Source organism: Amycolatopsis sp. NPDC005961, from assembly GCF_040629235.1.
GTDB lineage: Bacteria > Actinomycetota > Actinomycetes > Mycobacteriales > Pseudonocardiaceae > Amycolatopsis > Amycolatopsis camponoti.
On record NZ_JBEXVF010000026.1, the window covers coordinates 1 to 54553 of the forward strand.

The window sequence follows — 54553 nt, forward strand, 5'->3', positions numbered from 1 at the left end:
CCGTCGAGCCGGACCGCGTGGCGCGGGAGTTCAAGCGGCGTCTCGGCGACCCGACGCCGGTGCTGCTCGGCGGCGCGCCGCATTCGGTGGCGTCGCTGATGGCGCACCTGCTCGGGTACGTGGTGCGGACGGTCGCCGGGCAGCAGGGCGGCCGGCCGGACCGGATCACGCTCACGCACCCGGCGAACTGGGGGCCGTACAAGCGGGAGCTGTTCGAGCAGGTGCCGCGGCTGACCGGGATCGACCGCGTCGGCCTGATCACCGAGCCCGAAGCGGCGGCCGCGCACTACGCGTCCCAGGAACGGCTGGAGGACGGCGCCGTCGTCGCGGTGTACGACCTCGGCGGCGGCACGTTCGACGCGACCGTGCTCCGCAAGCGCGGCAACGGCTTCGAGATCCTCGGCAGCCCGGAGGGCATCGAGGGCCTCGGCGGCGTCGACTTCGACGAAGCGGTGTTCGGCCACGTCGACCGGGCGCTCGACGGGAAGCTGTCGCAGATCGACCCGGACGACGCGGGCGCGGTGGCGGCGGTCGTGCGGCTGCGCCAGGAATGCGTGCTGGCGAAGGAAGCCCTGTCGGCCGACACCGAGACGGCCATTCCGGTGCTGCTGCCGTCGGTGCAGACGGAGGTGCGCCTGACCCGCGGCGAGTTCGAGGAGATGATCCGGCCGTCGATCACCGCGACGATCGGTTCGCTGCACCGGGCGCTGCGCTCGGCGAACCTCCGACCGGCCGACCTCGGGGCGGTGCTGCTGGTCGGCGGCTCGTCGCGGATCCCGCTGGTGTCCCAGCTGGTGTCGGCCGAACTGGGCCGCCCGACGGCGGTCGACATCCACCCGAAGTACGGGGTCGCGCTCGGCGCCGCGGCGCTGGCGTCCGGTCGGTCCGGCCTGGTCCAGGCGACGCGCTCGCAGCCGTCGATCCGGCCGGTGCCCCCGCCGCCGGTCCCGGCCGTTCCCCGCGTGCCGGCCCCGCGCGAGGAGACGAAGACGATGGCGACGCCCGGGTTCGGCGCGGGTGCACCGCCGCCGTCGCTGGGCCGCGCGAAGGCCGCAGCGAGCCCGGGACGGCGGGCCTCGCGCCGCGGGGTCGTGGTGGGGCTGTGCGCGGTGGCGGTGGTGGCGATCGGCGGCGTGGCGGTGGCGGTGGCGAGCTCGGGCGGAAGCCCCTCGGGCGGCACCCCACCGGCGACGACCGCGGCGACCGACACGCCGACGCTGGTGACGGTGCCCTCCCCGGAGGCTCCGGAGACGACGCACGCGACGGTGGCGGCCCCGCACACGAACCCACCCGCGACGACCCGGCGCAAGACCCCGCCGAGAACGACCACGCCGACGAAGACGACCACCCCGACGACGACCACCACGCCGACGACCACGACGAGCACGAAGCCGACGCCGTGAGCTGACGGGGGAAAAGTTCCCGGCGGAAGGGGTACCGCCCGCCGGGGTGAGGGGGCCGGGCCGGCGCGTGCGGTTCGGGGGCCGGCCCGGTCGCCGGCTCCAGGGCCGGCTCCCACCGAGGGGGTGGGAGCCGGCTCGCTCGGCCGCGGCTCGCCGCGACCGAGCCGCCGGTAGCCTCGCGGCATGGCGGCAGAGCACGTGATCGTGACGTCCACGACCGACTCCGAGACGGCGGCCGGGGAGCTGGCCGTGAAGCTCGTCGAAGAGCGGCTCGGGGCCTGCGCGCAGATCGTCGGGCCGGTGACCAGCGTCTACCGCTGGGAGGGCGTGGTGCGGACCGACCGGGAGTGGCGCGTCGAGATCAAGACCACCGCCGCCCGGGTGCCCGCGCTCACCGAGCGCATCAAGCAGCTGCACGGCTACGACCTGCCCGAGGTGATCGCGACGCCGATCGAAGGCGGCAGCGCGGACTACCTGACCTGGGTGACCACCGAAACCGGGAACGGTGGTTAGCTTCGAGGCATGGACCTCAGCACCCGCTTCGCCTCCCTGACCACCGCTCACCTCGCCGACGCGTGCATCCGCGCCGGCCTCCCGGTGCGCTGCGCCCCGGCGGCGACGCGCGCCGTCGTCTCCGGCACCCGGCTGCTGGGGCCGGCGGTCCCGGCCCGGCACGTCGGCAGCGTCGACGTCTTCCTGGAAGCCTTCGAGCACGCCCCGGCGGGCGGGGTGCTGGTGGTCGACAACGGCGGCCGGCTCGACGAAAGCTGCGTCGGCGACCTCGTCGTCCTCGAAGCGCGCGCGGCCGGGCTCGCCGGGGTCGTGATCTGGGGCCTGCACCGCGACACCGCCGACATCCGCGCGATCGGGCTGCCGGTGTTCAGCCTCGGCTCGATCCCCACCGGCCCGCTCGCCCTGGGCCCGCGCATCGACGGCGGGCTCGCCGAAGCGATCGTCGGCCCCTGGCGGATCGGCCCGGCGGACCTCGTCGCCGGCGACGACGACGGCGTCGTCTTCCTCCCGCTGGACCGCGCGGACGAGCTGTTCACCCTGGCCGAGGGCATCCGCGACACCGAACGCCGCCAGGCGGAGCGGATCCGGGCCGGCGAGCCGTTGCGCGAGCAGGTCCGCTTCGCCGAGTTCCTCGCCGCGCGCGAAACGGATCCGGGCCTGACGTTCCGCGCGCACCTGCGGGCCGTCGGCGGCGCGATCGAGGAGTGACCCGAAAGTGTGATGTTCCGCCGGACGGGGTACTCGCGGCGGTGTGGAAGGCGAGATCGAGGACATCCTCACCGGGTTCGGCCGGGACACCGAATACCACTTCGCGCGTGGCCTGCGGGCCTACGTCGGGCGGGTCGCCCGGGCGGTCGGTGTCGGATTCGAATCGTGTTCGCTCGACCCCCACGTCCCCGCGTCCGGCTACGTGGCTCTCGAAGGCCCGGGGCGGGACCTCGCGCTGATCTGGCACGAGGTGCACGGCTGGTCGGCGGTGGCCGAGCCCGCGGACGGCGGCGCGCCGCAGGTGCTCGCCTACCTCGGCGGGACCGATGTCGTGCCGCCACCGCACGCGGTCGCGCGGTTCGCCGCCCGGATGCCGGCCGTTGGCTCGTCCCGCCCGCCGGTCTTCCGGGCGCCGGGCCGGCACGAGGACCTCGTCGGCCTGCTGCCGGTCACCGGGCCCGAAGGACTGCTGAGGGCGAGCTCGCCGCCGTGGTGAAGCGCCGCGGGCGCCTAGGATGGGCGGGCAGCGACCGTCCAGCGAGGGAACCCCGTGAGCAGCGCCGAGGAACCGAAACCCGTCCGTGTCCTCCTCGTGGAGGACCACGACATGGTGGCCGAGGCGCTGCAGCAGGCCCTCGACCGCGCCGACGGGATCACCGTGGTCGGCCGCGCCCGTTCCCGCACCGGAGCCGTCGCCGACGCGCGCGAGCACGCCCCGGACGTCGTGGTGCTGGACCGGCGGCTCGCCGACGGCGACGCCCTCGGCGTCATCGCGGAGCTCGGCGAGAGCGGCGCGCGCGTGCTGGTGCTGACCGGGGACGCGACCCCGTCGGTCGCCGTGCAGGTCGCGAAGGCCGGCGGGTCCGGGCTGCTGCTCAAGTCGTCGCAGCTCGGCGTGCTGGAGTCCGCGGTGCGGGACGTCGCCGCGGGTGGCGTGGTCTTCGACCAGGAGCTGCTGCCCGAGATCTTCGACCGGCTCACCGGCCGGCTGGCGGCCCGCGGCTCGGAACTCACCGCGCGGGAGCGCGAGACCCTCGACCTGCTCGCGGAGGGCGCCACCACCGAGGAGATCGGGGCTCGGCTCGGCGTCTCCCGCAACACCACGCGCAACCACGTCCAGCGGGTGCTGGAGAAGCTCGGCGCGCGCTCGAAGCTCGAAGCGGTCGCCGTGGCCCGCCGGGAGGGCCTCCTCGGCTGATGCACCTGCATCAGCCGCGGGTCGCGGTTTGCATCTCGTGCGCCGGGGCGCCGCCCGGCAGGCTGGACGCCGTGGACATCCCGGCGCCGCTCGTCGCGGAGTGCGGCCTGACCGATCCGGCGGGCGGCCTGGCCGTCGCGCGCCGGTTCGCCCGGGTCACCCTCACCGCCTGGGCGTGCGCGACCGTCGTCGACGACGCGCTGCTGATCGTCACCGAGCTCGCGACCAACGCCCTGCGGCACGGCACCGGCCGGCCGGTCCTCCGGTTGAGCGTCGGGGCCGGGCACGTCCGCATCGAGGTCTTCGACGACGACCCGGCGCCGCCCGTGCGGCGGCCACCCGGCGCCGACGGCGGCTGGGGTCTCGTCCTGGTCGAGCGGCTGTCCCTGGACTGGGGGACCGCGCGGCACGGCCTGGGAAAGGTGGTCTGGTGCGCGCTGTCCGCACCGTCGGCCGAGCTGGCCGGCTGACGCGATGTGCCGGCCGGGCGGCCATCCGGCACAGTGACGGCATGGACGACGAGCTTCGGCCGGGTGCGGACCACGTGAGCGTGGGGCTGGACGCACAGGGACGCGTCGCGAGCTGGAGCGCGGAGGCCGAGCGGGTCACCGGACGGCCGGCGCGGGAGGTCCTCGGGCGGCGGCTTTCCGTGCTCGACCCCGTAGAGGAGGAGCCGTCGTCCGGCGAGCGTCGCGACGCCGAGGAGGCGCTGCGGGAGAGCGAGCAGCGGTTCCGGCTCTTGGTGCAGAGCGTGCAGGACTACGGGATCTTCATGCTGGACCGGAGCGGGAACATCTCGAGCTGGAACGCCGGCGCGCAGCGCATCAAGGGCTGGTCGGCGCAGGAGGCCATCGGACGACACTTCTCGATGTTCTACCCGGCGGAGGACGTGGCGGCGGGCAAGCCGGCGCGGGAGCTGGAGATCGCGGTCGCCGAGGGCAGGCTGGAAGACGAAGGCTGGCGGATCCGCAAGGACGGCACCCGGTTCTGGGCGAACGTCGTGATCACGGCGCTGTACGACGAAGCGCACCGGCTCCACGGCTTCGGGAAGGTCACCCGCGACATGACCGAACGCCGCAACGCCGAGCAGGCGCTGCGCGAACGCCGCCGGCTGGTCGGCCACCTCGTCGAGGCGCAGGAGGTCGAACGGCGCCGGATCGCCTGGGACGTCCACGACGAGTCCATCCAGTCCATGGTCGCCGTCGGCATGCGCCTGCAGCTGCTCGCCTCCCGGCTGCCCGAGCCGCACAAGAGCGCCGTGGCGGGGCTCGACGATGCGGTGCAGGCCGCCATCGGCAGGCTGCGGGGCCTGGTGTCCCGGCTGCGGCCGCCGGAGCTCGACCAGCACGGCCTGGTGGAAGCCGTCTCCGCCTACGTCGAAGAGGTGGCGGGCCGCTGGGGGCTGGCGCACGCGGTGCGGGACGAGCTCACCGCCGAGCCGTCGGCCACCGCCGCGATCACCGCGTACCGGATCTGCCAGGAAGCGCTCAGCAACATCCACAAGCACGCCCGCGCCACCCGGGTCGACCTCCACTTGTCCACCACGGACAACGGAACGCTCGTGCGGATCTCCGACGACGGCGCCGGCACGGCGGGGGAGGACGCCGGCTCGGGCCACTTCGGCCTGGTCGAGATGCACGAACGAGCCGAAGCGGCGAACGGCTGGCTGTCGGTGAGGAGCGTGCCCGGCCGCGGCACCTCCGTCGAGTTCTGGCTGCCGATGCTGCCCGATGTGATGGGACTCGAACCGTGACCGAGGTGCGGGTGCTGATCTCCGACGACGACGAGATGATCCGCGCCGTCCTCAAGGAGGTCCTCGACGAGGAGCCCGACATCGCCGTCGTCGCGGTCGCCGGCGACGCCGACGAAGCGATCCGGCTCGCCGGGCACCACCGGCCCGCGGTCGCGGTCCTCGACGTCCGGATGCCGGGCGGCGGGGGCGCCCGGGCGGCGCGCGAAATCGCCCGGCGCAGCCCGGAAACCGCGATCCTGGCCTTCTCGGCCTACGCCGACCGGGCGTCGATGGCCGCGCTCGCCGCGGCCGGCGTCACCGAATACCTGGTGAAGGGCGTGGCGAACGTGAAGATCGTCGAGGCCGTCCGGCGGCTGGGGCGGCCGCCGTCGTGAGCGGTCAGCCGACCGCGCGGGGGCTCATCACGCCGTAGAAGTCCATCGGTAGCAACGTGAACAGTCGCGCCACGGCCCGCGACCCGCCGGGGTCCACCGTCAGGTGCGCTCCGGCGGCGTCGGCGAGCAGCTGGGCGCGCAGCAGCGAGTTCAGCCCGGCGACGGAGAAGAACGTGACGCCGTCGAGGTCGATCACGACCGTGCCGACCGGGCCGCGGATCCGCGAGCGCAGGACTTCGTCGAGCTTGCGCGCGGTGCTCAGGTCGACCTCGCCGGACACCTGGATCAGCACGGTGCGCGGGGTGGGGTGCGACACGCGCAGGGACAGGTGGCCGCCGACGTCGATGCGGGCGGTGGAGTTGTCGTGGTCGGCCGAGCGAGGTTCGGGAACCATCGCGGCACACCCTTTCGTCGAGCAGCGGAGGCGGGCCGGACGAAGGGCGGAACGCAGCTCACCGCCCGGGCGCGGAACGTCCGGCAGCGGCTGACGGCTCAACCGTGAACCACCAGCATAGTGCATGTGCACTAGGTCGACCACCGACGCACTCCGCCGGACCCCCTCATCCGCGCAGTGAGGCCACCGGCTTGCCCGTCCGGTCGCGCAAGAGCTCCCGCAGCGTGCCGGGGTGCTCGTAGCCGACCTTGCGGGCGATCGACTCCAGCGACAGGCCCGTCGTGCGCAGCAGGTGCGCCGCCTGCTCGACGCGCAGGTCCTGCACGAACCGCACCGGCGACGTCCCGAGCGTGCGCCGGACCGCGCGCTGCAGCGTGCGTTCGCTGACGCCGAGGTCGTGCGCCGCCGCCGGGAGGCTGATCGGCTCCGCCAGGCGCGCCCGGACCCAGCTCTCGAACGCCGCGACCGTCGGGTCGTGCCCGGCCAGCGCGCTCGCGATCGTGTACGCCGACTGCGACGGGCGCTCGTCCACCACCAGGTACCGCGCGACGAGCTCGGCGAGCGCGGGGCTGCGGTGCCGGACGATCGAAAGCGCCAGGTCGACGTGCCCGAACGCCGCTCCGGCGGTGGTCACCCCGGCCGAGCCGACCACCATCCGCGTCTGGTCGAGCTCGACGTCCGGGTAGCGCGCCCGGAAGACCGGGGCCAGCCACCAGCTGGTGGTCGCGCGGTGCCCGTCGAGCACACCGGCCTCGGCGAGCAGGAACGTGCCGGTGCACGCGGACGCGATCGGCGTCCCGGCCGCGCACGCCCGGGCGACCGTCCGTCGTCCCGGCTCCGAACCCGGCCCCGACACGTACGCGATCAGCTCGTCCGGCCTCCGTTCGGCGAGCGCGGGCACGACCAGCAGCTCGGCGTCCGCCACGTGCCGCAGGGGTTCGGTGGCGACGACGTGCCCGGCTCCGGTCCGCACCCGCCGCTTCGCGCCGATCGTGGTGACGTCCCAGGCGGGCGGCGGCCGGTCCAGCATGTCGCGCATGGCGTTCGCCGTGTCGAGGACGTCGTGCACCGCCGCCAGTCCCGAGTCGAACACCCCGTCGTACGCCAGCACCGCGACCTTCATGTCGGAAACGGTAGCAAAAATGTCGTTTCTGCCACTGACGCGGGTCCCGTCGGCGGCCCTAGTTTCGGTGGGGTCCGAACGAGACGAGGAGCGAAGATGAAGATCGGTTTGCTGGCCCGGATCGAGGCCAAGCCCGAGTACGCCGACAAGGTCGAGGCGATGCTGCGCGACGCGGTCGAGCTCGCGAAGGCCGAACAGCACACCCTGGCGTGGTTCGCGTTCCGGCTGGACGCCACGACCTTCGGGGTGTTCGACACCTTCGCCGACGAGCAGGGCCGCCGCGCCCACCTCGAAGGCCGCATCGCGGCGGCGCTGACCGAAGCGGCGGCGACGATGCTCAGCGCGCCGCCGGAGATCCGCGAAACCGACCTGCTGGCGGTCAAGCTGCCGTGACGCCTCCGGCCTGGCGGCCCCGCGCCGGGGCCGCCAGGCTGGGCGGGGAGGAAGGAGCGCGGATGCCCACCACCGTCGTCAACCTCAAAGGTCACCGCGACGACCCGGACTACGCCGACGTCGTCTACGTCGGGCGGGCCATGCACCGGGGCGGCTGGCACCTCGCCGGGTCGAAGCTCGCCAGCCCGTTCAGGCCGGGGAAGGACGGTTCCCGCGAGGACGTCGTCACGAAGTACCGCGAGCACCTGCTGTCCCGGCCGGACCTGCTCGCGCTCTTGCCGGAGCTGCGCGGGAAACGGCTCGGGTGCTGGTGCGTCCCCGAACTGTGCCACGCCCAGGTGATCGCCGAGCTCGCGGATCACGGGCGGTAACGAAACACACTCCCTCCGCGAGTAACCTGGCGACACGAGGGGGTGATCGACGGTGCCCGCGCGACGTCACGGCGGCTTCGATCAGGCTGAACTTCCGGCGGCTCACCGGATCAGGTGGTGGCTCGCGGCGGTGACGGCCGGGCTCGTCGCGGCCGGCTTCGCCGTCGTGCCCTACCTGCCGTTCTTCCAGAGCTGGACCTTCGTCCGCGACCCGAAGGTCGCGAGCGTCATCACCTGGACCGTGCTGCAGACGTCCGTCGTGATCATCTCCGCGGTGCTGACGCTGTACTTCGTCGGCCGGGCCCGCCTGGAGGGCGCCGCCTACCGCGCCAACCAGATCGACATCCGTCTCTTCGCCGACGAGCGCCCGGACGGCAGCCACGACCGCGAGATCGACTCCGCCGTCGAGCTGACCGCCGCGTTCAAGCGGATCCTCAACGACTCCCGGCTCTACACGCCGACCCCGGTACCGGGCGCGGGGAGCTCCTACGACTTCATCCAGATCGTCGAGCACGCCGGCGACTCCGCGGACGGCTGGTGGAAGGCCGCGACCAAGCTGGTCCGGCTCGCCCAGCCGCCGGCGGCGTTCACCGTCACCGGCACGGTCCGGCTCGGCAACACGTCCGGCCGCTACCAGCTCATCCTGGAGCTGGTGCGCGTCCCGCGGTTCGCCGCCAGCCCGCTGGTGATCGAGGACGAGAGCTGGCCGCGCGTGCTGCACCGCGCGGCCAACGCCGTCGCCGCGCTCGTGATCCCGCGCAGCGCCTACGTCCGCACGAACATCCACTGGGCGGCCTGGCGGGGCGCGAAGATCCCGTACGAGCTGTTCGACGCCTACCAGCGCGCCAACCACTTCATCGTGCACCGCCGCTACGACGAAGCCCTCGCCGAGTACTACCGCGCGGTGAGCCTCGACCCGTCGAACGTCTACATCAGACTCGAGATCGCCGCCTTGCAGGAGCAGCTCGACCTGCACCTCGACGCGCTCGCCACGTACGACGACGTGATCACCGTCTGCAGCCGGGGCAACCCGAAGCTGGCGCGGTGGTGGATCGGCCCGGACTTCGCGCGCCAGCCCCGGCACGCGGGCCGCGGCCGTGCCGTCGCGCTGCTGATCGCCCGCTACCGGCACGCGCTCGTCCTCGGCCACGGCGACTCCGTGGCCGGCTCGTGGTGGGTGCGGCGGACGACGGCGGGCGTGCCCGGCGACGCCAGGGCGCTGCGCCGCGCCGAGCTGAGAGTGGCGCTGGAGCTGCGTTTCCGCCGTTACGTGGACCTCGACGTGCGCGTGCGGCCCCACACGATCCCGCGCGAGGAGCGGCTCGAACTGCACCGCCGCGTGCTCAAGGTCCCGGCCGACGAACTGGTCGTCCAAGACGCGACTCCGGCGCAGCTGGCCGAGTACAACCAGCGCGCCGCCGAGATGCGCTCGTACTTCTGCGCCCTGTCGCAGTACGAGATCGAACGGCTCGTCGCGGACTACCGCCGGTTCTGGCGGCGCTGGCGCGGCAGCTGGCAGCAGCTGACGAACCGCGCGCTCGACCTGTCGCTGGTCTGGACGGTGGTGCGGCGCGCGATGGCCGACGTCGAGCCGGAGACCGGCGCGGTCCCCGCGCCCGCGGTCGCGTACCCGGGCAGCCGCGTGCGGCTCGCCGACGTCTGCCCGGACCGCCACTGGCCGCCGGACCCGCGGGCGATCGACGAGACCGTCGAAGCCGCGGGCACCCGCAGGTCGTGGGAGGAGTGCTACAACGCGGCGAGCGTGTACGCCATCGCGATGCTCGAAGTCGGCCCGCGCGGGGAGCGTGACCTTCGCGATCGCGCGCGCAACCCGCGTCTCGTGGGCGAAGCACGCGACGAAGTGGCCCGCCGCGCGGTCCGCGAGCTGTACCACGCCGCGACCATCAGCCACAGCGGCCGGCTGCCGGAACGGCGGTCGTGGCTGATGGGGGAGGACCCCGACCTCGTCGCGCTGCGCGGCCACGAGCTGTTCCGCGTCTTCGAGATGGTCACGTTCTCCCCGGACCGCGCCGCACCGCTGCGCCCGCAGCGCGCCAACGTCTGGGAGCAGGTCAGCTACGTCCGGCAACTCGTCGGGGAAATCGCCGCCTGCCGCGCGCACTTCTGGCGCGCCCGGGCCCTCGACCCGCCCCCGGACGCCCGGACGCTGGACCGCTGGCGCGCGGCCGATCGCGACGCCTGGCGCAAGCTGTCCGAGCTGGCGACCGGCAAGCAGGACTGGTACACGCGCTACCAGGCGATCTGCGCGTTCCGCGCGTGGTCGGCGGACTCGGGCTACCCGGGGTCGATCACGGGATTCCCGCTGTACTGCGAGGAACGGCTGCACGCCCAGCTGCGCGGTGCCGCCGGCCGGCGCGTGAAGACGGGCCTGGACGCGAACATCGTGGTCCGCGAGTACGTCCGCCAGTGCGACCAGCGGCTCGACCAGCTGGCCGCCGACATCACCGACCTGGCGGAGCACGCCAGGGTCGACGACTTCGCGGGCTGCGCCGAGCTGTGGACGGCGCTGTGGTCCTGGTTCGACGACGACATCGCGGACGGCTCGTCCGCCGTCGAGCGGCGCGACCGGTTCCGGAAGCTCGCCCGGCCCTAGGACGGCCGCGTGTAGCGGTGCTTCACCCCGACGGGGAAGTACTCGGGATCGCCGGCCGGGCGCAGGACGACGTCCGGCAGCTGCCGCTCGGCCGGGACGTAGTGCGCGAACTCGCTGTTGAGCCTGCGGAGGTGGTCGCGGACCGACTCGGCGATCCGGTGGGCGTCGGCGGTCGCGCCCGGCGCGGTCTCGACCGTGATCCGCAGCCGCCGGTCGCGGTCGGCGTCCTCGACCGACTCGATGACGAACTTGCCGGTCACCGTGTCGCTGATGCCGGGCTGCTCCAGGCCGACGGTGACGTTTTCCGGGTAGACGTTCGCGCCGAAGAACGACACCGTGAACAACGAACGGCCGAACACGTACACGAACGGCAGCTCCGGCCCGGGCGGCGGCGTGAAACTGTGCCGGGAGCAGAAGTCCAGCAGCTGGGCGTGCGGCAGGAGCCCGCCGTCGTCGGCGATGTGGTAGCGGATCAGCGGGATGCCGCCGTCGCCGCTGAAGACGAGCGTGCCCTCGTGTTCTTCGAAGAAGCGGCTGGCCGGGTCGTACTGCACGAGCGTCGGGAGGCGCGCGTCGCCGAAGACCTCGCGGGCGAGGTCCGGGTGGTCGGCGAAGAACCGCCGGATGCCCGCCGACTGCGGGGTTTCGGTGCCGAGGACACCCGCGTCGGCCGTGCCGTACAGCGACGCGATGTGCCGGATCGGGTCGGTGACCCCGGCGCGCCGCGCCACCAGCTCGCGCCACTGCTCGCTGAAGACTTCGCCCGCCAGCACGAGCTTGATCGCGTACGCGGCCCAGTCGACGCCTTCGGCGAGACCGGTGTCGACGACGTCCTTGACGAACGGCGGGTAGCCCAGCAGCACCACCTGCTCGAAGTGCGGCGCGAGCTCGGGAAGCACGCGCAGGATCTCCGCCTTGTTGTTGCCCGGCGCCACGACGGTGATCGGACAGCCCTTGGCCGCGAGGTGACGCACGCACGCCGTGGTGAACAGGCCGCCGACCCAGGTGCCGAGCGGGAAGCAGACGACGGCGAGCGTGCTGCGCCGGTCGGCCTCGAAGGCGTCCACCAGCACGGTTTCGAACCGGCGCGCGACGTGCAGCTCGTCCTCGAGCGCGCGCGGCCAGATCGTCGGCCGGCCACTGGAGCCGGACGAGACGGCGATCATGTCGTTGCCGGCGAACGTCCCGCCGCGGCACAGCTCGGGCAGCGGGTACTTCCGGTGGTAGCCGGCTTTGTCGAGCAGCGGAAGCGTCCGGAAGTCCGCCTGGGTCCGGATGTCCTCGGGCGCGATGCCGTGGTCCTGGAGGAATTTCCGGTACGCGGGCACGGTCTCGGCGGTGCGGCGGAAGAGGTCGAGGACGTGGTCCGCTTCCGGTGGCTCGGGCGGGCCGAAGAAGGTGTCGAACGCCTGCCGCACGCGGGTCTGCCGACCGAGGTCCATGATCGGAGCATAGCCGCGGGCGCGTGTCATGATTGAGCCCGTGAGCACCTCCGCGGAGCAGCAGCCCACCGGCCCGCCGTTGACTCTCTACCTGGTCAAACGGCTGGAGCTGGTGATCAGGGCGCTGCTCGACGACGCGCTGCGGCCGCTCGGTCTCACGACGCTGCAGTACACCGCGCTGACGGTGCTCGAAGCCAGCGGCGCGCTGTCGTCGGCCCAGCTGGCGCGGCGCTCGTTCCTGCGTCCCCAGACGATGCACGAGATGGTGCTGGCGCTGGAGAAGCGCGGGCTGATCGCGCGGACCCCCAAGCCGGACAACCGGCGCGTCCTGCTGGCCGGCCTGACCGAAACCGGGCACCGCCTGCTGGCCGACTGCACACCGGCGGTGGCGGAGGTGGAGGACGCGCTGCTCGCGGACCTGACCCCGGGGCAGCGCGCGACGTTCCGCGAGGGGCTCCAGCACGGGGTGTCGGCGTTGGGCGCGTTGTCGTCCCAGCGACGTTCCCAGGAGCCCTGATTCAGCGACCGGGCCAGGGGGTTCCGCCACCTGGCGGCGTACCCGGGAGTGGTGACACAAAAGAACTAGGCCGGTCGAGTGGTAGCGACAGCCGGCGCGTAGCGCGGGTGTGGGGACGGGCGTTGGAGGGTAGGTCATAGACCTGCTTCTCGCACTCTGGAGGTTCGCCGACCGTGGCCAGGCCAAGCGACAAGGGCGTCGCGACAACCGCCGCCCGGCGCTTGCTGCTGCTGGCCGGAGCGGTGGCGGGTCTTTGGCTGCTGTCGTGGTGGGTGTCGGGGGATGCTCAGGCCGCGTCGCGCGAGGTGAACCCGATCGACCAGGTGGTGGCGGGAGTCCTCGGAGGGCCGTTGCCGGGCGTCGCGGCCGGTGCGGCGCCGGAGGGGGCTCCTGCGGTGGCGCGGGTTGTGGGTGCTGGTGCTCCGGCAGTTGAGCCGGTGTCGCAGGTTGTACGGGCGGCTGCCCCGGCACTCAAGCCGGTGACGCAAGTCGTGGGTGCTTCTGGGTCGGCTGTTGCGCCCGTGGTGCGGGCCGCCGCTCCGGTGGTTGAGCCGGTCTCGCGGGTAGTGCGTGGTGTGGGGCCGGTTGTTGGGCCCGTGGTGCGGGCGGCTGCTCCGGTAGTTGAGCCGGTGTCGCAGGTAGTGCGTGGTGTGGGGCCTGTTGTTGCGCCCGTGGTGCGGGCAACTGCCCCAGTAGTCGAGCCGGTGTCGCAGGTAGTGCGCGCTGTCGGGCCGGTTGTTGAGCCTGTCGTGCAGGCCGCCGCTCCGGTGCTCGAACCAGTCTCGCGAGTCGTGCAGGCCACTGCCCCGGTACTCGAGCCGGTCTCGCAAGTAGTCCGCGCCGCCGCACCCGTCGTCAAGCCGGTCTCGCAGCTCCTTCAGCCCGTCGCTCCGGTTGTCGAGCCGGTCGTGCGTTCCGTCGAACCTGTTCTCGCACCGATCTTCCACGCCACCACATCCGCGGTCGACCCCGTCGTCGGCCCCGTGACCGAGCCCGTCGGCGATGCCCTGGCCCCCGGGCTCCAGCCGACCGTCCCGTCGGCGCCTGACACGGCCGACCCTGCCACTCCGAACCCCGCCGCCGAACCGGCGGTCCGGCCGGCCCGCCAAGCGAAAACCCTGCCCCCGCAGCAGGAAACCGCCGCCGGCGCACCTGGAGCCGCCCGGCTGACCGCGACGGCCCGGTCCGACAGCCGGCTCGTCCCGGCCGCCGAGACCGCCGGGCCCGCCGCGGCAAAGCTCCGGCACCACAAGCACCCCGCACTCCACGCCACGGCCTCACCACCGCCGGCCCACGCCCCGGGGAACGTCCCGGCACCCCGGTCGCCGGCCCCCGAAGATGCTGCTTGCGGGACCGCCCCCACCGTCCCGCCGGCCTTCCTGACCCCCGGCCACGGCCCTCGCGCCACCCACGCGTTCACGCCGTCGCACGGGGTCTTCGTCCCGCTCTGGCGGGCCTGCGAACCGGGTACCGGCCCCGGCTGAGCCCGCCCCGCACCTTCTCCCGTCGCGTTCGCGGCGCGATCAGCGCTGCCCGCGACCACCGGAAGCACCATCCACACGTGAATAGGGGCGAAATGGAAGCGACTGTGTTCGATCTCGGAAAGCTGCGAAGAGACGCGGTGGTCACCATCCGGCTGGAGGCGATGGCCAACGTCAGGCTCCTGACGGAAGTGAACCTCCAGGCCTACCGGCGCCGGCAGTACTACCGGATGCACGGCGGGGTGGCCACCGCACCGATGTTCAAGATCCACATCCCGGCCAACGCGCACTGGTTCCTGGTGCTGGACGTCGAGGGGCTGGAGAACCTGCCCCTGCGCCCGCGGGTGAGCGTCGAGCCGGAGCCGGCCGTCATGGCTCGTGGACGCACCGGCCCCCGGTGAACGTCATCGCGACCTTCGCGGCCCCGGCTTCCGAGCCGGGGCCCGCGAAGGGGTCGCGGTCGAGCACCACGAGGTCGGCGCGGTGGCCGGGCCGGATCGCGCCCGTGTCGTCGAGGTGGTTGACGTAGGCCGAGCCCGCTGTGTACGCGGTGATCGCCGCGGCCAGGTCGATCCGCTGCCCGGGTAGGAACGCGGGTACGTCCTCGCCGTACGGGATCCGGTTCACCGCCACGTGGATGCCCTGCAGCGGGTCGGGGCTGCTCACCGGCCAGTCGCTCCCGGCGGCCAGCGTGGCCCCGGACCGCAGCAGGGCACCGAACGGGTACTGCCACGACGCCCGTTCGGCACCGAGGAAGGGGATGGTCAGCTCGTCCATTTGCGGTTCGTGCACGGCCCACAGCGGCTGGATCGTCGCGGTCGCGCCGAGCCGGCCGAACCTCGGGACGTCGTCGGGGTGCACCACCTGCAGGTGCGCGAGGTGGTGCCGGTGATCCGTCGCGCCGTTGGCGGCGCGCGCGGCCTCGACGGCGTCGAGCGCGTCCCGCACCGCGCGGTCGCCGAGGGCGTGGAAGTGCACCTGGAAGCCGTGCGCGTCGAGGAGCGTGACGTACTCGCGCAGCGCCACGGGGTCGACGAAGCTCAGTCCACTGTGGCCGGTGCGCAGATACGGGCCGAGCAGGGACGCGGTGTGGTTCTCGGCGACGCCGTCCAGCATGATCTTCACGGTGCTCGCGCGGAAACCGCTGGCGCGCAACGACTCCCGTCGCTCCAGGAGGTCCGGGAGCTGGTCGGCGCCGCGGGCGCGGTCCCACCAGAGCGCGCCCGTGACCCGGGCGGTCAGCAGGCCGCGTTCCGACGCGGTGGCGTACGCGCGCGACGGGTCGGGCATGCCGCCGTACTCGCCGAGCAGCGCGTCCTGCCAGGCGGTGACGCCGAGCGAGTGCAGCAGCCGCTGCGCCCGCAGCAGCCCGGCGAGCTGCTCCGTCTCGGTGACCGGCGGCAGCAGCCGCGTGACGAGGTCCATCGCGCCTTCCTGCAGGACGCCGGTGGCACCGTCGGCATCGCGCTCGATGCGGCCGTCGGGCGGGTCGGGCGTGTCCGCGGTGATCCCGGCGCGGGCGAGCGCGGCGCTGTTCAGCCAGGCGCCGTGGTGGTCGCGGTTGACCAGGACGACCGGTCTTTCCGGCACGACGGCGTCGAGCAGCCGGCGGTGGGGGAGCCCGCCCGCGAAAATGTCGAGCGACCAGCCGCTGCCGGTGAGCCAGGCGAGCCGCGGGTTCGCCCTGGCGTACGCGGCGACGGCGTCGAGGCAGCTCACGATGGTGCTCGCGCCGGTGAGGTCGCAGCGGCCGAGTTCGACACCGCCGCCGACCGCGTGCACGTGCGCGTCCTGGAAGCCGGGCAGCAGCAGGCGGCCGCGCAGGTCGACGACGTCGGTGCGCGGGCCGATCAGCGGCCCCGGATCATCGCCGACGGCGACGATCCGATCGCCGCGGACGGCCGCGAACCCGGCCCGTCCGCCGGGGGTGAGCACGGGGCCGCGGGTGAAGACGAGGTCGGCGTGCATGACACCGATCTTCCCGCATCGGCGGGCCCGAGTCGGCTGGTGCTCGGACGTTTCGGGCTGTCGTGAATGAGTCTCGGCATCGGTAACGACGCATTCAGGACATCGCGGGCCGGCGACCCGGCCGGTGCGACTCCGGAATCCGCACCGGACCTGCGTCTCCGGTGGTCCGCAAAAGATTCACACACCGACCAACGGCGGATTTACAACGTTGTACCAACGATGTAAATGTTATCCCCGCACCGGCTCGCACGCCGTGGAAGGGGCCACCGATGTCCTCCCGAGAACGCGCTCACCTGACCCGCCGGGACCTCCTCCGGCTCGCCGGGGGCTCGGCCGCCGCCGTCGCCGCGGCGCTCTGGCTGCCCGGCGCGGTCGCCGCCGCGGGTACCTTCAGCCCGATCCGGCCGCCCGCCACCCCGCTGATCGTCCGTTCGCCGTACCTGTCCACCTGGCAGGCCGCCGACAACCTCCCCGGCACGTGGTCGAGCTTCTGGACCGGGCACGTCACCGCCCTGTGCGGCCTCGCCCGCGTCGACGGCACCGCCTACGTCTTCGCCGGCTCGCCCGCGCTGCCGTCCGGGCCCGCCCTCACCCCGATGACGCAGGTCAGCCTGCAGGTCACCGGCACCCGCTCGACCTACGTCCTCACCGGCGGTGGCGTGAACCTGACCGTCACGTTCTTCTCGCCCGTCGACCCGGCCAACCTGCAGCGCCAGTGCGTGCCCTTCGGCTACGTGACCATCCAGGCCGCCAGCGCGGACGGCCGCGCGCACACCGTCGACCTGCACTTCGACACCTCCGCCGAGTGGGTGCACGGCAACACCGCGACCCCGGTCACCTGGACCCAGCAGCAGTCGGGCGGCTACACGCTGCTCAGCTGCACCCCGGCGAGCCCCGGTGTGCTGCAGGAGAACGGCGACCAGGCGAGCTGGGGCTCGCTCGTGCTCGCGGCCCCGACGTCCGGCGTCAGCTGGCAGATCGGGCAGGACACCGTCGTGCGCGCCGCGTCGGCCGGTCAGGGTGCCCTGCCGAACACCAGCGACACCGCCCAGCCGCGCGCGATCAACGACCGCTGGCCGGTGCTGGCCTTCAACAAGAACCTGGGCACGATCGCGGCCGGTGGCTCGTCGAGCCCGTTCACGCTCTCGATCGGGCACGTCCGGACGCCCGCCGTCCGCTACCTCGGCACCGAGCTGCGCCCCTGGTGGACGCACTACTGGGGCAGCTGGCAGGACATGGCGGTCTGGTTCGGCAACGACTACGCGAGCGCGCTGTCCGCCGCGACCGCGATCGACCAGCGGCTGCACGACGACGCCGTCGCCGCGGCCGGCGGCGGGACCACCGGCGAGCACTACGCCGGGATCTGCGCGCTGGCCCTGCGCCAGGCCTTCGGCGCCACCGAGCTCGTCGACCGCGGCGGCGCGCCCTGGGGCTTCCTCAAGGAGATCTCCTCCAACGGCAACATGTCCACAGTGGACGTCACCTACCCGGCGTTCCCCGCCTACCTCTACCTTTCCCCGGCCTACCTGCGGTTGATCCTGGAGCCGCTGCTCGACTACGCCGAGCGCGGCGGCTGGCCGATGCAGTTCGCCGAGCACGACCTCGGCACCCACTACCCGGACGCGACCGGCCACAACGACGGCAACGAGGAGAGCATGCCGGTCGAAGAGTCGGCCAACATGCTGATCATGGCCGCCGCCCTCGTGCAGCGGCTCCCGTCGGCGGAGGCGAACGCCTTCGCGACCGCCCACTACCGGATCCTGCGGCAGTGGGCCGAGTACCTGATCGGCAACACCCTCGACCCCGGCTTCCAGAACCAGACCGACGACTTCACCGGCTTCATCGCCCACAGCGCCAACCTCGCGCTGAAGGGCATCATCGGCGTCGGCGCGATGGGCGCCATCGCGGCGGCCGTCGGCAACACCGCCGACGCCCAGCGCTACCGGTCGACCTCCCGCGGCTACGTCAGCCAGTGGGTGACCCTCGCCCAGGACTCGTCGAACCAGCACCTCAAGCTCGCCTACGACCAGCCGGGCACGTGGAGCCTGAAGTACAACGGCTTCGCCGACCGCGTGCTCGGCCTCGACCTGGTCCCGCTGGGCGTCGCCGCGCAGGAGGCCGCCTGGTACCAGGGCCGCGCCGGCGCCCACGGCGTCCTGCTCGACCCGCGCAACAACTACACGAAGGCCGACTGGGAGCTGTGGACCGCGGCCTGGCTCACCGACCAGCCGAACATCCGGAACACCCTGGTCGAAGGCGTGTACAGCTACGCGACCGCGACACCGCAGCGGGTGCCGTTCAGCGACTGGTACGTCGTCGCCGACGCCACCCAGCGCGGCTTCCAGGCCCGCCCGGTCGCCGGGGGCTACCTGGCCCTGCTGACGCGCCCGGCGGCGTCGACGACCGTGTGGCGCAAGCTGCAGAACCAGCGGTCGGGCAAGGTGCTGGCCGTGTCGAACATGTCGCTGGCCGACACCGCCGAGGTCACGCAGTGGGCGGACAACGGCACCGCCGACCACCTCTGGGCCGTGGTCGACAACGGCGACGGCACCGTCCGGATCGTCAACCGCAACAGCGGCAAGATCCTGGCGGTCCACGACCAGAGCCTCGACGACGGCGCCCACGTGCAGCAGTTCCAGGACAACGGCACACCCGACCACAACTGGCGGATCGTCGACGCCGGCGGTGGCTGGTCGAAGCTCGTCAACGTCCGCAGCGGCAAGGTCATGGCGGTCGACCAGCAGTCCACCGCCGACGGCGCGCAGGTGACCCAGTGGGCCGACAACGGGTCACCGGACCACCTGTGGCGGTTCGTCTGACTCCGTTTGCGACACTGGCGACGTGCGTGCCGACTCGCTTCGCCGGTTCCTCGACGAGCGGAACCCCCCGACCCCGTGCCTGGTCGTCGACACCGATGTCGTCGCCGACCGGGCGCGTGAGGTCCGTTCGGCGTTCCCCGGTGCGCTGATCCGGTACGCGGTCAAGGCCAACCCGGCGCCGCCGGTGCTCGACGCGCTGGTGGCCGCCGGGATCGGCTTCGACGTCGCCGGGCCCGCCGAGCTCGCGCTGTGCCTCGAGCGCGGCGCGGCGCCGGCGGACCTCGCCTACGGCAACCCGATCAAGAAGCCCCGGGACATCGCCTTCGCCTTCGAACGCGGCGTCCGGGAGTTCACGTCCGACGCGCCGGCCGACGTCGACCACCTGGGCCGGTACGCGCCGGGCTCGGCGGTGTCGATCCGCGTGGTGCTCGACGCGCCGGACTCGGTGACGCCCTTCGGCCGGAAGTTCGGCTGCGAGCCCGCCGAGGCCCTGGACCTGGTGCTGCGCGCGGCCGCGCTCGGGCTGCGTCCCGGCATCGCCTTCCACGTCGGGTCGCAGCAGCCGGACGTCGCCGCGTGGGAGATCGGGATCGCCACGGCGGCGAAGCTCTTCGCCGAGGCCGAGGCGCAGGGGGTCGCGATGACACGGCTCAACCTGGGCGGCGGCTTCGCGACCACGCACCGCGCGGCGGTTCCTTCGCTGGCCGCGTACGCGACGACGATCGCCTCGGCCCTCGACACGTACTTCCCCCAGGACCGGCCCGAGCTGATGCTGGAGCCCGGCCGGGTGCTCGTCGCGGACGCGGGCCTGCTGCGGACCGAGGTCGTGCTGGTCGCGCAGCGCGGCGAGCGCCGGTGGGTCTACCTCGACATCGGCCGCTACAACGGCCTGGCGGAGGCCGAGAACGAGGCGATCGCCTACCGGTTCGAGCCGGTCGGCCCGAACGGCGGCCCCACCGGGCCGGTGGTGCTCGCCGGACCGACCTGCGACGGCGACGACGTCCTCTACCAGCGGACGCCGTACGAGCTGCCCCTTTCCCTGAGCAGCGGCGACCGCCTCGACGTGCCGGGTACCGGGGCCTACACCGCGAGCTACGCGTCGGTCGGGTTCAACGGCATCGAGCCGCTGCGCACCCGGTGCGTCGGGCGGTGGGGTGATGTCTGAGGTCGGCCGGTTCGCCGGGCGCCACGTGCTGGCCGAGCTGCACGGCATCGACCCGGGCCTGCTCGACGACGCCCCGCGGCTCGGAGAGCTGCTGCGGGCGGCCGTGACGGAGGCGGGCGCGACGGTCGTCGACGTCGTGGCGAAGCGGTTCGCGCCGCAGGGCGCCACGGTGATCGCGCTGCTCGCCGAGTCGCACGCGTCCGTCCACACGTATCCCGAGCACGGGTCGCTGTTCGCCGACGTGTTCACCTGCGGCGAGCGCGCCGACCCCGAGTACGCGGTGCGGTTGCTGGCGAAGTCGCTGGACGCCGCTTCGGTCCACCTGTCCGTCCTGCACCGGGGAGAACGCTGATGCCCACGATCCACGAACCGGTCGGCGCCGGCCTCACCCGCGTCTGGCAGGTCGACGACGTCGTGTTCAGCGCGCGCACGCCGTTCCAGGAAGTGCTGATCGGGAAGACCGCGCAAGGGATTTCGCTGTTCTGCGACGGCGAACGCCAGAGCACCGAAGCGAGCCAGCTCGTCTACCACGAGGCGTTGATGGTGCCCGCGCTGCTGCTGGCCGAGCAGGTCCGGCGGGTCCTGATCATCGGGTCGAGCGAGGGAGTCGCCTCCGAGCTGGCCGTGGACGCGGGCGCCACCCACGTCGACCACGTCGACATCGACGAGCAGGCGGTGCGGGCCTGCGCCGAGCACCTGCCCTACGGCTACACGACCGCGGACCTCGCGCGCGAGGGCGGGCCGATCCGCGTGTCCTTCGAGGACGGCTGGGCGTTCCTGGCCGCGGCCGAAGCGCGGGGTGACACCTACGACGTCGTCGTGATCGACCTGCCGGACGAGAACACCGACCCGGACGCGCAGCACAACCGCTTGTACGGCACGGACTTCCTCGGCCGGTGCGCCCGGCTCCTGGCCCCCGGCGGCGTGGTGACCTGTCAGGCGGGCTGTCCGACGCTGTGGCGCAACGAGACGCTGCTCGCGTCGTGGCGGCGGTTCCGCGAGGTGTTTCCGACGGTGCTGTACTTCGGCTCCGACGAGCACGAGTGGGCCTTCCTCTCCGGACGTGCGGACCGCGTCGACGAGCCGGGTGCGCTGGTGGCCCGGCGGTTCGCGGAGCGGGGGAGCCGGACCTCGACCCTGGACGCCGACGCCCTGCTCGCCGGCGCGACCCCGCCGTACTCGCTCCGCCGCGATACTGGTCTGGACCAGCACTGACCGTCGATTCTTCGATATGCACAACCGCGGCCGGGTGAAATAGCGGGAAATGGATTTCCCGTACTCCCGGTTGTCGTGTTACTCCGTTCAGTGGCCGTCGAAAAGGTTGCGATCGCGCTACGATCCGTTCCGCGCGCGATCATCGTGATCAAAAGGCACCGTGGCCCATTTGGAGGAGCGTCATGCTCGGTATGTCGGTCGTAGCCGCAATGATTCTGTCCGCCCTCGCCGCACCCGTCGATTCGGGGGCGGCATCGGCTCCGACCGAAAAGATCACGCTCGACATCAAGACCATCAACGGGTCCGGCTGCCCGGCCGGCACCGCCACGGCGTCGGCCGACGTCGCGTCCGACAACACGTCGTTCACGGTGCACTACACGAACTTCACCGCCAAGGCCGGCGGTGGCGCGTCCGCGCTCGACGCCCGGAAGAACTGCCAGATCAACGTGCTCGTCCATGTGCCCCAAGGGCTCACGTACGCGATCGCCGAAGCCGAGTACCGCGGCTACGCGCACATCGAGAGCGGAGCGAGCGCGCTCGAACAGGCCAACTACTACTTCGCCGGGACGTCACCCACCGCGCGGGTCCGGCACACGTTCCCGGGCCCGTTCCACGGCGTGTGGCGGGCGAGCGACGTCACCGACGTCGCGGCGCTGGTGTTCGCCCCGTGCGGCGAGGACCGCAACCTGAACATCAATGCGGAACTGCGGGCGGACGCGGGCACCTCCTCCGGAACGAGTTACATCGAAATGGATTCCGAGCACGCGAGTGTCGACACGATTTACCACTTCGCGTGGAAGAACTGCTGAATTCGGCGGCATTTCCCGGATGGCCCGCTCATCGGAACCCCGGTGAGCGGGCCCATTCGGGTCAGATGTGCGTGACCAGAAGTGTCACGCCGGCTTCGCCGCCGCAGTCGACGAAGACCGGGCCGACGCCGTTGCCGATGTGCTGCGACACGGTCGCCTCGGCGACGAAGTGGTCCGGCCCGGCGTCGATGATCCGGATGTTCTCCAGTGCCGGGTGCTCCGGGAAGCCGCCGAGCACGGACTTCAGGCCGGTGCCGCCCCCGCAGCTGCCCGTGATGGTCACTTCCTGGCCGCGCCGGGTCGTCGGGTTCGGGCTCACCTGCACGGTGGCCCTGGCCCCCTTCGGCGGCGGCTGATCGTTCGCGGTCATGGTGGTCTCCTCCCCGGATCCGGGATTCGCCGGATCTGCTTCGTCAGTCGCCGCGGGGCGGGCCCGAGGTTCTCGGCGAGCAGAAGTGAGACGTGGATCACACGCGAGGCGAGCCCAGTGCTTGACCCGGGGGTGGGGAGGCGTCAGCCAACGGCTTCCGGGCGCTCCGGCTCCGCGGCGGGCGCCAGGGTGCATCGTCGCTCGAACCGCTCCATCAGGACGGTGGCGATCAGGAGGGCGACTGGGGTGCTCACCGCGATCCACATGACAGAACATCTACCCAGGCGCGCGAGAACTCAACCACGCGATGCGGCAACCGGGTGATCACGACGCGGATTCCGTTGGTGGGCGGCCGAAGTCGCGCGATTCCCGCCGTCACTCTTCCGTGGACAGCCGGGTGATCACGTCCAGCAGTCCCGCTCGGAACGCGTCGTCTTCGCCCAGCACGCCGAGCAACGCCGGCTCGGCCCGCACCGCCCGTTCGTGCGCCGACCGCCCCTTCGTGGTCAACCGGGTCAGGTGACGTCGCGCGTCGGCCGGGTCCGGCGTCCGGGTGACGAACCCCGCCTTGGCCAGCCGGTCGAGCGTGCGGCTCATCGTCTGGTCGGTCACCTGGCACCGCTGGGCCAGCGTCCGCTGGGGGAGTGGCCCGTCGCGCAACGTATGCAGCGCGATCAGTCCCGCGTGGGTGAGCCCCATGCCGTCGAGCACGGCCGCCCAGCGGTGTTCCACCAGGCGCGCGGCCACCGCCAGCAGCCGGCCGGTCGGCCAGGTGCTCAGGTCGGGTTCGGGGGTTGTGCTCACCGTCACTCCGGGTCGTCGTGCAGAATGTTCAGCTTGCTGAACAATTGGGCGTGTTCGCCCTCGAAAGGACCTTAGCGACCATGAACGAGAAGCCGCGCCGGCTCCGCTGGCTGATCCCCGCCCTCCTGGTGATCGCCTGGCTGGGGCTGGGCGGGTTCGGCGGGCCGTTCGCCGGGAAGCTCAGCGAAGTCGCGAAGAACGACAACGCCGCCTTCCTGCCGCGCTCGGCCGAAGCCACCGCAGTCTCCGACGAGCAGAAGGCCTTCACACCGCGCCAGGTGCTGCCCGCGACCATCGTCGCCGAGCGCACCACCGGCTTGACCGCCGAGGACCGCCGGTTCCTCGACGCCAAGGCCCAGGAGCTGGGCGGCATCCCCGGCGTCGTCGGTCCGGTCGGCAAACCCGAGAACGCGCCGCGCGACGACCAGGCCGTGCAGCTGGCCGTCCCGATCCTCGCCGACGGCAACCCCGCCGACGTCGTGAAAGAGGTCCGCGCGCACCTCGAAGGCGCCCCGGCCGGGCTCACCGTGCTGGTCACCGGGCCGGCCGGGCAGATCGCCGACCTGGTGAAGGCGTTCGGCGGCATCGACGGCATCCTGCTGCTCGTCGCCGGCGGGGTCGTCGCGCTCATCCTCATCGTGGTCTACCGCAGCCCGCTGCTGCCGTTCCTGGTGCTGCTCTCGGCGGTGTTCGCGCTCGGGCTCGCCAGCCTCGTCGTCTACCTGCTGGCGAAGAACGACGTCCTCGCGCTCAACGGCCAGAGCCAGGGCATCCTCTCGATCCTCGTCTTCGGCGCGGCGACCGACTACGCATTGCTGACCGTCGCGCGGTTCCGGGAACAGCTGCGGGACACGCCGAGCCGGTTCGACGCGCTGAAACTCGCCTGGCGCGCGACGCTCGAACCCATCGCCGCCTCGGCCGGCACCGTCATCCTCGGCGTGCTGTGCCTGCTGTTCAGCGACCTGAACTCCAACAAGGGCCTGGGTCCCGTCGCCGCGATCGGCATCGGCGCCGCGCTGCTGGCGTCCACCACGTTCCTGCCCGCCGTGCTGGCCCTCTGCGGCCGCGGTGCGTTCTGGCCGTTCAAGCCGGCGCTCGGCTCGCCGCACCCGGAGACCTCGGGGATCTGGGGCCGCGTGGCCGGTCTGGTCGGCCGGCGCCCGCGCGCGGTCTGGGTGGTGACGGCGCTCGTCCTCGGCGTCGGCGTCGCGTTCCTGCCGCAGCTCAAGGCGTCCGGCACCGCGCAGTCCGACGTCTTCCTCACCCAGGTCGAGTCCGGGACCGGGCAGGACGTCCTCGGCCGGCACTTCCCGGGCGGGCTCGGCGCACCCGCGATCACGGTCGCCGACGCCGGCGCGCTGCCCGCCGTGCTCCAAGCGTCCACAATGGACGGAATCGCGCAGTCGTTCCCGCTGCCGGGACCGGACGGCAAGCCGAAGGTCGTGCACGGCCGCGTGCAGATCCTGTCCGTGCTGAACGATCCGGCGGACTCCGAAACGGCGGTCGCGACCGTCGGCAAGCTGCGCGACGCCGTGCACGCGATCCCGGGCGCGGACGCGAAGGTCGGTGGCCCGACGGCGATCCAGCTCGACACGCAGAAGACCTCGGAGCACGACCGCGCGCTGATCATCCCGATCGTGCTGCTGGTGATCTTCCTCGTGCTGGCCCTGCTGCTGCGCGCGCTGCTCGCACCGCTGCTGCTGATCGCGACGGTGGTGCTCTCGTTCGCGGCGACGATGGGCGTGTCGGCCGTGGTGTTCAACCACATCCTGGACTTCCCGGGCGCGGACCCGGTCGTGCCGCTGTTCGGGTTCGTCTTCCTGGTGGCGCTGGGGATCGACTACAACATCTTCCTGATGACGCGGGTCCGCGAGGAGGCGCTGACCCGCGGCACCCGCGACGGCACGCTGCGCGGGCTGTCGCTGACCGGCGGCGTGATCACCTCGGCCGGCGTGGTGCTCGCCGCGACGTTCTCCGCGCTCGCGGTGATCCCGATCCTGTTCCTCGCCCAGATCGCGTTCATCGTCGCGTTCGGCGTCCTGCTGGACACGTTCCTGGTGCGGTCGCTGCTGGTGCCCGCGCTGACCGTCGACGTCGGGCGCCGGATCTGGTGGCCGTCGAAGCTGGCGAAAGCTACGAAATCGCCTGCTTGAAGTCCGGGCACTCCACCAGCGGCACGTGGTCGCAGGTCGCCGCGTGGCGGAGGCTGTCGCGCATGCGGGTGAGGCGGTCGATGGCGTCGTCGAGCTCGGCCGCCTTGACCGCCATCCGCTCGCGCAGCGCGTCGTCGCTCGGCGTGGCCACGAGGAACCGGGCGATCTCCGCGATCGTGAACCCGGCGCCACGCGCGCAGGCCACGAGATCGAGGCGGCTCAGGACGTCCGGGTGGTACGTGCGGCGCAGGCCGTTGCGCCCGGCCGGTTCGACGAGCCCGCGCTTCTCGTAGAACCGCAGCGCCGACGGCGCCAGCCCGGACTTCTCGGCGACTTCGGCGATGTCGAGCAGGGTCATGGCGCCTCCTTGACTTGAAGCGTAGTTCAAGTCGGACGATGACGGCCATGATGATCCACCACCTCAACTGCGGGTCCGTGCGGCAGATCGAAGCCCCCGGACTGCCGGCCGCGCACGCGGTCAACCACTGCCTGCTCGCCGAGACCGAGCACGACGGCCTCGTGCTCGTCGAGACCGGCCTCGGCCTCGACGACGTCCGCGACCCCGAAGCCACCTTGGGCGGCGACTGGGTCACCATGGCGCAGCCGCTGCTCGCCGAAGCCGAGACGGCCGTCCGGCAGGTCGCCCGGCTCGGGTTCGCGCCCGAAGACGTCCGGCACGTCGTCGTCACCCACCTCGACGTCGACCACTGCGGCGGCCTGCCCGACTTCCCGGACGCGCGGGTCCACGTCCTCGCGGCGGAGCTGGACGCGGCGCTGGCCGAGGCCCCGAGCTTCCGGTACCGGCCGGCGCACTGGGCGCACGGGCCGAAGTGGGAGACCTACGAGCCGCCCGCCGGCGACGACTGGTTCGGCTTCGCTTCGGTGCCGCTGACGGGCGTCGCGGCGGACATCCGGCTCGTCCCGCTCGGCGGGCACACGGCGGGCCACGCGGGGGTCGCGGTGCACGACGGCACGCGCTGGCTGCTGCACTGCGGGGACGCGTACTACTACCACCGCGAGCTGACGGCCGACCCGGAGCCGCACCCGGTGCTGGACGTCGTCCAGACCCGCTCGGAGGTCCACCACGACCTGCGCCTGGGCACGCAGGCACGGCTGCGCGAGCTGGCGAGGCGGCACGGCGGCGAGGTGACGCTCTTCAGCGCCCACGACCCGTGGGAGCTGGACCGGCTAGGAGTCGCGGCGGGCGCGTGAGTAGGCGACCTCGCCGGTCAGGTACTCCGTCGTGCCGGTGAGGGACAGCAGTCGCTCGAGCGACGGCGGCCGGTTGTCCAGGTGCAGCCGGGAGCCCGCGCCGGTGACCGCTCGGTGGATCAGCAGCAGGGTCGACAGGCCGGAGGAGTCGCAGAAGGCGATCTCGCCGCAGTCGAGCCTCACATCGCGGACGCCCGGGTGATCGGCCAGCCGGTCGGTCACCAGCTGCAGCAGCGCCCCGGCCGTGGCGAACTCGAGCTCACCGACGATAGTGACGCGGGCCGTCGCTTCGTCCGGTGCGGTCCACGTGCACGTCAAGCCACTGATCAAGCCGTCTGCTCCGATCCGGCGCCCGGGTCCGCCAAGTGCGTGCGCGCGGTGCCGAGCAGTTCGGTGGCGCGCGGGAAGTCGCGCAGCTCCGCCTCGAGCAGGTCGAGGGCCGGCACCAGCGACGTCGCCGGGACGCCTCGCGCGGTGAGGATCCCGGCGGTCCAGGTCAGGAACCCGGTGAACAGCTCGCCGTCGCCGACGTACAGCGCGGTCGCCAGGAACTCGACGATGTGCGCGAGGTCCTCCGCCGTGTGCTGGCGCTGCAGGTCGGTGTAGGACCGCATGGCCGGGATGCGCTCTTCGAGCCCGGTCAGCACCGACTTGACGAGCCGGCCGGAGCTGCGCGTGACCAGCGTGTACTCCTGGTCGGCCAGGTGCGGAAGGTCGTCGAGCGGCTCGTGCCCGGTGTACGGCCGGGGCAGCGGTTCGGCCAGCCGGTCGGCCGCCGACCGCGCGTCCGGTGCCCAGGCTTCGGCGCCGAGCAGCCGGGCGTACCGGCCGTCGGGACCGAAAGCGGCGCCGCCGGCGATCACCGGTGTCGCGGCCGCCTGGCACGCGGTGATCGTGGCGTGCGCCGTCGGCAGCCGGGTGGCGATCGACCCGGACAGCGCGACCGCGTCCGGACCGGTGCGGTGCAGGTGGGCGACCAGGTGCGGGGCGGGCACCTGCGCGCCCAGGTAGTCGACCCGGAAGCCGCGCAGCCGCAGCACCTCGGCCAGCAGCCGGGCGGGCATCGCGTGCCACTCGCCGTCGACGCAGGCGACGGTGATGCGGCCGAGGTGCGGCTCCGGCCGCTTGAGCACGTAACCGAAGGTCGCGATGACGCGGTCGTTGATCGCGGTCGCCGCGTGTTCCTGCGCGACCGTGAGGCGGTTGGCCGCCCATTCCTGCCCGACCCGGCGCTGGACCGCGCCGATCACGTCGAGCAGCAGGGTCTCCGGGTCGGCGCCGTCGTCGAGCGCCTTGACCACGACGTCGCCCGCGGCGTACTCGTCGCCGGTCGTGACGGCGTCCCAGAGCCGCTCGGCGCGCTCGGCCACCCCGGGGGCGCGGGTGGGGGTGCTCATGCGGTGTACCTCCCGCGGCCGTGGCCGCCGACCGCGGCCAGGTGCTGCCCCCGCGGGGCGGTGATCGCCAGCACGGCCGTGTCGTCGTGCGCACCGCGGCCGATCCACTGCGACGCGAGCATGTGGATCCGCTCGACCACGGCGTCGGCCGGCATGTTCGCGCATTCGGTGAGCGACCGCCGGAGCCGCTCTTCGCCGAACATCTCGTCGCCGAGCGGGCCGCCCCGGGCTTCGATGATCCCGTCGGTGTAGAGCAGGCACGTCTCGCCTGGGTCGAGCGTGACGTCCGCGGTGGTCGACCGGATCTCCGGCAGCACGCCGATCAGGCTGCCGCGGGTGTCGGCTTCCTCGACCCGGCCGTCGGCCCGGACGATCAGCGGCGGCGGATGGCCGGCGGAGGTGACCCGCAGCCGGACGGTCGCGCCCTCGCGGCGCGCCGAGGCCAGCACGAGCGTGACGAAGCGGGCGTCACGCCGGTCGGCGAGCGTGCGGTTCAGCAGGCTCAGCAGGCCGTGGTGGTCGCCGGCCATCGGCAGCAGCGCGCGCAGCGTGGTGCGGATCTTGCCGGTCAGCACGGCCGCCTCGAGGCCCTTGCCGCAGACGTCGCCGAGCACGGCCAGCGACTCGTCACCCTCGCCGGGGGTCGCCGGGTGCACGTCGTAGAAGTCGCCGCCGATCCGCTCGCCGTCGCGGGCCGGACGGTAGCGGCCGGCGAACTCGACGCCGCCGAGCTGCTCGAGGGTCGGGGGGAGCAGCTCGCGCATCAGCGTGTCGGTGATCGACGCCTGCAGCGCGAACACGCGCGCCGCGGACATCGCCGCGCCGGCCCGCGCCGCGAACAGCCGCGCGAAGAGCTCTTCCTGGCCGGTGAAGGAGGCGCGATCGCCGCGGCGGAGCAGGACCAGTGCGCCGGCGGGGACGCCGTGGCCGGGCAGAGGAGTGACGACGATGGAACCGACCGGGCCGAACCCCGCCGGCAGCACCCAGCCGGGCGCCGCGTCCGGGTCGAGCCAGCGCGAAGGCACCGGCGGGAAGCCCTGCAGCGCCTCGCCGAGCCCGGGCAGCTCGTCCGGGTTGATCTCCAGCCGGGACCGCGTCGGCTCGTCGCCGCGCACGCAGGAGACGGCGGGATAGTTCCCGCTCGTGGTGGGCGCCAGGACCAGGGCGGCGTCGGCGAGGTGCTGCGCGGCGAGCCGGGCGGCGACCTCCATGCAGCGCTCCAGGTTGAGCGAGCCCAGCAGCGCGGCCGAGGCGTCGCTGAGGAACGCGGTCCGCTCCTGCTCCCGGGCCAGGGCGTCCTGGGCGACGCGGGCGTCGGTTTCGTCGACCAGCCACCACGTCACGGCCTCGCCGTGCGGGATCGGGTGGGCCGCGAAGGCCCGCCCGCCGACCTCGCCGCGGACGACCTCGCCGCCGCGGGCGTCGTGCGCGCCGGCCAGCCAGTCTGCCACCGTGCCGGTCAGGGCGCGGCCGGGCCCGGCCGTGGGGAAGAGCGTGCGGGCGGCTTCGTTGAGCGCGAGGACGAGGCCACCGGAGTCGGCGCAGATCGCGGCCGTGGGCGCGGCGGACCAGCCCCGGTCGCCGGTGCCGGCGGTCCTGCGCGCGGTGCGCACCGGGTCAGCCACGGGCGCCCGCGGGGTCGTCGGTGGCCAGCTCGGCCCACAGCGTCTTGCCGCTGGGCCGGCGCAGCTGACCCCAGGCCGCCGCGCAGCGCTCCACCAGCAGGAGCCCGCGCCCGCCCTGGTCGGACGGCGCCCGGCGGCGGGCCGGATCGCCCCCGCCGTCGTCGACCTCGATCCGCAGTTTCGCGGCGCCGGTCAGCAGGCGCACGTGGTAGGGCGCGCGGCCGTGGCGCAGCGCGTTGGACGTCAGCTCGTCCACCACCATGACGGCGGTGCCGACGACACTCGCGGGGAGTCCCCGCAGGACCGTGCGGACCCAGTGGCGGACCTTCGCCAGCTCGGTGAGCTCGGCGGTGATGCCGAGCTCGTGCCGGATCGCTCGCAGGTTCACGTCCGCTTCCTCCGTACCGGGCTCCGGGGAGAAGCCCTCCCCGTCCTGATGCCCGGATCCGGGCCCGCCCACACGGGTGTCCGAGGCCGTCATGCTTCTCCGTCCCAGGACGCGAGCGTCTCGGCGAGGCTCGGGCGCACCGGCATGACGTCGCCGAGGCCCAGGAGTTCGATCGGCCGTGTGACGGCGGGCACGGTCGTCACGACGGCCAGCTTGCCGCCCGCCTCGCGCAACCGGCCGGCCAGCCGCAGCAGGACCTGCAGGCAGCTGGAGTCGCAGTATTCGGCCTCGTCCATGTCCAGCACGACGCGACGGGCGCCGGGATCGTCCGGGAACACCTCGGCGAGCTTCGGCGAAACCGAGAAGTCGAACTCGCCGCGCAGGGTGTAGATCTCCAGGTCGCCGTCTTCGCGGACGTCCACGGACCAGCCGTCACCACGGAACCGTTGCCGGGGCCGCAGTGCGTCGGTGGTCATGCAAGCTCCAGGAATGGGGATCGGGGACGCGGGCTGGCGGCTCAACCTGCTCCGGACGCAATCTACCAGCGCTCCCGATCGCGGGCAGCGTGTCCCGTCACAGTCCTTTGAGGACCTTGTCGGGGCGGGCCGGTTCGGCCGCCGGTTCCGGTGCCGGGGCGCCCGGGGGCACGATGGCGACGTTGACCGTCCGGGTCAGCCGTTCGTAGGGCGCGCGGTGCTCGCCGTCGAGCAGCACCGCCAGCGGCGTCCAGACGCCCACGACGAAGACCGACGCGGCCAGCGCGAGGGGCAGGAGCAGCTGCTCGGGGTGTTCGCCGAGGTCCCAGTGGTCCAGGTCCAGCAGCATCCACGTGAGCCAGAGCGGCGAAAGCAGGACGCCGTTGCGCACCAGCAGCGCGATCGGCCCGGCGCGGCGGCGGCCCCGGCGCGCCACGCGCAGCAGCATCGCCCGCTTCCCCGGCGTCGAGCCGGTCACCGCGGGCAGCACCACGAACCAGACGAGGGCGAGGATCACGATCGGCGTGTCGCGGTGCTCGAGGTCCTCGCCGAACAGCGTCAGCAGGCCGAACAGGAAACCGAGCAGCGCGGCGAACCCGAGCAGGTCGGTGGCCAGCGCGAACAGCCGCCGGGTGAACGTGACCTTCTCGGCGTAGCGGCGCCGGTCGTGCTCGGGCTCCGGCGAGGGCAGCAGCCGGCCGAGCGGGCCGGCCAGCAGCCAGCCCACGACGACCCCGGCGGTGTTGAGGATCAGATCGTCGACGCTGAACAGCCGGTACGGGCACGGGTAGACGAACCACAGGCCGGTCAGCTGCGTCAGCTCGAAGAACAGCGACACGCCGAAGCCGACCACCGCCGCGGGCACGAGCCGCATGCGCTGCGCGTAGCGGACGTAGAACCCGAGCGGCGCCAGCATCACGACGTTGAGCGCGGTGGTCCAGACCGCCGGGTTGTGCAGCAGCGCGCCGGGGCTCCAGTGCCCGCGGGCGCGCTGCGAAACCACCTCGACGAAGTAGAAAGGCCGCAACTGCGGAGAACTCGCGTACGTGTGACCCGCGCAGTACGCGGGGTCGGCGGGCAGCGGCAGCACCGTCTGCGTGGCGATCGCCAGCAGGTAGAAGAGGAACGCGTAGAAGACGAACGTCGGCCATCCGCCGGCGCGGCCCCGCCGGCGGTAGCTGACGAAGGCGGCCGGGAGCATCACGGCCAGCACGAGGAACGGGAAGAGGATGAGGGCTGTCCGGACGGGGACGAGGTAGGTGGCGACCACGGAGCCGGTGGTACCCAGCCGAGCGGGTGGCGAAGCGTGCTTCCCCCGAACGGCTGGGCGCGCACCGGCGCGGGCCTACTGCGGCGGCGCGTCCTGCCCGCCGCCGTTCTGCTTGTGCAGGTAGTCCTTCACCTTCTCCGAGCCCTGGTCGATCTTGTCGGCGTGGTCGCCGAAGCGCTGCTTGGCGGCATCGGCGGCCTTGTCGACACCCTGGTCGGCCTTGTCGGGGTTGTTCCCGAGCGCTTCTTTCGCCTTGTCGAACAGGTTCATCGTTTCCGGCCTTCCGTTCGGAATCCGATCTTCGGACCTTCCGAGGAGAACACCGGCGCAGCCGGCCCGCAACCGAATGGCCGTATGCACTCACCTGTCGTGGGTATTACGGCCCCTTTCCCGGGTGAAAGCGGGTGCCGCGGGTTTGGGAGCGGCGAGTTCGGGTAGCGGTGGATCTTTCTCTCGCGCGACGATGGCCGGACCGCCGGGAACCGGTCGCGCGGCGGCCGATCGTCCGGATCGTCCCGGAAAGCCCTGCTGCCGCCCCGCTCGCGGCGCGGCGGCGTGAACCACGCGCCGCCGTGGCCCGTATACCGGGGTGAGGAGCGCCGGCCCGCCGCAGGGCAGGCGCTCGTTACCGCGAACACGACGTGAGGCTGTCATGGTTGGAACCACCGGTCTGCCGCTGCCGCGGCGCGCCCGCCGCCGCATCCCGGACCCGGGTGCCGTCCTGCCCGACTTCGGGCTGCCCCGGACCGCGCGGAGGCACGCCGTCGCCGGCGTCGTCCTGACGGTGCTCGCCGCGCTGCTCGTGCTGTTCGCGCTCCTCGCGCCCGCCGACCTCAACTCGTTCTCACCGGAGTTGCTGGTCCGCGTTCCGGTGGAAGGCCTGATCGTGGCCGCCTTGGTGCTGGTCCTGCCGCCGCGGGCGCGCGGTGTCGTCGCGGTGCTGGTCGGGCTGGTGCTGGGCCTGCTCACCGTGCTGAAGGCGCTCGACACCGGCTTCTACGCGACGCTCGAGAAGCCGTTCGACCCGATCTACGACTGGAGCTTCTTCAAGGCCGGGATCGAGTTCCTCGCGGGGGAAATCGGGGACGTGGGTGCTTACGCGGCCCTGGCGGGCGCCGTGGTGCTCGCGATCGCGATCGTCGCCTTCATGGTGCTCGCGATGCTGCGGCTGAGCCGGATCGCCGCCGGCCGGCGCACCGGCGCGACGCGCGTGGTGGCCGTGCTCGGCGTGATCTGGATCGTCTGCTCGGTGTTCGGCGTCGAGATCGCCCCGGGACAGCCGGTCGCGGCCCAGAGCGCCGCCGCACTGGCCTATGACGACCTTCGCCAGGTGAGCACGGACCTGCGGGAACAGCGGCCGTTCGGCGAGCTGGCCGCGGCGGACGCGTTCCGGGACACCCCGGGCGACCAGCTGCTGAACGGGCTGCGCGGCAAGAACGTGGTGCTGACGTTCGTGGAGAGCTACGGCCGCGTCGCGCTCGACGACCCGGCGTTCGCGCCGAAGATCGGCGCGACCCTCGACGCGGGCACCGCGGAGCTGAAGGCGGCCGGCATCGGTGCGAAGAGCGCGTTCCTCTCGTCGTCGACCTTCGGCGGCGGCAGCTGGCTCGCGCACTCCACCGTCGAGTCCGGCATGTGGATCGACAACCAGCAGCGCTACAACAACCTCCTCGACAGCGACCGGCTGACCCTCGGCGGCGCGTTCCAGAAGGCGGGCTGGAAGACGGTCTGGGACGTTCCCGCGCACACGAAGGACTGGCCGGAGGGGCAGCGGTTCTACCACCCGGACGCCTACTACGACTTCCGGAACATCGGGTACAAGGGTCCCGGGTTCGCCTACGCGACGATGCCGGACCAGTACACCTTTTCCATGCTGCAGCGCAGCGAACTCGCGAAGAGCGCGCAGAAGCCGGTGATGGCCGAGGTGGACCTCGTCTCCAGCCACGCGCCGTGGTCGCCGCGGCCCTGGCTGGTCGACTGGAACCAGGTCGGCGACGGCTCGATCTTCGCGCCGCAGCCGGGTGCGGGGGAGGCGCCGGAGTCGGTCTGGAAGGACCCCGCGAAGATCCGTGACGCCTACCGGGACGCCACCGACTACTCCCTGAAGACGCTCATCTCGTTCATGCAGTACTACGGCGACGAGAACACGGTGCTCGTCTTCCTCGGCGACCACCAGCCGCCGGTCGTCACGCCGCAGGGCGCGGTGCACGACGTGCCGATCACGATCGTGGCGAAGGACCCGAAGGTGCTGGACCGGATCTCCGGCTGGGGCTGGACCGACGGCCTGCACCCCGCCGCGCAGGCGCCGGTGTGGAAGATGGACTCCTTCCGCGACCGGTTCCTGACCGCGTTCGCCCGTTGACCGTCTCGTTCGGACCCGCGCTAGCCCGGATGGAGCAGCGTGGTGACTTTGCGCTGCGCTCGCATTCACTGGCCCGATGAATTGCCGGTAATTCTTCCGTTCTCCTAGGCTCCATAACGTCGGGGTTCTCCGCGCTGAGGAGTGGTCATGCGAAGGAAATTGGCGGTATTCGCGGTCGCTGTGTTTTCGCTGTTCGGATTGTCGGTCGTGCCCGCGGCCGCGGCCGGCGGCGACTTCGCGCCACCCGGTTGCTTCGGCGAGCGCTACGGAACGCTCTTCGGACAGGGCGTGTCGGTCAGCTGCTTCCCCGGCGAGGGCTACGGGTACCGCGTGATCGCCCACTGCGCCAACGGCAACGCGTTCTGGTTCGTGGCCGGTGATTTCGTGCCGTACGGATTCGGTCCGGCGGTCGCGGAATGCTCCGGGGCGCTGCTGGTGCCGGCGCGGGTGGTCACCTACCGGGTCGACGAAATCTGATTTCCGGCAGAACTGTCCGGCCACCCATTTCCGGGTGGCCGGACAGTGTCGTGTCCGGAGTTTTCACGAGGTGCGGCGGTCGTCCATGGCGTCGCGGTCCCAGTCGATTCCGAGCCCGGGGTTTTCCGGGGGCACCGCATGGCCGTTTTCGACGGTGAGTCCGGTGCGCGTGATCGCGCGCAGCTGCGGGATGTGTTCGACGTACCGGCCGTTCGGCACGGCCGCCGTCAGGCTCACGTGCAGTTCCATCAGGAAGTGCGGGCAGACCTCGACGTTGAAGGCCTCGGCGAGGTGGGCGACCTTGAGCCACGGCGTGATGCCGCCGACCCGGGCCACGTCGGGCTGCACGATCGACGCGGCACCGCGGTGCAGGTAGTCGCGGAACTGGGCCACCGAGTAGAGCGACTCGCCGACGGCGATCGGGACGGCGGTCGCGGCGGCGAGCCGGGCGTGCCCGGAGACGTCGTCGGCCGGCAGCGGTTCCTCCAGCCAGAACAGGTCGAGCGGGCCGAACGCCGCCGCCCGCCGGACGGCCTCGGCGGCCGTCATCGACTGGTTCGCGTCCACCATCACGTCGAACCGCGGCCCGACGGCCTCGCGGACCGCGGCGAGCCGCTCGAGGTCTTCGCTCGCGTCGGGCTTGCCGATCTTCACCTTGACGCCGCCCCGCCCGGCGTCCGCGGCGGCTTTCGCTCCCGCCGCGAGTTCCTCGGTGCTCAGGTGCAGCCAGCCGCCGTCGGTGTCGTAGAGCGGGACGCGCGGCCGGAACCCGCCCGCGACGCGCCACAGGGGTTCGCCGGCGCGCAGGCACTTGAGGTCCCACAGCGCGGTGTCGACGGCGGCGAGCGCGAGTGCGGTGATGGCGCCGACGGTCGTCGCCCGGGTCGCGGCGAAGAGGTCCCGCCACAAAGCCTCGACCAGCCGCGAGTCCCGTCCGACGAGCCGGGGGAGCAGGTGGTCGCGCAGCAGCGCGACGACGGAGCTGCCCCCGGTGCCGATCGTGTAGGAGTAGCCGAGCCCGCGGCCGCCGTCGTCGGTGGCCAGCTCGACGAAGACGGTCTCCTGGGAGGTGAACGCCTGCACGGCGTCGGTCCGGGCCCGCTCGACCTCGACGTCGACGAGAAAGGCCTCGGCGCGCGTGACGACAGTCAACGATCCCCCTGACGCAGAATCCTATAGGAAATATGATTCTGACCGCGCGGGGGAACGCTGTCAACGGCCGGGGTGCCGCCGAGGGGGACGGTCATGCACGTCTGCTGCCCCGCAGACTCTGGTTCCGGCCGCCGCCCTTGCCCGCGTGCTGTACTTGGTCCAGACCTTCGTCGACGCGGACAGGTGAGACCTGTTCGCGGTTCTTCGCGTTCCGGAAATGCCCTGTCGCGCAACGCATCCTGCTGTTGAGTCCACATCGGACAGACGTTCGCCTCCGCGAATTCCGGACAGAAGACCGGACAAATCTGGACCACCCGCACGATCCGCCCGCACACTCGGCGCACGGTGAGTTTCTTTCCCCCCTGCCTCGAAGGAGATCTCATGCGTCGAAGAATCGCCCTCGCCCTCGGCGGTGCCGCCGTCCTGACCGCTTCCCTCGCTTCCGCGTCGCTCGCCCCGGCCGTGGCCTCGCCCGGGTTGATCGCCGCCATGCAGCGGGACTTCGGCCTGACCGCCGCCCAGGCCGAAACCCGCCTCGGCCAGGAAATCACCGCCGCGCGGGTGATGCCGGCCGCCGAAAAGGCCGCCGGAGCCGCCTTCGGTGGCGCCTGGTTCGACCCCGCGCTCGGCAAGCTCGTCGTCGGCGTGACCGACCCGGCCGCGGCCGACGCCGTCCGGCGGGCCGGCGCCGAAACCACGCCGGCGAAGGTCAGCGCCGCGAAGCTCGACGCGACCAAGGCCGCGATCGACGCCGTGGCCAAGGCGGATCCCGCTCCGGCGGCCGTCAGCGGCTGGCGCACCGAACCGCGCACCGGCAGTGTCGTCGTCACCCTGCGGCCGGGCGCGCACAGCGCCGACGCCGACTCCTTCCTCGCGAAAGCGCGGAAAGCGGGCCCGGTGACGGTCGCGACCGCGCCGGCCGCCGAGCCGTTCTCGGCCGGGACCGTCGGTGGCGATCCGTACTACATCAACGGCAACACCCGCTGCTCGATCGGCTTCTCGGTGCAGGGCGGCTTCGTCAGCGCCGGTCACTGCGGTGGTGCCGGCAGCTCGGTGGTCGGCTGGGACGGCTCGGCGATGGGCAGCTTCGCCGGCTCTTCCTTCCCCGGCAACGACTATTCGTTCATCCGCATCGGCAACGGCTGGTGGACCGCACCGGTCGTGCTCGGCTGGGGCACGGTGAGCGACGCGCTCGTCCGCGGTTCGTGGGTCGCGCCGGTCGGCACCTCGGTGTGCCGCTCGGGCTCGACGACGCACTGGCACTGCGGCACGGTGCTGGGGCTCAACGAGACCGTCAACTACTCGCAGGGCGCGGTCTACCAGATGACGCGCACCAACGTCTGCGCCGAACCCGGTGACTCCGGCGGCTCCTTCATCACCGGCGACCAGGCCCAGGGCGTGACCTCCGGTGGCTGGGGCAACTGCAGCTCCGGCGGCGAGACGTGGTTCCAGCCGGTGAACGAGATCCTGCAGACCTACGGCCTGTCGCTCGTCACGGCGTAGCAATATCTTCCGGCGGCGGCCGATGAATCCGGCGGCCGCCGCCGGTAGGTACCGGTGAGGCCGTGCCACCAGGGCGCGGCGAACCCACCGGGAGCAGTCATGAGCGTGATCGTCGTCGAGTTCCTCACCCTGGACGGTGTCGTCGAGGACCCGGACGGCTCCGGGGGCACGGCCATCGGCGGCTGGGCGTTCCGGCACGGCCCGGAGGCCGTCGCGGGGGACAAGTTCCGGCTCGGCGAGCGGCTCGACACCGGGACCCTGCTGCTCGGCCGGACGACCTGGGAGCTGTTCGCGAAGCTGTGGCCCGGCCGCACGGGCGAGTTCCCCGACCGGCTCAACGCGGCACGGAAGCTGGTGGCCTCGCGAACGCTCGCCGACGTGTCCGGATGGCAGAACTCCACGCTGCTGCAAGGAGATCTCGCCGAAGAAGTCCGGCGTCACGAGCACGACGTGATCGTCATCGGGTCCATCGGGATCGCGCAGGAGCTCGGCCGCGCCGGCCTGGTCGACGAGTACCGCCTGCTCGTGTTCCCGAGCGTCGCCGGCGCGGGCCGGCGGCTCTTCGAAGCCCCCGCGGACCTCGCGCTGGTGTCCGTCACGCGGGTCGGGCCCGCGGTGCTCAGCACCTACCGGACGCGCTAGGTCCGCAGGAGGCTCGCGAGCCAGCCGCCGAGAACCTGCTGGACCTCGGCGCGCGTTCGCGCCGGGTCGTCGGCCGCGGCGATCATCCGCGCCGCCTCCATCACCGCGCTGAGCACCAGCTGGGCCAGGGCGCGCACGGGCGTCTCCACGATCAGCCCGTCGGCCCTGGCCCGCTCCAGCACGGCGACGATCAGGCCGAGGCCGTACTCCGCCTCGATCTCGCGCCAGACGTCCCAGCCCAGCACGGCGGGCGCGTCGGTGAGCGAGATGCGGCGGACCTCCTCGCGCAGGCAGGCGTCGAGAAAGACGCCGAGGCCGTGCATCATTCCGGTCAGCGGGTCCGAGCCGCCGGCGAACGCGGCCTGGACCTCCTCGGTCAGCTCGCGTTCCAGCTCTTCGACGACGGCACGGAACAAGCCCTGCTTGTCGGCGTAGTGGTGGTACAGCGCGCCGCGGGTGACGCCGGCGGCGCGGGTGATCTCGTCCGCCGGGACGGCCTGGTAGCCGCGGGCGGCGAACAGTTCGCGCGCGGCGGCGACCAGGGCGGCCTTCGTGCCGGCGGAACGGTCCTGCTGGGTACGTCGCACCCGCCTAATCTGCCATGACGCCCGCGAACTCGACGATGTGCCCGGCCAGTGCGGCGGGTTGGTCTTCGGAGACGAACGTGAAGGAGTCGGGCACCTCCACGACCTTCGCGTCCGGCAGGAGCGCGGCAAGCCGGTGGGCCAGTGCGATGGGGAACAGCTTGTCCTCCGGCGCCCAGGCGAGGAGCACCGGCCGGTCGAAGGTCCGCAGCGCCTCGGCGGCGGCGAGCGTGTGCCGCGGGTGCACGTCTCGCAGCAGCTTGCGCAGGTCGCGGCGCACCCCGGCGGACTTCCGCAGCGGCGAGAGGTAGGCCTGCGCGACGGCATCCGGCAGCGGCCGCTTGACCACCCAGCCGAAGAGCAGCGGCAACGGGTACAGCGCGCGGATCCGCAGCAGCTGCCCGAGCACCGCCATCGAACCGGGGATCCGCGCGAAGGGCGGCAGCGCCTTGAAGATCGGCGGGAAGAAGTACTCGAAGCAGTCGGACGGCGTGAGCACGACCCGCGCGACCCGCTCCGGGCGGCGGCTGAGCAGGATCTGCGTGAGCGCGCCGCCGGTGTCGTTCGCGACGAGCGTGACGTCCCGCAGGTCGAGCGCGTCGAGGAAGTCCGCGATCAGGTCGGCATTGCCGGTGGGGGACAGGTCGGCGTCCGCGCGCATCGGGAGGTCGTGCGAGCCCAGCGGCAGATCCGGGGCCAGGCACCGGAACCCGGCGGCGGCGACGTCGGGGGTGACTTTCCGCCACAGCTCGGCGTTCGTCAGCACGCCGTGGACGAACACCACCGGCGCGCCCACGCCCCGCTCGAAGTACCGCACCTCGCCGGCCGGCAGCCGGACCCGGTGCTCCCGGCCCAGGGATTCGCTTCGCTTCGTCATGAAGCCGAGAGTACATACATGGTGTATGTATGTAAATGAGCCCGCACGGGTCGATGGCCGGCTGTCGAGCGGGGGAGAGGGACGCGGTGGTGCCCCGGACTTGGCTTCGGGGAAAGGTCGGATCCGGGGTCACCACCGCCCGCGGGACAGCTGACACGATGTCCTGCGGTGCACCCACCTTACGAACCGCCGGGGTGCCTGACCAGGGCCTCGATGCGGTGTCGAAGGTTTGTCGCCCGGTCGGTCACCGGACCTACCGAGAGTGGAGCGAATCCTCCGGCGCGGGTTCGTCCGGTGGCCGGTCGCCGTGCCGGTGGACGATCCGCCACTCGCCGTCTTCGCGGCGGTACACGTGCGTGACGCGCAGGGTGTAGGTCGCCGGCCAGCCGTTGATCGACACGGTGTTTTGCTCGAAGCCGACGGTGTAGGCGAGGTCGCCGCTCGCGCCCGCGTCCCCGTTGTGCACGGCCCGTTCGGCGGCGGTCTGCCGCGGCAGCACGTCGGCCAGGAACTCTTCGGCGGGTGCGGGCATGATCGAGCCGGCGGCAGGAGCAGGCGGCTGCACCTCGCCGTGCGCGGTGCCGCGGCCAGTGATCCCGCGGCGGCGGCGATGCTCGCCGAGGTCGACCGGCAGCGGCTGGAGAGCATGGGCGGTCACGCGCGCGAGGCGGCGGCCACCGGCCGGCTGGCCGTCTCCGAGGACGAGTGCCGCGACGTGCTGTGGTCCACGACGGACGGGACGCTGTGGCACCGGCTCGTCGAGTGTCAGGGGTGGTCCGACGAGCGGTACGCGGCCTGGCTGGGCCGGCTGTGGGTGTCGTCGTTCGTGGTAGCCTTCGGTTGAAACTTCAACCGATTCGCGTGCCGCGCGGGGAGCCTCGATGTCGATCTTTCGCCTGAACCACGCCGTGCTCTACGTCCGGGATCTGGCCGAAAGCGTCGCGTTCTACCGGGACGTCCTGGGCTTCGACTACATCGAAGGCGGCGACGTGCACCGCGGCGCGGCGTTCCTGCGCGCGCCCGGGTCGACCAACGACCACGACCTCGGCCTGTTCGAACTCGGCTCGCACGCCGCGGCCTCGGGTGCGGGGCAGACGTCCGTGGGGCTGTACCACCTCGCGTGGGAGGTCGACACCCTCGGCGACCTCGACCAGCTCGCCGGCCGCCTCGCCGAGGCCGGCGCACTGGTGGGCTCGTCCGACCACGGCACCACGAAATCCTTGTACGCCGAGGATCCCAGCGGGCTCGAGTTCGAGGTCGTCTGGATCATCCCGCGCGAGCTGCTGACCGACGACGACCGGGCCAAGACCGGGCGGCTCGACCTCGCGGCGGAGCTGGCGAAGTACGGTCCCGACGCACGCAGCGGCGTCGGGATCTCGCGCCCCTAGGCCGGCACGCGGTCCCGCGCCGGCTCGGAAGTCCGTTGCAGGGCGGGGATATTGCCGAGCGCGAAGCGGCCGGGGCCGACGAACGCGACCACGAGCAGGCTCCAGCAGAACAGGGTCGCGGCCTCGCCGCCGTTCTGGATCGGGAACAGCCCGTTCGGCAGGTGCGCGGTGAAGTAGGCGAAGGCCATCGAGCCGGAGCCGAGCACGGCCGCCGTCCGGGTGCCGAGGCCCAGGCAGACCAGCGTGCCGCAGACGAGCTGGATCACCGCGGCCCACCACCCCGGCCACGCTCCGACGACGGCGGGAGCCTTCGCGCCGAAGAGGCCGAACAGCGTTTTGAGGCCGTGGCAGGCGAACAAGAAGCCGATGACGATGCGGTAGAGACCGATGACGTGGTCGCGGGCCGGGTCCAGGCGGTGCATGGTGCCTCCGGTGTGCGGGAGCGGGCGGCATCGAACCGGCCGGCGGGGCGGCCGGCCACGGGGGATTCGGTGTTCCCAGATATACCGCTCGTGAGAAGGTGACACACCCCCCGAAAGTTGCTTAACCGGTTTTCTCCGGCAAAGTGCCAGAGTGGTCTATACCTCTGCGTTTACCTTGTGGTAGCAACGGAATCCGCCAGATGGGTGATCTTCCTATTGTGGTCCAGACCAGTTTCCCGGCTGGTCCGTGTTTCGTTTTTGTTTCCGAATTTTGTCGCCCGGAAATATTCGTCGGGCTGCTGTGCTCGTCGTGCCTGGTGGATCGGATCGGCCCGCGCGGGGTGCGTCCGGGAGGCTGTGACGGAGCTGGCACGAACATGTTCGTCCCGAACGTGCTCGGAACGAACATGTTCGCTACAGTGGAGCCATGGCTCCGGAAAGCACCTACAACCGCCGCGAGCGTCCGGCGAAACCGGCGTTGACCCGCGAAGGCATCGTCGCGACCGCCGTCGCCCTCCTGCGCGCCGAGGGCGTCGAGCGCGTCACCATGCGCCGGCTCGCCCAAGAGCTGGATACCGGCGCGGCCTCGCTCTACGTGTACGTCAAGGACACCGAAGAGCTGCACGCCGCGATGCTCGACGAACTGCTCGCGGAGGTCGGCTTCGACGGGGTGGGGGACTGGCGCGAGCGCCTGTGGGCGGTGCTGGACTCCTACCGGTCGGTGCTGTTCGCGCAGCCGAGCCTCGCCCGCGTCGCGCTGGTGACCCGGCTGAGCGGACCGCACTACCTGGCCGTCGTCGAGGCGGTGCTCGCGCTGCTCGACGAGGGCGGTATGGCGCCCGGGCAGGCCGCCTGGGCGGTCGACGTGCTGCTGCTGACCGCCACCGCGACCGCCGTCGAACACGGCACCCGCCGCGAGAAGCCGGGCGCCGCCCGTGAACACGAGGTCCTGGTCGAGTCCGTGGCGACCGCTTCGGCCGACACCCACCCGCACATCGCCGCGCTGGCCGCCGACCTGGTGTCCGGCCCCGGCCCCGCTCGCACCCGGTGGGCGTTCGACGCGCTGCTCAACGGCGCGCTCGCCACCCCGCGACCCGAACCCGAGGAGACCCGATGACCGGGATCGCCGTCGTCGGCGGCGGCCTGGGCGGCCTGACGCTGGCCCGCGTCCTGCACACCCGCGGCATCGCCGCCACCGTCTACGAGCTCGACGCCTCACCGGCCGCCCGCGACCAGGGCGGCACCCTGGACCTGCACGAAGAGTCCGGGCTGCGCGCCCTCGCCGAAGCCGGGCTCCTCGACCGGTTCCGCGCGGTCGCCCGGGAAGAAGGCGAGGCGCTGCGGATCCTCGACCGGCGCGGCGTCGTCCGGTTCGAGGAGACGGCCGAAGAGAGTGGTGGTACCCGGCCCGAGGTGGATCGCGGTGCCCTCAAGCGGATCCTGGTCGAATCGCTGCCGGCAGGCGTCATCCGCTGGGGCACCAAGGTGACGGCGGTGTCCGCCGGCCGGCTCACCCTGGGCACCGGCGAGGTCGTCGAAGCGGATCTGGTCGTCGGCGCGGACGGCGCGTGGTCGAAGGTCCGGCCGCTGCTGTCGGCCGCCGTGCCGGTCTACTCCGGACTGTCGTTCGTGGAGGCTCACCTGTCCGATGTGGACGAACGGCACCCGGCGGCGGCCGCGCTCGTCGGAACAGGATCGATGTTCGCGCTGGCCGAGGGGAAGGGCCTGATCGCCCAGCGCACCGGCGGCGGCCGGATCCGCGTGTATGCCGCCGTCCGGACCGAGGACCCCGCCGAGGCCGCGGACCTGGCCGACCGCGAGCGCCTGCTCGACGTCTTCGCCGGCTTCGACGCCGGGCTGCGCGCCCTGCTCGAAGAGAGCGACGACCCCTTGATCCCGCGCCCGATCCACGCTCTCCCCGTCGGCCACCGCTGGGACCGGCGGCCGGGGGTGACCCTGCTCGGTGACGCCGCGCACGTGATGTCGCCGTTCGCGGGCGAGGGCGCCAACCTCGCCATGCTCGACGCGACCGAACTGGCCCTCGCCCTCGCCGCCCACGACGACGTCGAGAGCGCTCTCTCGGCCTACGAAACCGCGCTGTTCCCCCGGGCGGAAGAGGCCGCCCGCGACTCGGCGGACAACCTCGAAGCCTGCTTCCGGCCGAACGCGCCCGCCGCGATGGTCGAGCAGATGCTGGCCCACACCGCTCACCGACCGGAAGGAAACCCCTCATGAGCCGAACGCTGCGGCCGCACCCCGGACTGGACATCCCGCTCGTCGACACCGGCCGCGGCGACCGCACCGTGCTGGTCCTGCACGGTGGCGCCGGCCCGCGGGGCGTCGAGCCGATCGTCGAGCACTTCGCCCCGCACGCGCGCGTGCTCGCGCCGACCCACCCCGGCTGGTCCGGCACGCCCCGCCCGGACTGGTTCTCCGGCGTCGACGACCTGGCCGTGACCTACCTCGACCTGCTGGACGACGAAGACGTCGACGACGTCCTCGTGGTCGCCAGCTCCTTCGGCGGCTGGGTCGCGTCCGAAATGGCCGTGCGCGACCGCGGGCACCGCCTCGGCCGGTTGGTCGTGCTCGACGGCATCGGCCCGGAGGTCGAGGGCCACGCCATCAGCCTGCCGCAGCCCCCGCCCGGCGCGCCCGGGCCGGATCCCGCCGACATGGCCGCGCTGCGGGCGTACGGGGGCCCGGGCATCGCCGACCCGAAGCTGCTGCGCCGGCTCGCGCGGGTCCGGATCCCGGCGCTGCTGGTCTGGGGCGCGGACGACGTCGTCGTGCCGCCGGAGTTCGGCAAGGTCTACGCGGCCGCGTTCGCGAACGCGCGGTTCGAGGTCGTCGCGGGCGCGGGACACGTGCCCCACGTTCAGGCACCGGCCGAAACGTTCGCGGTGATCGACGAGTTCGCCGGACGAGCTTGATCGTTCACCCCGTAGAGTGGCTCCATGGTGGACGAAGAGGCCGTCTCGGACCGCATCCGGCAGATCGCCGCCACTCTCGCGGACCGGGCGGGCGAGCTGACCGGGGACCTGGTCCAGCTGTACGCGGCCGATCTGCCGCAGCTGGTCAACGACGACGAGCGCATGGTGAGCCTGTTGTCGGCGAGCGTCTACCAGAACATCGAGACCGCCCTGCAGATCCTCCAGCACGGCATCGACCCCGCGACGGTCGAGCCGCCGGCCGCGGCGATGGAGTACGCGCGCCGGCTGGCGCAGCGCGGCACGCCGGTGTTCGACCTGATCCGCGCGTACGACCTCGGGCAGGCCGCGATGCTCGACTTCGGGTTCCAGGAGTGCATCCGGCTCGTCGACGACGCGGCCCTGCTCGGGGCCATGATGCGCCGGCTGCTCAAGGTCGCCTACGAGTTCATCACCCGGGTGGTGCGCCAGCTCGTGGGCGTCTACCAGGACGAACGCGACAAGTGGCTGCTCAACCGGAGCGCCGCGCGGGCGGCGAAGGTGCTGGACCTGCTGAGCGAGAACGGCGGCCCGCCGGACGTCGACGCGGCCGAGGCGGTCATCGGCTACCGCCTGCGCGGCACGCACGTGGGGATGATCGTCTGGCACGCGTCCGAGACCCATGACGTGCTGTCGCTGCTGGAGTCGGTCGCGGGTGCGGTGCTCGAGCGCGCCGGCGGCGAGGGGCGTCCGCTGTTCGTGCCCCGGGACGAGGCCGGCGCGTGGGCCTGGCTCCCGGTGGCGTCGGTCCACCGCGAGCACCTCGACGCCGCGCTCGCGGAGGCCGACCCGGGCGTGCGCGTCACGGTCGGCGACCCAGGCACCGGCGTCGCCGGCTTCCGCGACACCCACCAGCAGGCCCGCCGGGTGCACGCACTGGCGCTGGCCGCCGGCGAACACTGCGACCGCGTGCTGACCTTCCGCGAGGTCGGCACGGTCGCGCTGATGACGTCCGACCTCAACGCGGCCCGGCTGTGGGTCGCGAGCACGCTCGGGCCGTTGAGCGCCGACGACGAGAACTGCGCGCGGCTGCGCGACACCCTGCGCGTGTTCCTCGCAGCCGGCGGCAGCTACACGACGGCCGCGGGCGAGCTGACGATGCACAAGAACTCGGTGCAATACCGCGTCCGCAAGGCCCAGGAGCTGCTGCCGCGCGGGCTCGCCGAAAGCCGCCTGGACGTCGAGCTCGCGCTGAACCTGAGCCAGCGCCTGGGCGCGGCCGTGCTGTCGCCGGCGTGACTTTGGTACCCCGGACCAGCACCGGCGAAGATCGTTGGTTCGCGGGCACGAAGCCGGAATGGGCCGTTCGGCCTACGTTCCCGGTATGGGTGAAAACGGTGGGATGCTCGCACTGGTGCGGCTACGCCGAGGCGTCGTCGGCGAAAGCAGACGCGTCTGCCACCTGATCCCCGTTCCCGCCGCGGGCGCCGTGCCGGCGCAGCTGACGGCGCTGTGCGGCGAGGGGATCTTCCCCGGCGAGGCCGAGGTGCTCGACGGCCTGCGCGGGATGCCTTGCCACGCCTGCCTGATGGCGAACGCGCCGTCGGGACCGGGCCTGCTGGCGAACGCGGGCTGAACCGCGCCGGAGGCCGTGGCAAGCTGACGCGGTGATCGACGATTCGTCCCGGCCGGTGGTCGTCCTGCTGGCCCACCCCCGGCCCGGGAGCTTCAACCACGCGCTCGCCGCGCGCGTCCGGGACACGCTGACCAGCGCCGGACGGCCGGTGCTCTTCCACGACCTGTACGCCGAGGGCTTCGACCCGGTGCTCACCGCGGAAGAGGCCTATACGAGCGGGACCCGGGCGGAGGAGTTCCTCGCCGCCGAACCGGATCCGCTCGTGCGGCGCCACCGCGAGGAGCTGCGGGAAGCGGGCGGGCTCGTCGCGATCCACCCGAACTGGTGGGGCAAGCCGCCCGCCATCCTCGCCGGCTGGCTCGACCGGATCCTCGTCCCGGGTGTCGCGTACCGCCTCGACGACGCCGGCGGCGCGCCCGAGTCGTTGCTCTCGCTGCGGCGGCTGCTGGTCGTGAACACGTCCGACACCACCGAGGAGCGCGAACGGACGCTCTTCGGCGACCCGCTCGACGCGATCTGGAAGCGCTGTCTCGCGCCCTACCTCGGCGAGCCGGAGGTGCGCCGGCTGGTGCTGCGGGTGCTCGCCGACGCGGACGAGCGGCGCCGGGCCGGGTGGCTCGACGACGCCGAATCCGAGGTCCGGCACCTGTTCGGTGGTCACTGACCGGTTCCGGCCACTTCCGGTGAAGACCTTGAGACGGTTTCGGGCGCCGTGCGATTGTCGGCTCGACCCGGCACCGGACTTCGAGGGGGACCCGTGAGCATGCTCGAGCGGATGGCCGAAGAACGCCGGCTGCGGCGGGAGAACGCCCAGGAGGCGCCGGCCGGGCAGCAGTGGGGAACGTGCGTGGGCGTCCACGAAGTCGGCGACCGGCGCCGGAAGATCGCCCGGGTGCTGCTGGCCAGTGGCATGGTCATCACCGCCTACCTGCCCCTGAACGCCACCGCGCCGGCGGTCGACGCGCCGGCACTGGTGCAGACCAAGGCGATCGGCGACTGCTGCGGCGAGCACGTGGTGGTCCTCGGGATCGGCGACCAGCCGGGCCACGGCGACGTCGTCACGTACTGACGTGCGCACCGTCTCCCTGGTCACCCTGGGCTGCGCGCGCAACGAGGTCGATTCCGACGAACTGGCCGCCCGGCTGGGCGGTTCGGGCTGGCGCCTGGCCGAAGCCGGGGACGAGGCCGATGTCGTCGTCGTGAACACCTGCGGCTTCATCGAAGCGGCCAAGAAGGAGTCGATCGACACCGTCCTCGCCGCGTCCGGCAAGGGCGCGAAGGTCGTCGCGGTCGGCTGCATGGCCGAGCGCTACGGCCGTGAGCTCGCCGACGCGCTGCCGGAGGCCGACGCCGTCCTGTCGTTCGACGACTACCCGGAGATCGGCGACCGCATCGAGGACGTCCTCCACGGCCGGGCCCGCCCGGCCCACACCCCGCGCGACCGGCGGACGCTGCTGCCGATCACGCCGGTCCAGCGGGTCGCCACGAAGGCCGCGCACGTGCCCGGCCACGGCCCGGCGAGCGGTCCGCGCGTGCTGCGGCACCGGCTGGGCGGCGGCCCGATCGCGCCACTGAAGCTGGCGTCCGGCTGCGACCGGCGGTGCACGTTCTGCGCGATCCCGAGCTTCCGCGGTGCGTTCGTCTCGCGGCCGCCCGCCGAGATCCTCGCCGAAGCCGAGTGGCTGGCCGGCCACGGCGTGCGGGAGCTGGTGCTGGTCAGCGAGAACTCGACGTCGTACGGCAAGGACCTCGGCGATCTCCAGGCGCTGGAGAAACTGCTGCCGGAGCTCGCCGCCGTCGCCGACCGCGTCCGCGTGAGCTACCTGCAGCCGGCCGAGCTGCGGCCCGGCCTCCTCGAGGCGATCGCCGGGACGCCGGGCGTCGCGCCCTACTTCGACCTGTCGTTCCAGCACGCGAGCGGGCCGGTGCTGCGCCGGATGCGCCGCTTCGGCGACCGCGAACGGTTCCTGCAGCTGCTCGACCGGATCCGGGTGATCGCCCCGGACGCCGGGGTGCGGTCCAACTTCATCGCGGGCTTCCCCGGCGAGACCGACGCCGACTTCGCCGAGCTGAAGCTCTTCCTGGAGCAGGCCCGGCTGGACTCCATCGGTGTCTTCGGCTACTCGGACGAGGACGGCACCGAGGCCGCCGGCCTGCCGGGCAAGATCCCGGCCCCGGTGCTCGCGCAGCGCGTCGAAGAGCTGTCGGTCCTCGCCGACGACCTGGTCTCCCGCCGCGCGGAGGAGCGGCTCGGCACGTGCGTCGACGTGGTCGTCGGGACCGGCGGCCGCGGCTGGGCGGCGCACCAGGGACCCGAAGTCGACGGGCACGTGACGTTCCGCGATGCGGTGCCGGACCCGGGTTCGCTGGTCCGGGCCGAGGTGATCGGCACGCACGGCGTCGACCTCGAAGCCCGCGTCCTCACCCGAGACCGCTGAAGACGAGCTTCGCCGCCCGCGCGATCAGCCGGTCGTCCGCCGTCGCGTCCTTCGCCTTCTTGTCGGACATGACCACCAGCACGATCGGCGCCCGCCCGGGTGGCCAGACGACGGCGATGTCGTCGCGGGTCGCGTAGTCGCCGGTGCCGGTCTTGTCCGCGACGGTCCAGCCCGCGGGCGTGCCCGCCCGGATCACGGCCGCGCCGGTCGTGTTGGCGCGCATCATGTCCGTGAGCACGGCGCGCTTCTCCGGCGGCAGCGCGGCGCCGAGGGTGAAGGCGCGCAGGCTCGTGGCCATCGCCCGCGGCGTGCTGGTGTCGCGGAGGTCGCCGGGCGCGAGGTCGTTGAGGCCGGGCTCGGTCCGGTCGACGTGGGTGGTCGTGTCCCCGATCGCGCGCAGCGCGGCACCGAGACCCGGCGGTCCGCCGAGTTCCCCGAACAGCAGGTTGGCGGCGGTGTTGTCGCTGTAGCGCAGGGCCGCGTCCATCGCGTCGCGCAGGGAAATGCCGGTGGCGACGTGCTTTTCGGTGACCGGGGAGTTCGGCTGGAGATCGGCGCGGGTGTACTTCAGCACCTTCGCCAGCCCGTCGAGGCTGGTGCGCTGGAGGACGGCGGCGGACGAGAAGGCCTTGTGCGTCGAGGCGTAGCCGAAGCGTTCGTCGGCGCGGTGGGCGAGTTCGCGGCCCGAGCCGGTGTCCACGGCGTACACGCCGAGGCGGGCGTCGAACTCGCGCTCCAGGGGCGTGAAGTCCGGTTGCGACGCGGTCGTCGCGGTCGTGGTCGTCGGGGTCGTCGTCGGCGGCGGTGCGGCCGGCGCTTCGGCGGCGCAGGCGGTCAGCGACACGAGGGCCAGCGCGGTGAGCGCGGCCCGCCGGACGTGGGGGAACGGCACGGGCGGATCCTTTCCGATCTTGATCGACCTCCGCAGTCTCACCGGGTTCGTCCATGCTGTCCAAGACGGAAACGAACGGTTCGATGCCGGAATCGCATAGAGTGACGTCGTGGACCTGGTCGGCGGCTGCAGGGCGTTCGTGAGCGTGAGCGAGGCGGGGAGCTTCACGGCGGGCGCGGCGGTCGCGCGGATCCCGCAGCCGGTCGCGAGCCGGCGCATCGCCGCGCTCGAACGGCACTTCGGTGAGCGGCTCTTCGACCGGACGACCCGCCGCGCGCGGCTCACGCCGTTCGGGCGGGAGGTGCTGCCCTCCGCCCGGCGGCTCGTGCAGCTGGCCGACGCGCTGGACCACGACGCGCAGCGGGCACGGCTGCGGCCGCTGCGCTTGGCCGTCCCGGACACCTGCGACGTGCGTTCGCTGGCCGAGCTGGCCGCCGAGGCTCGCGCGCGGGAGGTGCACCTGGAGTTCCGCGTCGCGCCGCCGGGGGAGCGGGCCGAACTCGTCCGCACGCAGGAGGTGCGGGCGGCGCTCGTCGCGGTCCCGGCCGGCGAGAGCGTGTGGTCCGTGCCGCTGGGGCTGGCCGGGGTCGCGCGGCCGGAGGCGCGGGTGGTGCACCTGGAGACCTTGCGCGCCGGGCGGTCCGGCGGACCTCGGCGACACGTCCGGATCCAGCCCGAGGACGACGTCCCGCACGTCCGCGACCGGCTGCTGCGGGTGCGCGACGCCGTGGGCCTCCCGCCGGCCCAGGTCGCCGTGGCCGCGTCGCTGACCGCAGCCGCCGCGGCGGTGTTCGGCTCGGCGGACCTGCTGCTGTGCTCGCCCGCGCAGGCCGAGCAGCTGGGACTGCACTGGCGGCCGGTCGGGGAGGTCACGCTGGCGCGCGGCTACGGCGTGGCCGCCGCCCTGGGTGAAGACGCCGAGCGGGTGCGCGGGCTGTCCGCCGCGGTGGCGCGGTGCTTGGGAGCCGAGGCGTGAGCGCGGAAGGGCTGGTCCGGCGGCTGCGGTCCGAACTGGACGAAGGCGGGCTGCGCGGGTCGTTCCTGGTCCGCGACCTGCGGTCCGGGCACGAGCTGGGGATCGACCCGGACCGCGTGTACCCGATCGCGTCGCTGGTGAAGGTCCCCCTGGCGGCGGCGACCCTGGAGCGGATCCGCCGCGGCGAGCTGGACGGCGCGACGCAGCTGGAAGTCGCGCCCGGCGGCGTCACCACGCCGGGGCCGATCGGGCTGACGCGGTTCCGCCACCCGGCCCGCATCGCGGTCGACGACCTGGTGTACCTGAGCACGGCCCTGAGCGACGGCGCGGCGGCCGACGTCCTGTTCGGCCTCACCCCGCCGGACGCGGTCATGCTTTCGCTGGAGGGCTGGGGTCTTCGGGGAATCGCCGTGCGCCACCTGATGGCGGACCTCGTCGACACACCGGCTGAGCGATTCGACGCGGACGAGGCCGATTTGGCGCATTCCCTGGCGATCGGCGCGGGCACGGCGGGCCAGGGGCACCGGCTGGCCCAGCTGGACGTCACGCGCGCCAACGCGGCGTCGGCGCGGGCGGTCCTGGAGCTGCTGCAGGCGCTGTGGACACCGTCGCGGATCGACCCGGCGGTGGCCGCGGGAGTGCGGGAACTGATGGCGCACAACGTGATCCGCCATCGGCTGACCCCGGACTTCGCCTCGGATGCCGCGCGCTGGTCGTCGAAGACGGGGACGCTGCTGAACCTCCGGCACGAGGCCGGGGTGGTCGAGCACGCGGACGGGCGGGTGTTCGGGGTGGTGGCCCTGACGGAGTCCCGGGTCCCGGCGGTGCTGCAGCCCGAGGCGGACGTGCTGATGGCCCGGGTGGCCCGGGAGTTGCGCGACCACCTGCGCGGAGCCTGAGTATCGGTTGGGGCTCCAGGTGCCGCGGACCCGGGCGTGCCTCCGCCGACCTGGCGCGCCTCGCCAATCCGGCCCCGCCAACCCGCGCCTCCGCCAACCGCTCGCGGCCGCGAACCCGTGTGCAGCCTCAGCTCGGGCGTGCCTCCGCCGACCTGGCGCGCCCTGCCAACCCCAACCCGTGCCTCCGCCAACCGCCCGCGGCCGCGAACCTGCGTGCAGCCTCAACTCGGGCGCGCCTCCACCGACCTGGCGCGCCTCGCCAACCCGGCCCCACCAACCCGCGCCTCCGCCAACCGCTCGCGGCGGCGAACCGGTGTGCAGCCTCAGCCCGGGTGCGCCCGCCAAACGGCGCCCTCATCAACCCCCGCCCCCAACCAACACCCGCCCCACCGACCGGCAGCCCCCAAGCGCCTCAAGCCGATGCGGTCACCCCGAAGTCCACCTCCGCGGTCTGCACCGTCCCCGCCGTCCGGCCCGGCGCCGTCTGGAACTTCCAGTACAGATTCGTGTGCGCGATGACCCCACCCGGCGACGGGGCCCCGTACGCCGTCAAATCCTCCGTCGTGTGCGCGTCGGCCACCAATGTCGCGTCGTAGCCGCGGGTGAACGCGCCGTGGAGGGTGGACCTGATGCACGCGTCCGTCTGGGCTCCCGCCACCACCAGCCTGCCGATACCGCGGGCCGCCAGCACCGCCTCCAGGTCGGTGTCCTCGAACGCGTCGCCGTAAGCCTTGTGCACCAACGGTTCCGACTCGCGCCGCACCAGCTCCGGCACGTACTCCCACTCCTCGCTGCCGCGGGGCAGCCCGTCATCGGCGTGCTGCACCCACACCACCTCGACCCCGCCGGAACGCGCCTTCTCGACCAAGGCGACGATGTTCGCGAGGACGGCCTCGCGGTCGTGGGCGCCGTTCATCACGCCGTTCTGCACGTCGACTACCACCAATGCGGTGTTCGGCCGGTCGGTCAATGTCGTCATGGGGCCCACCCTAAACGCGGGCACCGACAGTTTCCGCGAAGTAGCATGACCCGCCATGGACTACGGGATGGTGCTGCTCGGGGTCGTTCTGCTCATCACGGTCGTCGGCCTGAGCTCGTCGGCCACCGAACGCAGGCTCACCCGCCGGCTCGAGCGGATGGAACGGAAGCTGGACGCCATCGTCGCGCAGCTCGGCGTGACCGTCGAAGAGCCCGGTCTCGCCGAGGTCACCGCGTTGGTGCGCGAAGGCAAGAAGATCCAGGCGATCAAGACCTACCGCGAGCACACGGGCGCGGACCTGAAAGAAGCGCGCGACGCCGTGGAGCGTCTCGCTTAGGGCGCCCCGCCGACGTGCTTCGCCGACACGGCCTCCCACACGGAGTCGAAGTCGGCGTAGCGGTCGCCGCCGGGCAGGCCGCCGAGCGAGCCGAGCACGGAGTCGCCGCCGCCGGCCGCGGCCGCGCGCCGCAGGAGCTCCTCGCGGCCGCACGGGTATTCGGTCTCGGCCAGGTGCTGTTCGAGGCTGGATCGGTCCGGTGCAGACATGATCCTCGCGTACCCGCCGTGCAGGCCCCGAAACTCACCCCACGACGATCGTGTGCTCCCCGCGCGGCACCAGCTCCCCGATCACCGGGTACCCCGGCACCTCCCCGGCGACCAGCAGTCCGCCGGACGTCTGCGCGTCGGCCAGCAGCAACGCCTCGTCCTCGGCGATCCGGGAGACGTCGACGTGCGGACGGACCCAGTCGAGGTTGCGGCGCGTGCCCCCGCTGATGTACCCGTCGCGCAAGGCCTCACGCGCGCCGTCCAGGTACGGCACGGCCGCCGGGTCGACGCGCGCCGTGACCCCGCTCGCCCTGGCCAGCTTGTGCAGGTGGCCGAGCAGGCCGAACCCGGTGACGTCGGTGGCGCAGACAGCCCCGGCCCCGAGCGCCGCGCGGGAGGCGGTGTCGTTCAACGTCGTCATGAGGTCGATCGCCTGCGCGAACCGTTCGCCGGTGGCCTTGTGCCGCGAGTTCAGCACGCCGACACCGAGCGGCTTGGTCAGCGTCAGCGGTACGCCCGCGCACCCCGCGTCGTTGCGCAGCAGCCGCGCGGGATCGGCGATGCCGGTGACGGCCAGCCCGTACTTCGGCTCGGGGTCGTCGATGCTGTGCCCGCCGGCCAGGTGGCAGCCCGCCTTGCCGCAGACGTCGAGCCCGCCGCGCAGCACCTCGCCGGCCAGCTCGAACGGCAGCGTCTCCCGCGGCCAGCCGAGCAGGTTGACCGCCACCACCGGCGTGCCGCCCATGGCGTAGACGTCGGAAAGCGCGTTGGCCGCGGCGATCCGGCCCCAGTCGTAGGCGTCGTCGACGACCGGGGTGAAGAAGTCTGTGGTCGCGATGAGCGCGGTGGTCCCGGAGATCCGGACCGCGGCCGCGTCGTCGCCGGTGTCGAGGCCGACGAGCAGCTCGCCGACGGGATCGGTGGGGGAGCTCCCGGCCAGGCCGCGGACGGCCTCCTCCAGCTCACCGGGCGGGATCTTGCACGCACAGCCACCGCCGTGCGCGTACTGCGTCAGTCGGATCGCCACCGGTTCATCGTGCCCGCCGGCCCCGGACTTGGCAGGATGGCACCCATGGTGCAGGGAGGCGTATCCGGCCTGGTGACCGGCACGGTCTTCAAAACCGGTGAACGGCAGGTCCTGTCGTTGGCGGGTTCGATTCCCGTCCGCCTCCGCCATGCCTGACCCGCGCCGCGCGATCCCGCGGACCGACGCGGTCCTGGCCGAGCCGCGCGTCGCGAAAGCTGCCGGGACGCTCGGGCGTGACCTGGTCAAATCCGTCGTCACCGAGGTCCAGCAGGCCGCGCGGGACGGGGAGATCGCGCCCGGCGACGTCGTGGACGTCGTGCTCGCGCGGCTCCCGGCGAGCGCGACGTCGCTGCGGCCGGTGGTCAACGCGACGGGGGTCGTCGTGCACACCAACCTCGGCCGGGCGCCGCTGTCCGCGGCCGCCCTCGACGCCTTGCTGGCCGCCGGCGGCACGACCGACGTCGAGTTCGACCTTGCGACCGGCGAGCGGGCGCGCCGGGGCCGGGGTGCCCTCGCGGCGCTGGCCGCCGCCGTCCCGGACGCCGGCGCCGTGCACGTCGTCAACAACAACGCGGCCGCCCTGCTGCTCTGCGCGCTCGCGCTGGCGCCGGGTCGCGAGATCGTCGTCAGCCGGGGCGAGCTGGTCGAGATCGGGGACGGCTTCCGCATACCCGACCTCCTGGCCTCGACCGGCGCCCGGCTGCGCGAAGTCGGCACGACGAACCGGACGTCCTATGGCGACTACGCCGGCGCCGTCGGCCCGGACACCGGGTTCGTCCTCAAGGTGCACCCGTCGAACTACCGGGTCACCGGCTTCACCTCGGAAGTGGCGCTCGGCGAGCTGGCCGGCCTCGGCGTGCACGTGGTCGCCGACATCGGCTCCGGCCTGCTG

At 72.8% G+C, this 54553-nt stretch carries 62 protein-coding genes and 1 tRNA gene (1 of these 63 cut by a window edge); 40 read left to right on the plus strand and 23 right to left on the minus strand.

Annotated features, from left to right (window positions below):
* From ABZ342_RS23450 to ABZ342_RS23485, 8 genes are all read left to right on the plus strand, one after another.
* The coding region (locus ABZ342_RS23450) for an Hsp70 family protein (protein ID WP_360476586.1) at window positions 1-1403 on the plus strand (1403 nt) is incomplete at its 5' end.
* Window positions 1404-1586: 183 nt separating this feature from the next.
* Window positions 1587-1916 carry a divalent-cation tolerance protein CutA gene (cutA, locus tag ABZ342_RS23455; protein WP_360476589.1) on the plus strand — a complete coding sequence of 110 codons (330 nt, stop codon included), beginning with the start codon at window positions 1587-1589 and terminating at the stop codon, window positions 1914-1916.
* Window positions 1917-1925: 9 nt separating this feature from the next.
* Window positions 1926-2624: an RraA family protein gene (locus tag ABZ342_RS23460; protein WP_360476592.1), complete on the plus strand. Its 699-nt coding sequence runs from the start codon at window positions 1926-1928 to the stop codon at window positions 2622-2624.
* A gap of 43 nt (window positions 2625-2667) precedes the next feature.
* Entirely contained in the window at window positions 2668-3120 is a 453-nt protein-coding gene (locus ABZ342_RS23465; protein ID WP_360476595.1) for a DUF6292 family protein, read from the plus strand.
* 54 nt (window positions 3121-3174) lie between these two features.
* Window positions 3175-3822, plus strand: a complete 648-nt coding sequence (locus ABZ342_RS23470; RefSeq protein WP_360476598.1) for a response regulator transcription factor — start codon at window positions 3175-3177, stop codon at window positions 3820-3822.
* Complete coding sequence (locus ABZ342_RS23475) at window positions 3822-4292, plus strand: ATP-binding protein (RefSeq protein ID WP_360476601.1); 471 nt, start codon at window positions 3822-3824, stop codon at window positions 4290-4292. Before ABZ342_RS23470 ends, ABZ342_RS23475 begins: the two co-directional genes overlap by 1 nt.
* 41 nt (window positions 4293-4333) lie before the next feature.
* Entirely contained in the window at window positions 4334-5575 is a 1242-nt protein-coding gene (locus ABZ342_RS23480) for a PAS domain S-box protein (protein ID WP_360476604.1), read from the plus strand.
* Window positions 5572-5949, plus strand: coding sequence for a response regulator transcription factor (locus tag ABZ342_RS23485; protein WP_360476606.1), 378 nt, complete (start codon window positions 5572-5574; stop codon window positions 5947-5949). Before ABZ342_RS23480 ends, ABZ342_RS23485 begins: the two co-directional genes overlap by 4 nt.
* Before the next feature lie 4 nt (window positions 5950-5953).
* Here the strand turns inward: ABZ342_RS23485 and ABZ342_RS23490 are convergent, their stop codons facing one another.
* Window positions 5954-6343 carry an STAS domain-containing protein gene (locus ABZ342_RS23490; protein WP_155549746.1) on the minus strand — a complete coding sequence of 130 codons (390 nt, stop codon included), beginning with the start codon at window positions 6341-6343 and terminating at the stop codon, window positions 5954-5956.
* Window positions 6344-6509: 166 nt separating this feature from the next.
* Window positions 6510-7466, minus strand: coding sequence for a helix-turn-helix domain-containing protein (locus tag ABZ342_RS23495; protein ID WP_360476610.1), 957 nt, complete (start codon window positions 7464-7466; stop codon window positions 6510-6512).
* A 96-nt stretch (window positions 7467-7562) separates the two neighbouring features.
* On the opposite strand from ABZ342_RS23495, the gene ABZ342_RS23500 reads away from it, so the two are divergent.
* From ABZ342_RS23500 to ABZ342_RS23510, 3 genes are all read left to right on the plus strand, one after another.
* The gene (locus ABZ342_RS23500; RefSeq protein ID WP_155549748.1) at window positions 7563-7859 is read left to right on the plus strand and encodes an antibiotic biosynthesis monooxygenase; all 297 of its coding nucleotides are present in this window, start codon (window positions 7563-7565) and stop codon (window positions 7857-7859) included.
* Window positions 7860-7921: 62 nt separating this feature from the next.
* Window positions 7922-8230, plus strand: coding sequence for a DUF4326 domain-containing protein (locus ABZ342_RS23505; RefSeq protein ID WP_360476613.1), 309 nt, complete (start codon window positions 7922-7924; stop codon window positions 8228-8230).
* A 130-nt stretch (window positions 8231-8360) separates the two neighbouring features.
* Entirely contained in the window at window positions 8361-10844 is a 2484-nt protein-coding gene (locus ABZ342_RS23510) for a hypothetical protein (protein WP_360476616.1), read from the plus strand.
* Here the strand turns inward: ABZ342_RS23510 and ABZ342_RS23515 are convergent.
* Entirely contained in the window at window positions 10841-12286 is a 1446-nt protein-coding gene (locus ABZ342_RS23515) for a phenylacetate--CoA ligase family protein (protein ID WP_360476619.1), read from the minus strand. The two genes, ABZ342_RS23510 and ABZ342_RS23515, sit on opposite strands and share 4 nt — an antisense overlap.
* 28 nt (window positions 12287-12314) lie before the next feature.
* Between ABZ342_RS23515 and ABZ342_RS23520 the strand changes: the two genes are divergently transcribed.
* The 3 genes from ABZ342_RS23520 (at window position 12315) to ABZ342_RS23530 (ending at window position 14685) form a co-directional block, all read left to right on the plus strand.
* Window positions 12315-12803 carry a MarR family transcriptional regulator gene (locus ABZ342_RS23520; protein WP_360476622.1) on the plus strand — a complete coding sequence of 163 codons (489 nt, stop codon included), beginning with the start codon at window positions 12315-12317 and terminating at the stop codon, window positions 12801-12803.
* Window positions 12804-13786: 983 nt separating this feature from the next.
* Window positions 13787-14287, plus strand: coding sequence for a hypothetical protein (locus ABZ342_RS23525; protein WP_360476625.1), 501 nt, complete (start codon window positions 13787-13789; stop codon window positions 14285-14287).
* Between the two features lie 104 nt (window positions 14288-14391).
* The gene (locus ABZ342_RS23530; RefSeq protein WP_230863135.1) at window positions 14392-14685 is read left to right on the plus strand and encodes a DUF1883 domain-containing protein; all 294 of its coding nucleotides are present in this window, start codon (window positions 14392-14394) and stop codon (window positions 14683-14685) included.
* Here the strand turns inward: ABZ342_RS23530 and ABZ342_RS23535 are convergent.
* The gene (locus ABZ342_RS23535) at window positions 14654-16252 is read right to left on the minus strand and encodes an amidohydrolase (RefSeq protein ID WP_360476628.1); all 1599 of its coding nucleotides are present in this window, start codon (window positions 16250-16252) and stop codon (window positions 14654-14656) included. The two genes, ABZ342_RS23530 and ABZ342_RS23535, sit on opposite strands and share 32 nt — an antisense overlap.
* A gap of 269 nt (window positions 16253-16521) precedes the next feature.
* Between ABZ342_RS23535 and ABZ342_RS23540 the strand changes: the two genes are divergently transcribed.
* From ABZ342_RS23540 to ABZ342_RS23560, 5 genes are all read left to right on the plus strand, one after another.
* Window positions 16522-19071, plus strand: a complete 2550-nt coding sequence (locus ABZ342_RS23540; RefSeq protein WP_360476631.1) for a DUF5127 domain-containing protein — start codon at window positions 16522-16524, stop codon at window positions 19069-19071.
* Window positions 19072-19093: 22 nt separating this feature from the next.
* Entirely contained in the window at window positions 19094-20236 is a 1143-nt protein-coding gene (locus ABZ342_RS23545) for a type III PLP-dependent enzyme (RefSeq protein ID WP_360476634.1), read from the plus strand.
* Window positions 20229-20588: an adenosylmethionine decarboxylase gene (gene speD, locus ABZ342_RS23550; RefSeq protein ID WP_155549757.1), complete on the plus strand. Its 360-nt coding sequence runs from the start codon at window positions 20229-20231 to the stop codon at window positions 20586-20588. Before ABZ342_RS23545 ends, speD begins: the two co-directional genes overlap by 8 nt.
* A complete protein-coding gene (locus ABZ342_RS23555) occupies window positions 20588-21451 on the plus strand; it encodes a spermidine synthase (RefSeq protein ID WP_360476637.1) in 864 nt (287 codons plus the stop codon). Before speD ends, ABZ342_RS23555 begins: the two co-directional genes overlap by 1 nt.
* Before the next feature lie 191 nt (window positions 21452-21642).
* Window positions 21643-22260: a DUF4360 domain-containing protein gene (locus ABZ342_RS23560; protein WP_360476640.1), complete on the plus strand. Its 618-nt coding sequence runs from the start codon at window positions 21643-21645 to the stop codon at window positions 22258-22260.
* A 61-nt stretch (window positions 22261-22321) separates the two neighbouring features.
* Here ABZ342_RS23560 and ABZ342_RS23565 read toward each other — a convergent pair whose 3' ends face one another.
* Together ABZ342_RS23565 and ABZ342_RS23570 are read right to left on the minus strand one after the other, a co-directional pair.
* Entirely contained in the window at window positions 22322-22630 is a 309-nt protein-coding gene (locus tag ABZ342_RS23565) for a hypothetical protein (protein ID WP_360476643.1), read from the minus strand.
* Window positions 22631-23005: 375 nt separating this feature from the next.
* On the minus strand, window positions 23006-23440 hold the full coding sequence (locus ABZ342_RS23570; RefSeq protein WP_196425958.1) for a MarR family transcriptional regulator: 435 nt from the start codon (window positions 23438-23440) through the stop codon (window positions 23006-23008).
* A gap of 74 nt (window positions 23441-23514) precedes the next feature.
* Here ABZ342_RS23570 and ABZ342_RS23575 point away from each other — a divergent pair, with 74 nt between their 5' ends.
* Window positions 23515-25587: an MMPL family transporter gene (locus ABZ342_RS23575; RefSeq protein WP_360476646.1), complete on the plus strand. Its 2073-nt coding sequence runs from the start codon at window positions 23515-23517 to the stop codon at window positions 25585-25587.
* Here the strand turns inward: ABZ342_RS23575 and ABZ342_RS23580 are convergent.
* Entirely contained in the window at window positions 25568-25945 is a 378-nt protein-coding gene (locus tag ABZ342_RS23580; protein ID WP_155549762.1) for a MerR family transcriptional regulator, read from the minus strand. The two genes, ABZ342_RS23575 and ABZ342_RS23580, sit on opposite strands and share 20 nt — an antisense overlap.
* A 47-nt stretch (window positions 25946-25992) precedes the next feature.
* On the opposite strand from ABZ342_RS23580, the gene ABZ342_RS23585 reads away from it, so the two are divergent.
* On the plus strand, window positions 25993-26799 hold the full coding sequence (locus ABZ342_RS23585; RefSeq protein WP_360476850.1) for an MBL fold metallo-hydrolase: 807 nt from the start codon (window positions 25993-25995) through the stop codon (window positions 26797-26799).
* On the opposite strand, the gene ABZ342_RS23590 is transcribed toward ABZ342_RS23585, so the two are convergent.
* The 7 genes from ABZ342_RS23590 to ABZ342_RS23620 form a co-directional block, all read right to left on the minus strand.
* Window positions 26776-27129, minus strand: coding sequence for an STAS domain-containing protein (locus tag ABZ342_RS23590; RefSeq protein WP_360476650.1), 354 nt, complete (start codon window positions 27127-27129; stop codon window positions 26776-26778). The two genes, ABZ342_RS23585 and ABZ342_RS23590, sit on opposite strands and share 24 nt — an antisense overlap.
* Entirely contained in the window at window positions 27126-28196 is a 1071-nt protein-coding gene (locus tag ABZ342_RS23595; protein ID WP_360476653.1) for a cobalamin-dependent protein, read from the minus strand. The genes ABZ342_RS23590 and ABZ342_RS23595 overlap by 4 nt, the downstream gene beginning before the upstream one ends.
* A complete protein-coding gene (locus tag ABZ342_RS23600) occupies window positions 28193-29809 on the minus strand; it encodes a PP2C family protein-serine/threonine phosphatase (RefSeq protein WP_360476656.1) in 1617 nt (538 codons plus the stop codon). Before ABZ342_RS23600 ends, ABZ342_RS23595 begins: the two co-directional genes overlap by 4 nt.
* A gap of 4 nt (window positions 29810-29813) precedes the next feature.
* Entirely contained in the window at window positions 29814-30209 is a 396-nt protein-coding gene (locus tag ABZ342_RS23605) for an ATP-binding protein (protein ID WP_155549766.1), read from the minus strand.
* Between the two features lie 89 nt (window positions 30210-30298).
* Window positions 30299-30685 (minus strand): STAS domain-containing protein, encoded by a 387-nt coding sequence (locus tag ABZ342_RS23610; protein ID WP_360476659.1) that lies wholly within the window; start codon window positions 30683-30685, stop codon window positions 30299-30301.
* Between the two features lie 97 nt (window positions 30686-30782).
* A complete protein-coding gene (locus tag ABZ342_RS23615) occupies window positions 30783-31955 on the minus strand; it encodes a VanZ family protein (protein WP_360476662.1) in 1173 nt (390 codons plus the stop codon).
* A 75-nt stretch (window positions 31956-32030) separates the two neighbouring features.
* A complete protein-coding gene (locus ABZ342_RS23620) occupies window positions 32031-32225 on the minus strand; it encodes an antitoxin (protein WP_155549769.1) in 195 nt (64 codons plus the stop codon).
* Window positions 32226-32607: 382 nt separating this feature from the next.
* Here ABZ342_RS23620 and ABZ342_RS23625 point away from each other — a divergent pair, with 382 nt between their 5' ends.
* Window positions 32608-34317 carry a sulfatase gene (locus tag ABZ342_RS23625; RefSeq protein ID WP_360476665.1) on the plus strand — a complete coding sequence of 570 codons (1710 nt, stop codon included), beginning with the start codon at window positions 32608-32610 and terminating at the stop codon, window positions 34315-34317.
* Window positions 34318-34464: 147 nt separating this feature from the next.
* Window positions 34465-34794 carry a hypothetical protein gene (locus ABZ342_RS23630; protein ID WP_360476668.1) on the plus strand — a complete coding sequence of 110 codons (330 nt, stop codon included), beginning with the start codon at window positions 34465-34467 and terminating at the stop codon, window positions 34792-34794.
* Window positions 34795-34857: 63 nt separating this feature from the next.
* On the opposite strand, the gene ABZ342_RS23635 is transcribed toward ABZ342_RS23630, so the two are convergent.
* A complete protein-coding gene (locus tag ABZ342_RS23635) occupies window positions 34858-35946 on the minus strand; it encodes a mandelate racemase/muconate lactonizing enzyme family protein (RefSeq protein ID WP_360476670.1) in 1089 nt (362 codons plus the stop codon).
* 381 nt (window positions 35947-36327) lie between these two features.
* Here ABZ342_RS23635 and ABZ342_RS23640 point away from each other — a divergent pair, with 381 nt between their 5' ends.
* Entirely contained in the window at window positions 36328-37449 is a 1122-nt protein-coding gene (locus ABZ342_RS23640; protein WP_360476673.1) for a S1 family peptidase, read from the plus strand.
* Between the two features lie 99 nt (window positions 37450-37548).
* A complete protein-coding gene (locus ABZ342_RS23645) occupies window positions 37549-38091 on the plus strand; it encodes a dihydrofolate reductase family protein (RefSeq protein ID WP_360476676.1) in 543 nt (180 codons plus the stop codon).
* Here ABZ342_RS23645 and ABZ342_RS23650 read toward each other — a convergent pair.
* From ABZ342_RS23650 to ABZ342_RS23660, 3 genes are all read right to left on the minus strand, one after another.
* Window positions 38088-38678: a TetR/AcrR family transcriptional regulator gene (locus ABZ342_RS23650; RefSeq protein ID WP_360476679.1), complete on the minus strand. Its 591-nt coding sequence runs from the start codon at window positions 38676-38678 to the stop codon at window positions 38088-38090. The genes ABZ342_RS23645 and ABZ342_RS23650 overlap by 4 nt on opposite strands.
* 4 nt (window positions 38679-38682) lie before the next feature.
* Complete coding sequence (locus ABZ342_RS23655) at window positions 38683-39552, minus strand: alpha/beta fold hydrolase (RefSeq protein WP_360476682.1); 870 nt, start codon at window positions 39550-39552, stop codon at window positions 38683-38685.
* A 253-nt stretch (window positions 39553-39805) separates the two neighbouring features.
* Entirely contained in the window at window positions 39806-40084 is a 279-nt protein-coding gene (locus ABZ342_RS23660) for a nuclear transport factor 2 family protein (protein ID WP_360476685.1), read from the minus strand.
* A gap of 39 nt (window positions 40085-40123) precedes the next feature.
* Here ABZ342_RS23660 and ABZ342_RS23665 point away from each other — a divergent pair, with 39 nt between their 5' ends.
* Window positions 40124-40396, plus strand: a complete 273-nt coding sequence (locus ABZ342_RS23665; RefSeq protein ID WP_360476688.1) for a hypothetical protein — start codon at window positions 40124-40126, stop codon at window positions 40394-40396.
* A 37-nt stretch (window positions 40397-40433) separates the two neighbouring features.
* A complete protein-coding gene (locus ABZ342_RS23670) occupies window positions 40434-40940 on the plus strand; it encodes a VOC family protein (RefSeq protein ID WP_360476691.1) in 507 nt (168 codons plus the stop codon).
* On the opposite strand, the gene ABZ342_RS23675 is transcribed toward ABZ342_RS23670, so the two are convergent.
* Complete coding sequence (locus tag ABZ342_RS23675) at window positions 40937-41362, minus strand: DoxX family protein (protein WP_360476694.1); 426 nt, start codon at window positions 41360-41362, stop codon at window positions 40937-40939. The genes ABZ342_RS23670 and ABZ342_RS23675 overlap by 4 nt on opposite strands.
* A 427-nt stretch (window positions 41363-41789) precedes the next feature.
* Here ABZ342_RS23675 and ABZ342_RS23680 point away from each other — a divergent pair, with 427 nt between their 5' ends.
* The 8 genes from ABZ342_RS23680 (at window position 41790) to rimO (ending at window position 48342) form a co-directional block, all read left to right on the plus strand.
* A complete protein-coding gene (locus ABZ342_RS23680; RefSeq protein WP_360476697.1) occupies window positions 41790-42479 on the plus strand; it encodes a TetR/AcrR family transcriptional regulator in 690 nt (229 codons plus the stop codon).
* Window positions 42476-43597 (plus strand): NAD(P)/FAD-dependent oxidoreductase, encoded by a 1122-nt coding sequence (locus tag ABZ342_RS23685; RefSeq protein WP_360476700.1) that lies wholly within the window; start codon window positions 42476-42478, stop codon window positions 43595-43597. The genes ABZ342_RS23680 and ABZ342_RS23685 overlap by 4 nt, the downstream gene beginning before the upstream one ends.
* Window positions 43594-44292 carry an alpha/beta hydrolase gene (locus tag ABZ342_RS23690; RefSeq protein WP_360476703.1) on the plus strand — a complete coding sequence of 233 codons (699 nt, stop codon included), beginning with the start codon at window positions 43594-43596 and terminating at the stop codon, window positions 44290-44292. The genes ABZ342_RS23685 and ABZ342_RS23690 overlap by 4 nt, the downstream gene beginning before the upstream one ends.
* 24 nt (window positions 44293-44316) lie before the next feature.
* Window positions 44317-45567, plus strand: a complete 1251-nt coding sequence (locus ABZ342_RS23695) for a helix-turn-helix domain-containing protein (protein WP_360476706.1) — start codon at window positions 44317-44319, stop codon at window positions 45565-45567.
* 85 nt (window positions 45568-45652) lie between these two features.
* Window positions 45653-45904 (plus strand): hypothetical protein, encoded by a 252-nt coding sequence (locus ABZ342_RS23700; RefSeq protein ID WP_230863142.1) that lies wholly within the window; start codon window positions 45653-45655, stop codon window positions 45902-45904.
* Between the two features lie 31 nt (window positions 45905-45935).
* Window positions 45936-46568 carry an NAD(P)H-dependent oxidoreductase gene (locus ABZ342_RS23705; RefSeq protein WP_360476709.1) on the plus strand — a complete coding sequence of 211 codons (633 nt, stop codon included), beginning with the start codon at window positions 45936-45938 and terminating at the stop codon, window positions 46566-46568.
* 93 nt (window positions 46569-46661) lie between these two features.
* Window positions 46662-46973, plus strand: coding sequence for a hypothetical protein (locus ABZ342_RS23710; RefSeq protein WP_360476712.1), 312 nt, complete (start codon window positions 46662-46664; stop codon window positions 46971-46973).
* Window position 46974: 1 nt separating this feature from the next.
* Window positions 46975-48342 (plus strand): 30S ribosomal protein S12 methylthiotransferase RimO, encoded by a 1368-nt coding sequence (gene rimO / locus ABZ342_RS23715; RefSeq protein WP_360476715.1) that lies wholly within the window; start codon window positions 46975-46977, stop codon window positions 48340-48342.
* Here the strand turns inward: rimO and bla are convergent.
* The gene (gene bla, locus ABZ342_RS23720; RefSeq protein ID WP_360476718.1) at window positions 48326-49234 is read right to left on the minus strand and encodes a class A beta-lactamase; all 909 of its coding nucleotides are present in this window, start codon (window positions 49232-49234) and stop codon (window positions 48326-48328) included. The two genes, rimO and bla, sit on opposite strands and share 17 nt — an antisense overlap.
* Before the next feature lie 109 nt (window positions 49235-49343).
* On the opposite strand from bla, the gene ABZ342_RS23725 reads away from it, so the two are divergent.
* Window positions 49344-50210 carry a LysR family transcriptional regulator gene (locus tag ABZ342_RS23725; RefSeq protein WP_360476721.1) on the plus strand — a complete coding sequence of 289 codons (867 nt, stop codon included), beginning with the start codon at window positions 49344-49346 and terminating at the stop codon, window positions 50208-50210.
* Window positions 50207-51109 (plus strand): serine hydrolase, encoded by a 903-nt coding sequence (locus ABZ342_RS23730; RefSeq protein ID WP_360476724.1) that lies wholly within the window; start codon window positions 50207-50209, stop codon window positions 51107-51109. Before ABZ342_RS23725 ends, ABZ342_RS23730 begins: the two co-directional genes overlap by 4 nt.
* A 412-nt stretch (window positions 51110-51521) precedes the next feature.
* Here the strand turns inward: ABZ342_RS23730 and ABZ342_RS23735 are convergent, their stop codons facing one another.
* Window positions 51522-52088 carry a cysteine hydrolase family protein gene (locus tag ABZ342_RS23735; protein WP_360476727.1) on the minus strand — a complete coding sequence of 189 codons (567 nt, stop codon included), beginning with the start codon at window positions 52086-52088 and terminating at the stop codon, window positions 51522-51524.
* A 55-nt stretch (window positions 52089-52143) separates the two neighbouring features.
* On the opposite strand from ABZ342_RS23735, the gene ABZ342_RS23740 reads away from it, so the two are divergent.
* Window positions 52144-52425, plus strand: a complete 282-nt coding sequence (locus tag ABZ342_RS23740) for a hypothetical protein (protein ID WP_360476730.1) — start codon at window positions 52144-52146, stop codon at window positions 52423-52425.
* On the opposite strand, the gene ABZ342_RS23745 is transcribed toward ABZ342_RS23740, so the two are convergent.
* Both ABZ342_RS23745 and selD read right to left on the minus strand, forming a co-directional pair.
* Complete coding sequence (locus ABZ342_RS23745; RefSeq protein WP_155549791.1) at window positions 52422-52634, minus strand: DUF2795 domain-containing protein; 213 nt, start codon at window positions 52632-52634, stop codon at window positions 52422-52424. The genes ABZ342_RS23740 and ABZ342_RS23745 overlap by 4 nt on opposite strands.
* A gap of 34 nt (window positions 52635-52668) precedes the next feature.
* Entirely contained in the window at window positions 52669-53661 is a 993-nt protein-coding gene (gene selD, locus ABZ342_RS23750; RefSeq protein ID WP_360476733.1) for a selenide, water dikinase SelD, read from the minus strand.
* Between the two features lie 54 nt (window positions 53662-53715).
* Here selD and ABZ342_RS23755 point away from each other — a divergent pair.
* A tRNA-Sec gene (locus tag ABZ342_RS23755) sits at window positions 53716-53810 on the plus strand.
* Window positions 53810-54553, plus strand: the 5' portion of a protein-coding gene (gene selA / locus ABZ342_RS23760) for an L-seryl-tRNA(Sec) selenium transferase (RefSeq protein ID WP_360476736.1). Its footprint extends 540 nt past the window's final position; only the first 744 of its 1284 coding nucleotides appear in the window; the start codon lies at window positions 53810-53812; its stop codon lies off the right edge, out of view. Before ABZ342_RS23755 ends, selA begins: the two co-directional genes overlap by 1 nt.

Bases quoted from the DNA above. Each gene is read 5' to 3' on its own strand.
- cutA (WP_360476589.1), top strand. From the start codon at position 1,587: ATGGCGGCAGAGCACGTGATCGTGACGTCCACGACCGACTCCGAGACG.
- ABZ342_RS23460 (WP_360476592.1), top strand. From the start codon at position 1,926: ATGGACCTCAGCACCCGCTTCGCCTCCCTGACCACCGCTCACCTCGCC.
- ABZ342_RS23475 (WP_360476601.1), top strand. From the start codon at position 3,822: ATGCACCTGCATCAGCCGCGGGTCGCGGTTTGCATCTCGTGCGCCGGG.
- ABZ342_RS23480 (WP_360476604.1), top strand. From the start codon at position 4,334: ATGGACGACGAGCTTCGGCCGGGTGCGGACCACGTGAGCGTGGGGCTG.
- ABZ342_RS23490 (WP_155549746.1), bottom strand. From the start codon at position 6,343: ATGGTTCCCGAACCTCGCTCGGCCGACCACGACAACTCCACCGCCCGC.
- ABZ342_RS23495 (WP_360476610.1), bottom strand. From the start codon at position 7,466: ATGAAGGTCGCGGTGCTGGCGTACGACGGGGTGTTCGACTCGGGACTG.
- ABZ342_RS23500 (WP_155549748.1), top strand. From the start codon at position 7,563: ATGAAGATCGGTTTGCTGGCCCGGATCGAGGCCAAGCCCGAGTACGCC.
- ABZ342_RS23505 (WP_360476613.1), top strand. From the start codon at position 7,922: ATGCCCACCACCGTCGTCAACCTCAAAGGTCACCGCGACGACCCGGAC.
- ABZ342_RS23515 (WP_360476619.1), bottom strand. From the start codon at position 12,286: ATGGACCTCGGTCGGCAGACCCGCGTGCGGCAGGCGTTCGACACCTTC.
- ABZ342_RS23520 (WP_360476622.1), top strand. From the start codon at position 12,315: ATGATTGAGCCCGTGAGCACCTCCGCGGAGCAGCAGCCCACCGGCCCG.
- ABZ342_RS23535 (WP_360476628.1), bottom strand. From the start codon at position 16,252: ATGCACGCCGACCTCGTCTTCACCCGCGGCCCCGTGCTCACCCCCGGC.
- ABZ342_RS23540 (WP_360476631.1), top strand. From the start codon at position 16,522: ATGTCCTCCCGAGAACGCGCTCACCTGACCCGCCGGGACCTCCTCCGG.
- speD (WP_155549757.1), top strand. From the start codon at position 20,229: ATGTCTGAGGTCGGCCGGTTCGCCGGGCGCCACGTGCTGGCCGAGCTG.
- ABZ342_RS23555 (WP_360476637.1), top strand. From the start codon at position 20,588: ATGCCCACGATCCACGAACCGGTCGGCGCCGGCCTCACCCGCGTCTGG.
- ABZ342_RS23560 (WP_360476640.1), top strand. From the start codon at position 21,643: ATGTCGGTCGTAGCCGCAATGATTCTGTCCGCCCTCGCCGCACCCGTC.
- ABZ342_RS23565 (WP_360476643.1), bottom strand. From the start codon at position 22,630: ATGACCGCGAACGATCAGCCGCCGCCGAAGGGGGCCAGGGCCACCGTG.
- ABZ342_RS23575 (WP_360476646.1), top strand. From the start codon at position 23,515: ATGAACGAGAAGCCGCGCCGGCTCCGCTGGCTGATCCCCGCCCTCCTG.
- ABZ342_RS23580 (WP_155549762.1), bottom strand. From the start codon at position 25,945: ATGACCCTGCTCGACATCGCCGAAGTCGCCGAGAAGTCCGGGCTGGCG.
- ABZ342_RS23585 (WP_360476850.1), top strand. From the start codon at position 25,993: ATGATGATCCACCACCTCAACTGCGGGTCCGTGCGGCAGATCGAAGCC.
- ABZ342_RS23595 (WP_360476653.1), bottom strand. From the start codon at position 28,196: ATGAGCACCCCCACCCGCGCCCCCGGGGTGGCCGAGCGCGCCGAGCGG.
- ABZ342_RS23610 (WP_360476659.1), bottom strand. From the start codon at position 30,685: ATGACCACCGACGCACTGCGGCCCCGGCAACGGTTCCGTGGTGACGGC.
- ABZ342_RS23620 (WP_155549769.1), bottom strand. From the start codon at position 32,225: ATGAACCTGTTCGACAAGGCGAAAGAAGCGCTCGGGAACAACCCCGAC.
- ABZ342_RS23625 (WP_360476665.1), top strand. From the start codon at position 32,608: ATGGTTGGAACCACCGGTCTGCCGCTGCCGCGGCGCGCCCGCCGCCGC.
- ABZ342_RS23630 (WP_360476668.1), top strand. From the start codon at position 34,465: ATGCGAAGGAAATTGGCGGTATTCGCGGTCGCTGTGTTTTCGCTGTTC.
- ABZ342_RS23640 (WP_360476673.1), top strand. From the start codon at position 36,328: ATGCGTCGAAGAATCGCCCTCGCCCTCGGCGGTGCCGCCGTCCTGACC.
- ABZ342_RS23645 (WP_360476676.1), top strand. From the start codon at position 37,549: ATGAGCGTGATCGTCGTCGAGTTCCTCACCCTGGACGGTGTCGTCGAG.
- ABZ342_RS23655 (WP_360476682.1), bottom strand. From the start codon at position 39,552: ATGACGAAGCGAAGCGAATCCCTGGGCCGGGAGCACCGGGTCCGGCTG.
- ABZ342_RS23660 (WP_360476685.1), bottom strand. From the start codon at position 40,084: ATGCCCGCACCCGCCGAAGAGTTCCTGGCCGACGTGCTGCCGCGGCAG.
- ABZ342_RS23670 (WP_360476691.1), top strand. From the start codon at position 40,434: ATGTCGATCTTTCGCCTGAACCACGCCGTGCTCTACGTCCGGGATCTG.
- ABZ342_RS23675 (WP_360476694.1), bottom strand. From the start codon at position 41,362: ATGCACCGCCTGGACCCGGCCCGCGACCACGTCATCGGTCTCTACCGC.
- ABZ342_RS23680 (WP_360476697.1), top strand. From the start codon at position 41,790: ATGGCTCCGGAAAGCACCTACAACCGCCGCGAGCGTCCGGCGAAACCG.
- ABZ342_RS23685 (WP_360476700.1), top strand. From the start codon at position 42,476: ATGACCGGGATCGCCGTCGTCGGCGGCGGCCTGGGCGGCCTGACGCTG.
- ABZ342_RS23690 (WP_360476703.1), top strand. From the start codon at position 43,594: ATGAGCCGAACGCTGCGGCCGCACCCCGGACTGGACATCCCGCTCGTC.
- ABZ342_RS23695 (WP_360476706.1), top strand. From the start codon at position 44,317: ATGGTGGACGAAGAGGCCGTCTCGGACCGCATCCGGCAGATCGCCGCC.
- ABZ342_RS23700 (WP_230863142.1), top strand. From the start codon at position 45,653: ATGGGTGAAAACGGTGGGATGCTCGCACTGGTGCGGCTACGCCGAGGC.
- ABZ342_RS23735 (WP_360476727.1), bottom strand. From the start codon at position 52,088: ATGACGACATTGACCGACCGGCCGAACACCGCATTGGTGGTAGTCGAC.
- ABZ342_RS23740 (WP_360476730.1), top strand. From the start codon at position 52,144: ATGGACTACGGGATGGTGCTGCTCGGGGTCGTTCTGCTCATCACGGTC.
- ABZ342_RS23745 (WP_155549791.1), bottom strand. From the start codon at position 52,634: ATGTCTGCACCGGACCGATCCAGCCTCGAACAGCACCTGGCCGAGACC.